We start from the raw sequence: 50,634 nt of genomic DNA, 5'->3' as shown, positions 1-50,634 counted from the left end.
GGGACAGGCCGACCCACACCCGCAGCCCGGCACCCCGTTGAACACCAGTCACCTAGCGCTCGTTCGTCCGGTTCGGCGGCCGCGCAGCCGCCGTCAGGGATCCTTGGCGCGCCTCGGTTTCGGGGCGACCTCGCTGGACGCGCGGACCACCAGCTCCGGCTGGAACACGACGTGCCGGTGCTCGTGCTTGTCGCCCGCCTCGATCTCCTCCAGCAGGAGCTGGGCGGCGGTGCGGCCGAGCTGCTCGCGCGGCTGGCGCACCGAGGACAGCGGCACGGCCGCGGCGGCCGCGAACTCGATGTCGTCGTACCCGACGATGGCGATGTCGTCGGGCACCCGCAGACCGCGCTTGGTCATTTCCTGGAGTACGCCGAGGGCGAGCAGGTCGTTCGCGCAGAACGCGGCCGTCGGCCGGCTGGCCGGGGCCAGGTCGGCCAGCTCGCCGGCCGCCGCGCGGCCCGCCGCCACGGTCAGGTTCGGGGTGGGCAGGACGGTGAGGGTCACCCCGTCGTGGTCGGCGACGGCGGCCGCGACGCCGGAGTGCCGGTCGGCGACCTGGGGGATGGTGAGCGGCCCGCCGACGAACGCGATGTGCCGGTGGCCCGTCCCGACCAGGTGCCGCCCCGCGAGCCGGCCGCCGAGCACGTCGTCGACGGCGACCGAGCAGCGGTTGTGCCGGCCGGAGTTCCGGTCGACCAGGACGACCGGCGTGCCGCGCTGGATGAACTTCTCCAGCCGCGACCCGCGCGAGTCGTCGACGGGGGTGATGAGGACGCCCCGGATCCGTTGCTCCTCCAGGATGTCGAGGTGGCGCTGCTCGCGGCCGGCGTTGTCGGCGCTGTTGCAGACCATGACGGCGACGCCGCTGTCCTCGACCGCGTCCTCGGCGCCGCGCACCACGTCGGTGAAGAACGGGTTGGCGACGTCGAGGACGACGATCGCGATGTGCCGGCTGCGGCCCGCGCGCAGCTGGCGGGCCGACTCGTTGCGCACGTAGCCCAGCTCGGCGATGGCGTCCAGGACGCGGCGGCGGGTGTCGGCGGCGACGAGGTCAGGGTGGTTGAGCACGTTGCTCACGGTGCCCAGCGAGACGCCGGCGTGCCGTGCGACCTCTTTGATGCTGGTCGTCGACATGGCTCCATAGCGTAGGCGGGCGGTAAAACGTGTCAACCGTGTGGGGCACCCGATCCGGGGCACCGATCGGCACGGCTATGCGCACACATCGAAAATGGATAATATCGACGCGCCCAACTCTTTGAAACGTTTCGAGATCGTAAGGGGGCTGGCGTGCGGCGGGTGTGTTTCACGCTTCAGGTGCGACCGGAGATGTTGGAGGAGTACCGGCGCCGCCATGCCGAGGTCTGGCCCGAGATGCTGGCCGCCCTGCGCGACACCGGGTGGCACGACTACTCCCTCTTCCTGCGCGATGACGGGCTGCTCGTCGGCTACCTCCTCACGGAGGACTTCGACGCGGCCCTGGCCGCGATGGACGCCACCGAGGTCAACGCCCGGTGGCAGGCGGACATGGCCCCGTTCTTCGCCGGCCGGCGGGCCGACCGGAGCATGCGGGTCCTGCCGGAGGTGTTCAACCTGGACGAACAGTTGGGGGAAGCGCGATGACGGACCTTGCGCGGGTCAGGGACGTGCTGCGCACGCAGCGGATCGAGACCGCGTCGTGGGCGTACGCGAACTCGGGCACCCGGTTCAAGGTGTTCGGACAGGAGGCCGTGCCCCGCGACCCGTACGAGAAGATCGCCGACGCGGCCACGGTGCACCGCTTCACCGGGGTGGCCCCCACGGTGGCGCTGCACATCCCGTGGGACAAGGTGGCCGACTACGCCGACCTGGCGCGGCACGCCCGCGAGCTCGGCGCGGAGCTGGGCACCATCAACTCCAACGTGTTCCAGGACAACGACTACATGCTCGGCAGCGTCACCAACCCGGACCCGGCGATCCGCGCGAAGGCGACGTCGCATCTGCTGGAGTGTGTCGACATCATGGACCTCACCGGGTCGCGCGACCTCAAGCTGTGGTTCTCCGACGGCACGAACTACCCGGGTCAGGACGACGTACGGCGGCGTCAGGACCGGCTCGCTGACTCGCTCGCCGAGGTCTACGCGCGGCTCGGCGACGGGCAGCGGATGCTGCTGGAGTACAAGCTGTTCGAGCCGGCGTTCTACATGACCGACGTGCCCGACTGGGGGACCGCCTACCTGCACTGCGTCGCGCTGGGCGAGAAGGCCAAGGTGGTCATCGACACCGGGCACCACGCGCCGGGCACCAACATCGAGTTCATCGTGGCGCAGCTGCTGCGGGCCGACAAGCTCGGCGGGTTCGACTTCAACTCGCGGTTCTACGCCGACGACGACCTCATGGTGGGCGCGGCCGACCCGTTCCAGCTGTTCCGGATCATGCACGAGATCGTGCTGGCCGACGCGGTCGGGCCGGCCTCGGGCATCGCGTACATGCTCGACCAGTGCCACAACATCGAGCCGAAGATCCCGGCCGTGATCCGGTCGGTGATGAACGTGCAGGAGGCGACCGCCAAGGCGCTGCTCGTCGACCATGACGCGCTGCGCGCCGCGCAGGACGCCGGGGACGTGCTGGGCGCCAACGAGGCGCTCATGGACGCGTACCACACGGACGTCCGACCGCTGCTGCGCGACTTCCGCGAGGACCTGGGGCTCGACCCCGAGCCGCTGGAGGCGTACCGACGGTCCGGCTACTTCGACAAGATCAAGGCCGAGCGGGTGGGCGGCGAACAGGCGGGGTGGGGCGCATAAGGCCGGCCTCCGGGTGACCGCGGACCTCATCCGCGTCGCCCCCGCCGACGAATGGCCACTTCCGTGCGAAACCCGCCCCCTGCGTTCCGCACGTAGATGGCCATATCGCGGCCGCCCACGGGCGGGACGTTGAGCCTGCCCGCGCATGTCGGATATGTCGCCGCGAACGCGGGGTTGAGACCAGCGATCTTGGGACGGAACACGCGGAAGTCCGCGTGTTCCGTCCCAACGTCCGCCCGGGTGATCGCGAGGGACCGGTGCCAGCGCCCGCCTTCCTGTCGCGCCGACGTCTGGACCGTTGCGCGGGCAGAACACGGCGGAGTGACGTGCGTAAAGGTCCAGATGTCGGCCGCTACGCGGATCAGCCGTCGCCGTCCCGTGTCGGCTGTCGCTCCGCCCGGGCACCCGGTGTTCACCTCGATTCGGCGGGAACTCTCCAGGACACCCGGACGACCAATGTCTCGTGCGCGGCGGGTCAGCTGCCGGCGCTGTCGATCTGTGCGAAATGGAGTACGCGCTCATGCGTCGAATCCTGCTGCGCGCCGGGGCGGCCCTTGCCGCCGTCGGGGCGGTTGTCCTGGCCACGGCGTCGCCCGCCGCCGCCCACGTGACGGTGAACGCGGCGAACGCCACCCAGGGCGGGTACGCCAAGGTGGCGTTCCGGGTGCCGAACGAACGGGACAACGCGGGCACCGTGAAGCTGGAGATCAGCCTGCCGGCCGACGCGCCGGTGGCGTCGGTGTCGCTGCGCCCCCAGGCCGGCTGGACGGCCACCACGGAGAAGACCACGCTCGCCACCCCGCTGAAGGTGCACGACCGCGAGGTCAAGGAGGTCGTCTCGAAGATCACCTGGACCGCCGACAAGGGCGTGCAGATCAAGCCGGGCGAGTTCCAGGAGTTCGAGGCGTCGCTCGGGCCGCTGCCCGAGGTCGACCAGCTGATCTTCAAGGCGCTGCAGACGTACTCCACCGGCGAGGTGGTCCGCTGGATCGACGAGCCGGCCACCGACGGCAGCTCGCCCGAGCACCCGGCGCCCGTCCTCAAGCTGGCCAAGGCGACGGGCGGCGCCCACGGGGCCGTGGCCGTCGTGAGCGACGAACCCCACGCCGACGCGGCGGGCGGGCACGGCGGCGGTTCCGCCGGCGGCGACTCGTCGGTCGGCACCCTGCTCGGTCTGGCCGGCCTCGTTCTCGGCCTCGCGGGCCTGGTCGTGGGCCTGCTCGCCTACCGCCGCGCGGCCACCAGCGTCTGACGTTCCCAGGTGACGGGGTCGCCAGCCGCCGGCGACCCCGTCACGACCCCGTGACGGCCCACGCGAGCAGCGCGCCGACCGCGGCCGCCCCCAGCCCGGCGACCACGCTCGCCACCGCGTTCGCCAGCGCGTAGAACCGGTAACCCTCCTGGGTCAGCCGCAGCGTCTCGTAGGAGAACGTCGAGTACGTGGTGAGCGCCCCGCAGAAGCCGGTCCCGAGCAGCGCGCCGACCGGCCCGTTCGTCGGCAGCCAGGTCAGGAAGCCCAGCACCAGGCTCCCGCACACGTTCACCGCCAGCGTCCCCCACGGGAACACCGAGTCGTGGCGGGCCTGCACGGCGCGGTCGGCCAGATAACGCAGCGGGGCACCGACCGCCGCGCCCACGGCGATGAGCAGCAGCGTCATCGCGAAACCCGGAGCGCGGCCCGGATCGCCCAGGCGGTGACCGACGCGCCCGCCCACACCGCCAGCACGGCTCCCACCAGCGTCGCGGCGAGGTAGGCCAGCGCCACCCCGGCCGCGCCCGCGCCCGCCGCCCGGCCGATGTCCACCACGTACGTGGAGAAGGTCGTGTACCCGCCGAGGACCCCGACGCCCAGGAAGGGCCGCAGCAGCCGCCAGGTCGCCACCTTCTCGGTGATGAGCGTCATGAGTACGCCGATGAGCAGGCACCCCGACACGTTGACGACGAACGTCGACCAGGCGAACTGGCCCGGCGCGTGCGGCCAGGCCAGCGAGACGCCGTAGCGGGCCAGCGCCCCGAGGACCCCGCCCGCCGAGATGGCGGCGAGCACCGGGACGGGGCTCGGCCGTAGTTCCGCCCGTTCGGCGGGGACGTGCAGGTCGACGTCGGCGTCGATGGGCGCGGGCTCGCTCACTACCGCAGGCTAGCGGCCCGGGGCGGACCGGCACCGGCCCGCCCCTGGCCGCGCCGGTCAGACCGGCCCGAAGCGGGTGCCGAACGAGGAGCCGTTGGACAGCGTGCAGGACGGCACGCTGTTCACCGTGTGGCAGAAGTCGGCCCGCCCGCCGCCGTTCATGTCGGCCAGGCCGGCGTTGTCCCAGTTGCTGGTGGCGGCGGTGAGGTTGCCGTTGAAGCCACCGCCGGTCGACAGGGTGCACGTGACGGTCGACCCGGTCTGCCGGCAGAAGTCGTCGCGACCGTCGCCGCTGACGTCGCCGAAGAGGCCCGTGCCGCCGGCACCCGTGTCCATGCCCGTGGTGAAGACGGACCCGAACGTCGTCCCGTTGGAGACCGTGCAGACGACGGAGTAGGAGAACACCCCGGTGATGCGGCAGAAGTCGGCGCGGTGGTCGCCGTTGACGTCGGCCCAGCGGCGGCTGTCGTCGTAGCCGGGGTCCAGGGCGTTCGAGCTGACGGGCAGGTTGAAGCCGGTGCCCGCGCTGTTGGCGGGGGTGCACTGCGCGTACTTGTTGGAGCTGTTGACGATCCGGCAGTAGTCGGCGCGGCCGTCGCCGTTGATGTCGGTCCACGCCCGGCCGGCGTCATAGCCGGGGTCGAGCGTTGCCGACGTCACCGACGTCGTTTCGAACCCGCTCCCGGTGGACCTCAGGCACGCCAGCTGGTAGCTGCCGAGGCCGACGACGCGGCAGAAGTCGGCGCGCCCGTCGGCGTTGTAGTCGATCCAGGCCCGACCGGAGTCGTAACCGGGGTCGATCGACACCGACGTGTAGGTGGCGCCGAAGCCGTCCGGCGTCGAGATCGTGCACTGCGCGCTCTTGTACATGCTGCCGACGACGCGGCAGAAGTCGGCGCGACCGTCGTTGTTGAAGTCGACCCACGCCCGCCCGGCGGCCCAGCCGAGGTCCTGGCCCGGGGCGGAGAAGGTCTGGTTGAAGCCCGTGCCGGTGGACAGCGAGCAGACCGGCACGTCGGTCAGCCGGCAGAAGTCGGCCCTGCCGTCCGCGTTGAAGTCGACGAAGCCGTGGCTGGCCTGGACGCCCTTGAAGAACACCACCGACGCGTGCGCCGGCGAGGGCACGGCCAGCAGCGTCGCGACGAGTGCCGCCGCGGCCGCCAGGAAGACCGCGACCCTGCGTGTGGAGAACACCATGTCCGCAAACCTTTCTCGGTGAGCATCTGCTGTGGACCCACGCTAAGAAAGGGCGCCTGACCTGGGCATCAGTGCTAACACGTAGGGCGGGTCAGCCGCCCGACAGATGGGTGAGGACGGCCAGCACGCGCCGGTTGCTGTCCGGCTCCTCGTGCAGCCCCAGCTTGGTGAAGATGCTGCGTACGTGCGCCTCGACCGTGCGCTCGGCCAGGTGCAGCTCGGCGGCCACCCCGGCGTTCGAGCGCCCCTCGGCCATCCGCGAGAGGATCTCCCGCTCCCGCGCGGAGAGCACCTCGACGCCGGCCAGCGCGGCGGGCCGGCGCAGCACCTGCGCGACGACGACCGGGTCGACGGCCGTGCCGCCGGTGGCCACGCGCAGGACCGCCGCGACGAACCCGTCGATGTCGCTGATCCGGTCCTTGAGCAGGTAGCCCACGCCGCCGGCGCCGCGGTGCTCCAGCACCGCCAGCGCCTCGCGCCGCTCGAGGTGCTGGGACAGCAGGAGTACGCCCACACGCGGGTGGTCGCGTTGGATCGCCGCGGCCGCCCGGACCCCCTCGGTCGTCCACGTCGGGGGCATCCGGATGTCCACGATGGCCACGTCGGGCCGGTGGTCGGCGACAGCGCGCAGCAGCTGACCCGCGTCGCCGACGTCGGCGGCCACGGTGAGGCCCTCGGTCTCCAGGACGCGGCGCAGTCCCGTGCGCAGCAGCACCGCGTCGTCGGCGAGCACGACGCGGGTCACGCGGCGGCGCCCAGGGGCAGGCTCGCGCGGACCGTGGTGCCGGCGCCGGGCGGGCTGGTCAGGTCGAAGGTGCCGCCGGCCGATTCCACCCGGGCGCGCAGCCCGGCCAGTCCGCCGCCGGGGACCGCGACGGCGCCCCCGGCGCCGTCGTCGCGCACGGTCACCACGAGCCGGCCCCGAGCGGCGGCCAGCGTCGCGGTGGCGGTACGCGCGTGCGCGTACTTCTCGGTGTTGGTCACGGCCTCGACCACGACGAAGTAGGCGGTGACCGCGGCCTGTTCCGGCAGCGACGCGCCGGCGAGCCGGTCATCGACGGTGACGGGGACGCTCGACCGCTCGGCGAGCGCGGCCACGGCCCCGGGTAGGCCGTAGCGGACCAGCTCGGGCGGGTTCAGGCCGCGCACGAGGTCGCGCAGCTCGGCGACGGCGGTCTCGACCTCGGCCGCGCCGCGCGCCACCAGCTCGCGGTCGGGCGTGGCCGCGCGGTTGGCCTGGCGCAGCAGCAGCGCGCCGGCGACTAGGCGCTGCTGCACCCCGTCGTGCACGTCGCGCTCGACGCGCTGGCGGGCCGCGTCGCCGGCCTCGATGAGCTCGCGGCGGTGGCTGCGGCTGAGGCTGATCGCGGCGCCGACGGGCACGAGGCCGGCGCCGATGGCGTAGACGGCCGTCGCCCAGGCCCGGCCGTTGAAGGCGGTCGCGCCGGCCAGGCCGGTGGTGGCGGCGCGCACGAAGGTGGCCGTCCAGAAGGGCGCGAACGCGTGCCGGTCGCCCGGGGTGGCGCGCGCGTAGCGCAGGACGAAGACGACGGTCAGGCCGACCGCGACCGCGACGGGGTAGCTGGCCCCGCGCAGCGCGACCAGCTCGGTCACGGTGAGCTCGGGCCCGCCCCACAGCGGCCAGTAGGCGGCGATGACGACGGGCCAGTAGAGGTACGCGGCGGCGACGACCAGGCGGTCGGTGCGCGTGACGAGCCGGCCGGCCGGGATGAGCATCGTGCAGTGCAGCACCATGGGGTCGTAGCAGACGCTGAGCGCGAGGCCGCTGGCGCCCGTGGCGGGCAGGCCGGTGTGCTCCCAGGTGGTGAACAGCCAGACCAGGCCGGCGGCGGCCAGGATCAGGCCCATACCGCTGTCGGGGCGTTCGCGCGCCATGCGGGCCCCGACCTCGACGTGGGCCAGCCCGACGGCGGCCAGCACCGCCATCTGCCAGGGCGAGCGGCCCGTCGGGTCCAGCAGCGGGCCGGCCGCGAGGACCACGGCGGCGGCCCGGATCAGCCACCACCGGTATCGGTCCACGCATGAATGCTCGCGTCCGCGCGGTCGGCGGACAAGTGCCGTGGTGTGGGGACGCACGGGGCGCCCCCACACCGGTCATCAGGCGGTGGCGCAGGCGGCCGACGCGACCCCGGAGCCGTTGAGCGTGAACCCGGACGGCAGGCCGGAGCCGGCCGGGTAGCTGGCGATGAGGCCGAACTGGGCGGACCCGCCCGGGTTGATGGTGGCGGCCCAGACCGTCGGGGTGGCGGTCGCCAGGGTGCCGACGCGGGTCACCGGGGCGCCGCCGAAGCTCGAGCTGATCGTGTGGCTCGCCGGCATCGTGAACGTGACCGTCCAGCCGGTCAGGGTCGTGGCCGCCGTCATGTTCTCCACGGTCATGGTCAGGATGTACCCCGTGTAGAAGTTGGTGAGCTGGACCTTGCAGGTCGGCGCGGGCTGGGTGGCCCGCGTGGTGAACGTCAGCGGCGCCGACCGGGGTGAGCGGTTGCCGTTCGGGTCCACCGCGACCACCACCACCGTGTACGACGTGGCCGGCTGCAGGTCGCGCAGGTAGATCGTGCTGACGCTGTTGCTCGCCCAGTCGGTCCACACGCCGTTGACCTGCCGCTGCACCCAGTACGCGGCGACGCGGTTGTTGTCGGTCGACCCGCTGGTGTGCACGGTCGCGGCGTTGGTGGAGACGACCGTCGTGAACGGCGTGCCCGGCGTCGTCGGCGGGCTGCTGTCCGGCAGCGGCGCGGTGGTCACGTACGTGTACCCCGACGCCGCGCTCGCCGTGTAGCCCGAGTCGGCGGTGGGGCTGGCGATGACGCGGTACGTGTACACCCTGTCGGCGGTGAGGCCGGTGTGGGTGTACGTGGTCGCGGTCGTCGTGGCCAGGTTCGTCCACGACGACATGCCCACGATGAACTGCACGGTGTAGCTGGCGACGGGGCCGGCGGACGGCGTCCAGGTGATGGTGATGCTCGTCGTGGTGACGGTGGTGGCGACGGGCGCGCCCGGGGTGGGCAGGGCCGTCGCGGCGGAGGCGGGGGCGGCGCTGAGGACGAGGGCACCGAGCGTGGCGGCCACGAGGGCGGCCAGTCGCCGGCTCAGCTGGGGGACGTTCATCTCGAGTCTCCAAAGAGTACGGAGGGCTGGCGCGAAGTGTGCGCCGACGCGGCCGTAACCATCGCCGTTCTTGGACGCGGTTGGACGCGTTGACCTGCCAATCCGGCATGAACGTCGCGTCGGGGGCGATCGCGTGAGCAACGCGACGAAGGTTTTGTCGTACCCGGATGCTCGGATGTGCGGGTAGCGTCGATGGAAGTCAACGCGATGGGGGCCGACTGATATGCGGAGCACTACGCCCGATGTCATTACCCTGAGCGACGTTTCGGATGCCGAAGGTCATATCACCCGCATCTGTTTCAAGACCGGGCCCCCGACCAGCGTCGGCGTCGAGTTGGAGTGGACGGTCCACCGCGCCGACGCCCCGACCGCACACCTGGACCCACCCACCGTGCGCGCCGCCCTCGGCGCGCACGCCCCCGCCACCCTCGGCGGATCGGGCACCCCGCAGCCCCTGCCCGCCGGCGGCCTGGTGACCGTCGAGCCCGGCGGTCAGGTCGAGATCTCCTCCGCGCCCGCCCCGTCGCTGGGCGCGCTGCACCGGGCCATCACCGCGGACATCGGCCACCTGACCGGCCATCTCGCCGACGCGGGCCTGGATCTCGGCGCCACCGGCATCGACCCGCACCGGCCGCCGCGCCGTCTCGTCGACACCCCGCGCTACGCCGCCATGGAGCGGTCCTTCGACGTCCGCGGCCCGGACGGGCGCGTCATGATGTGCAGCACCGCCGGCCTGCAGGTGTGCCTCGACGCGGGCACGGCGGCGCAGGTGCCGGCCCGGTGGGCGGCCGTGCACGAGATGGGCCCGGCGCTGCTCGCCGCGTTCGCGACGGCCCGCCGCCACGCGGGCCGCGACACCGGGTGGGCGTCGGCCCGGATGGCCGCCTGGTTCGCCATCGATCCCGCCCGCACCGCGCCGGTGCCGGTCGCCGACGGCGACCCGGCGACGGCCTGGGCGCGGTACGCGCTGGCCGCGCCGCTGCTGTGCGTGCGGCGTTCGGACGGTTGCTGGGACCCGCCGCGCGGCGTGACGTTCGCCGACTGGATCAACGGGGCGCTGCCCGAGCCGCCCACAGTGGACGATCTCGACTACCACCTGAACACGCTCTTCCCGCCCGTCCGGCCCAGGGGCTACCTGGAGATCCGCTACCTCGACACCCAGCCCGGCGCCGAGTGGATCGCCCCGGCGGCCGTGATCGCCGCACTGCTGGCCGATGACGCCACCACCGATCTGGCCCGCGAGGCGGCCGGGCGCGCCGCCGACCGCTGGCTGCCCGCCGCCCGCGACGGGCTGGCCGACCGGGTGGTCCGCAGGGCCGCCACCGACCTGCTGGACCTGGCCCGCGCCCGGCTGGACCGCACGGACCTGCCCCCGGTGACCAGGCAGTACGTGACCGACATCGTTGACCGACGCCTCGACGGCGCCGTCCCGTTCGAAGAGGAAAGATCATGACGGAGCAGTTGCGCGCCCACGTCGCCGAGCAGCTGGAGAACGCGCGCGCCCGCACGGCCACGCTCACCGGGGCCGTCGACGACGCCGACCTGACGCGCCAGCACTCGCCGCTCATGTCGCCCCTGGTGTGGGACCTCGCCCACGTCGGCAACCAGGAGGAGCTCTGGCTGGTGCGCGACGTGGGCGGCCGCGAGCCGGTGCGCCGCGACATCGACGAGCTCTACGACGCGTTCAAGCACGCCCGGCGGGACCGGCCCGCCCTGCCGCTGCTCGGCCCGGCCGAGGCCCGGAAGTACGTGGCGACGGTGCGGGACAAGGCCCTCGACGTGCTCGACCGGGTCCGCCTCGACGACGGGCGCAGGCTGGTGGCGGGCGGGTTCGCGTTCGGCATGATCGTGCAGCACGAGCAGCAGCACGCCGAGACCATGCTGGCCACGCACCAGCTGCGGGTCGGCCCGCCGGTGCTCGACGCGGCGCCGCCGCCACGGGCGCGCACGCCGGTCGCCGGCGAGGTGCTCGTCCCGGGCGGGCCGTTCGAGATGGGCACCAGCACCGAGCCGTGGGCGCTGGACAACGAGCGGCCCGCGCACCTGGTCGACGTGCCGGCGTTCGCGATCGACGCGGCCCCGGTCACCAACGGTCAGTACGAGCGCTTCATCGCCGACGGCGGCTACGACGACCCGCGCTGGTGGAGCCCGTGCGGGTGGGCGCACCGGCACGAGGCCGGGCTGGTCGCCCCGCTGCACTGGCGCCGCGACGGCGACGGCTGGGCGCACACGCGGTTCGGCCGCACCGTGCCCGTCGAGCCGGACGAGCCGGTGGTGCACGTGTGCTTCTTCGAGGCGCAGGCGTACGCGGCCTGGGCCGGCCGCCGGCTGCCCACCGAGGCCGAGTGGGAGAAGGCCGCCCGCTACGACCCCGCGACGGGCCGGTCGCGGCGCTTCCCCTGGGGCGACGACCCGCCCGGCCCCGACCACGCCAATCTGGGCCAGCGCCACCTGTCGCCAGCCCCGGTCGGCGCCTACCCCGACGGCGCGTCGCCGCTGGGCGTGCACCAGCTCATCGGCGACGTCTGGGAGTGGACGGCGTCGGACTTCCGGGCCTACCCGGGCTTCGTCGCCTTCCCCTACCGGGAGTACTCGGAGGTCTTCTTCGGCTCCGATTACAAGGTGCTGCGCGGCGGCTCGTTCGGCACCGACGCGGCCGCGTGCCGGGGCACGTTCCGCAACTGGGACTACCCGATCCGGCGGCAGATCTTCAGCGGGTTCCGCTGCGCCCGCGACGTGCGCCCCGACGAGCTGGGCTGATGTGCCGTCACCTGGCCTATCTCGGTCCGCCCGCGCCGCTGTCCACGTGGCTGTTCGACCCGCCGCACTCCCTGGCGAGACAGTCCTGGGCGCCGCGCGACATGCGCGGCGGCGGCACGATCAACGCCGACGGCTTCGGCGTGGGGTGGTATCCGCCGGGCGCGTCCGCGCCGGTGCGCTACCGGCGCGGCGACCCGCTGTGGAGCGACCCCTCGCTGCCCGCGCTCGCGGCCACCACCAGCGCGGGCGCGGTCCTGGCGGCCGTGCGCTCGGCGACCGTGGGGATGCCGGTGACGGAGCACGCCGCGGCCCCGTTCGGCGAGGGGCCGTGGTTGTTCAGCCACAACGGGGTGGTGGCCGGCTGGCCCGACTCGGTGACCGCGCTCGCCGCGGCGCTGCCCACCCGCGACCTGCTCACCCTCGACGCGCCCACCGACGCCGCGCTGTTGTGGGCGCTGGTCCGCGCCCGCCTGCGGGCGGGCGCGCCGTTGGCGAAGGCCGCGGCCGAGACGGTGGCCGAGGTGGTCGACGCGGCGCCGGGCTCGCGGCTCAACCTGCTCCTGACCGATGGCGTACGCGTCGCCGCGACCACCCGCGGCCACGCCCTGTCCGTGCTGACCCGGCCCGGCTCCGTGCTGGTCAGCTCCGAACCGCTCGACGACAACCCCGCCTGGCGGGCCGTTCCCGACGGGCACCTGCTCGTCGCCACCGCGTCCACTCTGGACATCACCTCCTGGGGAGACCATGACCGAGCTTGACGTGCACCTAGACGATGCCGACCTGGCCCGGGCGCTGCGCGCCGACGTGGCGACCGGGCTGGCCGCCGACCTGAAGTGGCTGCCGCCCAAGTGGTTCTACGACGCCCGGGGCAGCGAACTGTTCGAACAGATCACCCGCCTGCCGGAGTACTATCCGACGCGCACCGAGCGGGCCATCCTCGTCGGGCGGGCCGCCGACATCGCCCGGATCACCGACGCCAAGGTGCTCGTCGAGCTGGGCTCCGGCTCGTCGGAGAAGACCCGGCTGCTCCTCGACGCGCTGCTCGGACACGGCACGCTGGGCGCGTTCGTGCCGCTGGACGTGTCGGTGGCCGCGCTGCGCGACGCGGTGGCCCGCCTCGCCGTGGAGTATCCGGACCTGGCGGTGCACGGCATCGTGGGCGACCTGACCCGGCACCTGTGGGCGGTGCCGCGCGTCGGCGGCCGGCTCGTCGCGTTCCTGGGCGGCACCATCGGCAACCTGGTGCCGGCCGAGCGGGCCGCGTTCCTGTCGGCGCTGCGCACGGTGCTGGACGAGGGGGAGTGGCTGCTGCTCGGCGCCGACCTGGTGAAGGACCCGGCCGTGCTGGTGCCCGCGTACGACGACGCGGCCGGGGTCACCGCCGACTTCAACCGGAACGTGCTGCGGGTCGTCAACCGGGAGCTGGGCGCGGACTTCGACGTGGACGCGTACGAGCACGTGGCGCTCTGGGATCCCGACCACGAGTGGATCGAGATGCGACTGCGGGCCACCCGCCCGATGGCGGTCCGCATCGCGGACCTTGACCTCGACGTGAACTTCGCCGCCGGCGAGGAGCTGCGCACGGAGGTGTCGGCCAAGTTCCGCCCCGCCGGCCTGGCGGACGAGCTGGCCACGGCCGGCTTCGAGACGCGCCACTGGTGGACGGACCCGGACGCCCGCTTCGGCGTCACCCTCGCCCGCGCCACGTAGCGGCCGACCCATCCGCGCCGCCAAGTGTCACCGCCAACGCTGCGTGGATGATCTCCACATTCAATCTTGGGACCGAATACGCGGAAATCCGCGTGTCCGGTCCCAAGATTGATTAGCCCACCCTGACCGAGGCGCGTCCTGCCGAGACTTTCGGGCCGTCGAGACGGTCCGGCCGGGCGCGTGGGAGCGCATAGAGATCGGCGTACATCCGTTCGCCTTGCGGACGGTGTGGCGTGATCACTATGGTCCGCGGCATCCGAAACGTTTTCGATGCCGGAGGGATGCCGTGGTGGACTGGCGACGGTGGACCAGCGGCCGGGCCGCGCTCCTGGTCGTGATGGCGCTTGCCGGGACGATGGTGCTCGCGAGTTACCTGTCGAAGACGCCGTGCTCCGGTCCGCCGTACGACGAGTGGGGCTACTCGCGCAACCTCGCCAACAGCTACCGGCTCGTCTGCGTGACCGACATCCAGTACCTGTGGGTGGGGCGGGGCATCGACCTGCACGAGATGCCGTACATCCGCGGGGACCTGCAGCCCGCGGCCGACCCGCCCGGCACCCTCATCAACGGCGCCGTGGAGTACCCCGTACTCACCGGGTTGTTCATGTGGGCCACGGCCCTGCCGGCCGACAACTCGGGTGAGTTCCTCGGCTGGTCGGCGGTGTTCCTGCTGCCCGTGGCGCTGGCCATCGCGTGGCAGCTGGTCACGCTCGTGGGCTGGCGCGCGCTCATCTGGGCGGCCGCGCCCGCGATGGTGTTCTACTCGGTCTACAACTGGGACCTGCTGCCGGTCGCGTGGACGCTCGGCGCGGTGCTCGCGTGGCGGAGCCGGCGCTTCGGGCTGTCAGCCGCGTGCCTCGGTCTCGGCGCCGCCACGAAGATCTACCCCGGGTTCTTCCTGCTCCCGCTGTTCATCGAGCGGCTCGTCGCCCGCGACAGAAGGGGCGCCGCCCTGGTGGCGGGCGCCGGGGCGGGCGCGTGGCTGGCCGCCAACGGCCCGTTCATGGCGATCAACTTCAAGGGCTGGTGGGCGACGTACGCGTTCCAGGCCGGCCGCCCGGTGAACCTGGACGGCAACTCGATCTACGAATGGGGCTTCCCGGACTGGACGACGGAGACCGTCGACCGGTTCAGCGTCGCGGTCATCGCCATCGGTTGGCTGGTTGCGCTCGTCGCCGGCTGGTTCGTCGCCCGGCGGACCGGCGGCGCCTACCCGTGGGTGCAGGTCGGGACCGCGATGCTCTGCGTGTTCCTGGCGTTCAACAAGGTCTACTCCCCGCAGTACTTCATGTGGGTGTTGCCGTTGCTGGCGCTGGTCCGGGTGCGGTGGGGCTGGTGGGTGGCCGGCTGGTGCATCGACGCCGTGCTGTTCATCGGGATCATCCGCCTCTTCGACGACGGCGGCGACAGCCTGGCCCGGCAGGCGGCGAGCATCGGCTCCTGGGGCAAGTCCCTGCTGCTCATGCTCCTGTTCTTCGTGGTGCTCGGGGCCCGCCTGGCGGTCGACCCGCACCCGGCGCGGGCGACCTCCCCGCCGGCCGCCCCGGACCCCGTCGGTGGCGCCGCGCCCGCCCTCGGTATCGCGTAACGTGCGCCTGGGGTAGCGGGGTGTAGTCGATCTTCCTGGTCGGCGGATCAGTTGCTACGATCCTCCGGCTCTCGATCTGATCATCAAATCGGGAGGTCAACGGGGAGGAACGTCGTGGCGACGAATCGTCGACTTGTCCTGCGTGCTGCCGTGGTGCTGAGCGTCGTGGTGACCGGACTGGTGACCGCGTCGGCCCACGCCGAAACCGCCCCGGTCCCCAGTGAGCTGACCACACTCACCCCGAAGGCCCCGCTCGCGCCGCCGGCCGAGCGGATCGTCTTCGTCGGCCGCACCGGTTTCCTGCACCTGCCCGGCGACGCCGGCACGTACGTCTGGACGCGCTACGACACCGGCGCCTCGACCGACGTCGACGTGCTGACCGGCGCGCCGTACGCGTCGATCCGCGCCGCGGGGCCGGACAGCGTCTCGACGCACTGGGAGCTCCCGCAGCGGCCGGCGCCCGGCGCGGTGACCATCGTGAACCTCCTTGACCGGTCCGTGCGCCAGTTCGCCGCGCCGGACGACTGGTCCGAGATGGCGGTGTTCAACGCAAACGTGCTGATCGGCAAGATTGTGGACGGGCAGCGGCTGCTCCGCCTGGTCACGCTCGCCGAGGACGGCACGATCGCGGCCAGCCTCGACCTGCCGACCATGGTCGCGTCCACCTCCGGCCTGGCGCCCATGAAGGGCGACGGATCCCGCGTCGTCATCTGGCACGTCGAAGAGAACGTCCGTCAGAACCGCCTCATCGACATGGCGACGGGCCGGATCGCGGAACTGGTCAACGAGACGGGTGCGCGGACGTTCACCGTCAGCGGCGACGCCATCCTTGCGAGCGGCTTCACCGGACTCACCAGCACGACGGTGCGCCGGTACAGCTTCACGAGCCTGATGAGCGGCGACGCCTCCGGGATCTCCACGACCGTCTCCACCGGCGCCACGACCGCCGCCACCATGGTCGCGGCGGTCGGCGGCCACGTCCTCGCGGACCTGCGCGACACCTCGGCCGTCTACAACGCGCCCCGGCCGCTGGTCGACTACACCGCGACCGGCCACGAGGTGCTCCTCCCGAGCCTGGCGTACCTGGCCGGCAACCTGATCCAGGGACCCGACAACACGGCGCTGGCCGTCGGCGGCAGCGGCGTCGACGACTGGGCCGTGCACCGGTACGCGTGGCAGGCCGACGGCGACGCGGTCGTCGACACCGTCGTCGCCCCGGTGCGGGAGGCCGACACGACCGCCGGCCTGACCCTGGCCCACGGCGTCGTGCGCCAGGTGCGCAGCACCTGGAACGCCGACTCGACGAGCCGGATCTACACGATCACCGGCATGGGACTGACGGCGCTCGGCGGCGCCGGAGCCGAATACTCGGCGACCTTGCCCGCGTCCGTGTCGACCTGCGCGACCGACGTCCGGTGCGTGCGGATGGTCGGCGGCGACGCCGGGCGGGCCGCCTACGTCGGCCACAAGAACACCAGCCCTGAGGTCTTCATGGACGGCCAGCGCTGGGTGTCGGTCGCCGCCGGCAGCCGGATCGTGGACGCCTCCCACACGCATGTGGTGGTCGACGACCCGTCCTCGGGTCAGCAGCGGGTGTACCGGTACAACACCGCGGTGCGGACGGGCGACATCCAGGGCGCGGCGCTGTGGTTCGACCGGCTGTGGACCGCGACGGCGACGGCCAGCCAGGTGGCGGAGGTCGACCTCAAGACCGGTACGACCCTGCGCACCGTCACGACCGCTGCGCCGTGCAGGCCCACCGAGCTGCAGATCGCGGCCGGCCGCTGGCTCTACTGGTCGTGCGGCGCGGAAGGCCCAGCCGGCGTCTACGACGTGACCACGAAGGCGAGCATCGCAGTCCCGGCCGACCCAGCCCTGGTCGGCGACGGCTACGTCGTGGTGCGCGCCGACGGCGAGCTTCGCCTGATCGACATCCACGAGGGCGCGGCGGCGCCGGCGGTGAAGCTGGCCGACGTGGCGCCCGGCGTGCCGGCCGACGACCGCAACGTGACCTGGACCGTCGACCGGTTCAGCGGCGACGTCGCCTACGCCGACGCGGACGGCCGGGTGCACATCATCGATCCGGGCGTGGCGCCATCCGCCCCGGTCGCGATCGAGGCGATGCCCAGCCTCAACATCGTGCATCCGAAGGACGCCAACCCCTGGCACGTGTGGGCGACGCTCAGCCAGCCGGTGAAGTCCTGGTCGCTGGCGCTTGTCCGCAAGAGCACCGGCGTCACGGTGCGCACCGTCACGGGCGGCGCGACCCGCGTCCAGGTCGATGCGGCCTGGGACGGGCGCACGGCCGCGGGCGCTATCGCGCCCAGCGGCGAGTACACGTGGCGGCTGTCCGTCGTGGGCGCGCGGTCGACCGACCCGGTGACCATCTCGACGGCCACAACCCACGTCTACTGCGGCGCGCAGCCCTTCCGCAGCTACGACTGCCTGGGGACGGTGAGCATGCTGGCGGTCAGGAGCACCGGCGAGGCCCACTGGTTCGGCGGCCTGGACAACGGGTCGCTGAAGGACTGGGGATACACGGAGAGCTGGCCGCTGGGCACGTTCACGGCCATCGTGCCGTTCGGCGACATCAACGGCGACGGCCACAACGACGTGCTGGCCCGCGACAGCGGCGGCGTGCTGCGGGCGTACCTCGGCAGGGGATACAACAACTTCAGCCGGGACAGCGTCACGAACATCAGGATCGGCTCCGGGTGGAACCAGTACCCGGCGCTCGTGGCGGCCGGCGACCTGACCGGGGACGGCCGGGACGACCTGCTGGCCCGCGACGCCGGCGGCGCCCTGTGGCGCTACAACGGCAACGGCAAGGGCGGGTTCGCGGCCCGGGTCAAGATCGGTACCGGCTGGAACGCGTACAAGCGGCTCGTCGGTGCTGGTGATCTGACCAGCGACCGGCACGGCGACCTGTTGGGGATCGACGCGTCGGGCGTCCTGTGGCGCTACAACGGCAGGGGCAACGGCACGTTCGCCGCCCGGGTCAGGATCGGTACGGGCTGGGGCGTCTACAACGCGCTCGTCGGCATCGGCGACCTGAACCTCGACGGCCGCAACGATCTCGTCGCCCGGGACGCGTCCGGCAACCTGTGGTTCTACGCCGGCAGGGGCAACGGCACGTTCGCCGCCAAGGTGAAGAAGGGCACAGGCTTCACGGCGTACAAGGCGATTTTCTGAGACCTATGCTCGGGTGGTCCCCGCACACGAGGAGGCCACCCGAGTGAGGATCGTCGATGCCCGGGTCATCGTGACCTGTCCCGGTCGCAACTTCGTCACGCTGAAGATCGTCACGGACGAGGGGGTCACCGGCGTCGGCGACGCGACGCTCAACGGCCGTGAGCTGGCCGTCGCGGCGTACCTGACCGAGCACGTGATCCCGACACTGATCGGCCGGGACCCGGCCCGCATCGAGGACACCTGGCAGTACCTCTACCGGGGCGCGTACTGGCGGCGCGGCCCGGTGACGATGAGCGCGATCGCGGCCGTGGACACGGCCCTGTGGGACATCAAGGGCAAGGTCGCCGGCCTGCCGGTGTACCAGCTGCTGGGTGGCCGGTCCCGGGAGGGCGTGACCGTCTACGGGCACGCGAACGGCGACACCGTCGACGACGTGCTCACCGCGGTGGCCTCCTATGTGGACCTGGGTTACCGGGCCGTGCGCGTGCAGTCGGGCATCCCCGGCCTGCCGGTCACCTACGGCGTCAGCAAGGACAAGCTGTTCTACGAGCCGGCGGACGCGGCCGTCCCGACCGAGGCGGCGTGGTCGACCGAGCGGTACCTGTCGTTCGTCCCGTCCGTGTTCGCGCGGGTGCGCGAGGAGTTCGGCCCGACGCTGAAGCTGCTGCACGACGTGCACCACCGGCTCACCCCCATCGAGGCGGCGCGCCTGGGCCGCGGCCTGGAGCCGTACGCGCTGACCTGGATGGAGGACCCGGTCCCCGCCGAGCTGCAGGAGGGTTTCCGCCTCATCCGCCAGCACACGACCACGCCGATCGCGGTCGGTGAGGTGTTCAACTCCGTCTGGGACTGTGAGCAGCTCATCCGTGAGCAGCTCATCGACTACATCCGCGCCACGGTCGTGCACGCGGGCGGCATCACCCACCTGCGCCGCATCTTCGACCTCGCCGCGCTGCACCACGTGCGCTCGGGCTCGCACGGCGCCACCGACCTGTCGCCGGTCTGCATGGCGGCTGCGCTGCACCTGGACCTGGCGATCCCGAATTTCGGCCTGCAGGAGTACATGCGGCACACGCCGGCCACCGACGAGGTCTTCCCGCACGGTTACCACTTCGCCGACGGTTACCTGCACCCGTCCGAGGCCCCGGGCCTGGGCGTCGACATCGACGAGGACCTCGCCGCCAAGTACCCGTACCGCCCCGCGTCGCTGCCGGTGAACCGCCTGGAGGACGGCACCCTGCACAACTGGTGACGTCAGGGGCGCTCGACCCAGGGCGCCCCGAAGAACCCGGGCCGCACCCGCAGCGTGAGCCGCTCACCGTCGGCGGCCGCGAGGTAGCGCTCGCGCGACACGGTCACGCCGGGCCGGGCGGGACGTGGGTCGCCGGCTCAAGGACAGCGCCGGGGACCTGTCTGGGCCCGTGCGCCGAACGCTGACCGAATCCTGAGTAAACCCTGAGGTTCGACGAGGACCATCTAGCGGAGTTCGTCGATATACTGCCTATTCAAGTTCGTCGATCGTTCACGCGATTGACAGCGCCTCATCACCTAGGGCAGGAATCGATGCAACGTCCCCGTGTCAAAGCCGTCGCGGCGGCCTCGCTGGCCGCGGCCGTCCTGGCGGGCTGGGCCTTCACGACCGTCCGCAACGGCACGGCCGCACACGCCGCCACCACGGCCGCGCAGACCGCCATGGCCGCGAACCTCGCCGACCACGACGCCGACTCCGACTACACCTGGAACGCCTCCGACGTCGTTGCTGTCGCGCTCAGCGGCTCCAGCGCCAGCAGCTCCAGCGGCAACGTGTCGATCAGCGGCACAACGGTCACGATCACCGCCGCCGGCACCTACCAGCTCACCGGCACCCTGACCAACGGCCAGATCGTCGTCAACTCCACCGGGCCGGGCGTCGTGCGGGTCCTGCTCAACGGCGCCACGATCACCAACTCGACGACCGCGCCGTTCGTCGTCACGGCGGCCGAGAAGGCCGTCGTCGTGCTCAACGCGGGCACCGCGAACAGCCTCACGGACGCCACGACCTACGTGTACCCGTCGGGCGAGGACGAGCCGGACGCCGCGCTGTTCAGCAAGGCGAACCTGGCCATCGCCGGCACCGGCTCGCTGACCGTGCGGGGCAACGCCTTCGACGGCATCGCCGCCAAGGACGGCCTCATCATCCACTCCGGCACGATCAACGTGACCGCGAAGGACGACGCGATCCGAGGCAAGGACTACCTGGTCGTCGACGGCGGCGCGATCACCGTCAACGCCGGATCGGACGGTCTCAAGGCCACCAACGACTCCGACGCGACCGCGGGCTACGTCAACATCACGGCCGGCACCATCGGGATCACCGCCTCCGGCGACGCGATCTCGGCCGAGACGGACGTCATCGTGCAGGGCGGGACGGTCACCGCGACCGCCGGCGGCGGCAGCTCCGCGGCCGTGACCGACACGTCCACGAAGGGCCTCAAGGCCGGCGTGCTCGTCGTCGTCAGCAACGGCACGGTGAGCACCAACACCGCCGACGACGGCGTGAACTCGAACGCCGACGTGCTGGTCGACGGCGGTTCGGTGACGGTCTCCACCAACGACGACGGCCTGCACGCCGACGACGAGCTGACCGTCTCCGGCGGCACCGTCAACGTCACCAGGTCGTACGAGGGCCTGGAGGCGCTGAAGCTCAGCGTCAGCGGCGGCAACGTGAAGGCGGTCGCGACCGACGACGCGTTCAGCGCGGCCGAGGAGGGCGTCAACGAGTTCGCGGTCGCGCCCAACGCGTTCATCCGTATCTCCGGTGGCACGGTCGTCGTCGACGGCGGCACCGACGGCCTCGACTCCAACGGCACGATGACCCTGTCGGGCGGCACCGTCGTGGTCGCCGGCTCGGGCACGCGCGGCGGCGGCGAGGGCGGCCTGGACTCCAACGGCACGCTCAGCATCACCGGCGGCACGATCTTCTCCAGCGGCCTCAACGCGAGCACCGGCACCATCGCCAACGCCGGCCAGGGCCGCGTCGCGTACGCGTTCAGCGCCACGCAGGCGGCCAACACCACGATCCATATCGCGACCACGTCCGGCACCGAGATCGTGGCGTTCCGCTCGACGAAGGCGTTCCAACGGATCGTCTTCTCGTCGTACCAGATCACGCCGGGCACGACGTACGCCATCTACAGCGGTGGCAGCGTCGGCCCGACGAGCCTGGGCGGCGGCCTCTACACCGGCGGTACGGTCTCCGGCGCCTCCCAGGTCGGCACGACGGCGGCCACCGGCACCACGACCGGCACCCAGCCCACGTCCGGCGCGGTCACCAGCCGGCCGGCGACGACGACCGGCGCGGTCACGTCCCGCCCGGCGACGACCACGGGCGCGGTCACCAGCCGTCCGGCCACCACGACGGGCGCCGTGACCTCGCGGCCGGCCACCACGAGCGCGGCCGGGTGCTCGGCGGTCTACACGATCGTCAGCTCGTGGCAGGGCGGCTTCCAGGGCAACGTCCGGGTGACCGCGGGCTCCGCCCCGCTCTCCGCGTGGACGGTGACCTGGACGTACGCCAACGGTCAGACCGTCTCCCAGGCGTGGAGCGCGACGGTGACGGCGAGTGGCTCCGCGATCACGGCCCGGAACGTCTCGTACAACGGCAGCCTCGCGGCCGGTGCCGGGACGGACTTCGGCTTCATCGGCACCTGGACCGGCACCAACAGCGTGCCGACGGTGAGCTGCACCGCCGGCTGACGTCGGACGCCAGGTGGCGGGGCGGACGGACAGGTCCGCCCCGCCACCTGGACGTGTAGGAACCGTCGAGGTGGGCACGGTAAGGGTATGCAGACCCTCTCCGGCCGTTACCGTCTCGTCGAGTTGATCGGGTCCGGCGGCATGGCGGTCGTGTGGCGCGCGTTCGACGAGGTGCTGGGCCGCCCCGTGGCGGTCAAGGTGCTGACCTCCGACCTCGCCGAGGATCCGGACTTCCGGCGGCGCATCCGCGAGGAGGCCCGGGCCGCCGCCCGCCTGGCGCACCCGCACGTCAGCGTCGTGCACGACTACGGCGAGTGGCTCGACGCCAACGACGCCGTCATGCCGTACGTGGTGATGGAGCTCATCGACGGCCCTTCGCTGAGCGACGTGCTACGCGAGGGGCCGCTGCCCTGGCCGCAGGCGGCCGCCATCGTGGCCCAGGTGGCCGCGGGCCTGGCCGCCGCGCACGCGCGCGGGCTGGTGCACCGCGACGTCAAGCCGGCCAACATCGTCCTCGCGCCGACCGGCGCCAAGCTGGTCGACTTCGGCATCTCGGCGATCGCCGGCGAGGCCGAGGAGTCCGGCGAGGTGCTGGGCACGCCCGCGTACCTCGCGCCGGAGCGCATCATCGGCCGGCGCACCTCCCCGGCGGCCGACGTGTACGCGCTCGGGCTGTTGCTCTACCGCGCCGTGGCCGGCGATCTGCCCTGGTCGGTCGCCGGGCCGACCGAGCTGCTGCTGGCCCACCTGGAGGTCGACCCGCGGCCCCTGCCGGACGCGACCGACGAGACGCTGCCGGACGCGCTGATCGCGTTGTGCGAGCGGTGCCTGGTCAAGGAGCCGGACGAGCGTCCGAGCGCGGCCGCGGTCGCCCAGGAGCTGATCGCACTGCCCGGCGTGGCCGGCGCGACGATCCCCGGAGCCGAGCCCACCCGACCGACCGAGGAGACCGAACAGACCGCGTTCCTCGCCGCGCCGCTCGCCGTCCGTCGGGCGACCGGCCGGGCGGGCGTCCCCGCGTCGGGCCCGCGCGACCCGGCGGGCGCGACCGCCACGGCCGTTGACGACCAGGTGCGCGGGCGCTGGTGGGGGCCTGTGGCGGCCGGGGTCGCGTCCGTGGCGATCGTCGGCGTGATGGCCGGCGCCGCCGCGTTGGGTGACGACGTGGGCACCGGGCAGGCCGCGCCGCCGTCGACGAGCCCGTCGGCCGCGTCGTGTCAGGCGATCTACCGCATGCGCAGTGACGACGGCCGCCGGTTCGCGGGCGAGGTGACCGTGCTGAACACCGGGACGGTGCCGCTGCGGGACTGGACCCTGTCCTTCCACTATCAGGGTGACCAGCGCGTCGCCGGACAGGACGTGCACCAGTCCGGGCGCGCCGTGTCGATCGGCCCGGTCGGGCGTGAGCTGCCCGCGGGCAAGGAGACGACGTACGCCTTCCGCGGCACGTACCGGAAGGTCAACCCCATGCCGTTGGAGTTCGCAGTGGACGCGGTGCCGTGCACGGCGCGGCTCGTCGGTCCGGTGGCGGCGCCAACGCCCACGGCCGCGCCGGAGAAGGCGAAGCCGCAGAAGGACGCCGACGACGCTCCGAAACCACCGAAGCCCGCCCCGCCCGGACAGGGCAGGAAGCCCAAGCCCTGACGCTCCGTCGATCGAAACGTTTCGACCGTAGGTGCAGTATCGGAGCTTGTCTATTTCCAGGTCGTCGTAATCGCAATGAAACCTGCAGGCAATTGACGTGATCCTTTACGTAACTCTAGGGTTTCAAGACGAAACCTTTCGGATGCAATATCCCCCAGCCGCCTTCGAAACGTTTCGCGCTTCGTGATACCTCCGCGGCCACGGAAGGACGGTGCGCGCATGCGTCACCGCTCAGGGATCACCAGAGCCGTCCTCAGCGTCGCCACCTGTGCGGCGCTCGTCCTCAACTCGGCGTGCGGCACGGCCGGCCCGATGCGCGGTGGCATGCAGGTCTGGGCCCTGCAGGACCCCGCCAACGAGCCGATCATCCGGCGCGGCATCGAACAGTTCAATGTGGAGTCCGGCACCCGCGCGGCCCTGACGACGTACGCCAACGACGCGTACAAGCAGAAGCTGCAGGTGTCGATGGGCTCGCCCAACGCCCCCGACGTGTTCTTCAACTGGGGCGGCGGCAACCTCGCCCAGTTCGTCAAGGCCAACCAGGTCCGCGACCTGACGAGCGCCCTCGCCCTGCGGCCCGAGGTGACCGAGCGGTTCCTGCCCAGCGTGCTGGACGTGGGAAAGATCAACGGTCACCAGTACGGCATCCCGATGAACGGCATCCAGCCGGTCGTCCTCTTCTACAACAAGAAGGTCTTCGCGGCGGCCGGCGCCGAACCGCCGAAGACCATCGAGGACCTGTACACCCTCGTCGACCTCTTCAAGTCCCGCGGTGTCACGCCGGTCGCGCTCGCCGGCTCCCAGGGCTGGACCGAGCTCATGTGGCTGGAGTACCTGCTCGACCGGGTCGGCGGGGCGGAGAAGTTCGCCGCCATCGCGACCGGCAAGGCGGGCGCGTGGCGCGACCCGTCCGTCCTGCAGGCCCTCGCCATGTGCCAGGACCTCGCGGGGCGGGGCACGTTCGGGCGCAACTTCGCCTCCGTCAACTACGACAACACCGGCGCGTCCAAGCTGTTCGCCACCGGCAAGGCGGCGATGCACCTCATGGGCAGCTGGGAGTACGGCAGCCAGGCGGCCAACAACCCCGGCTTCCTGGAACGGGGCGAGCTGGGTTGGGTGGCGTTCCCCACGGTCCCCGGCGGCCAGGGCGACCCGCGTGCCGTCGTGGGCAACCCCAGCAACTACTTCTCGGTGCGGTCGGACTCACCCAACGCGGACGCGGCCACCCGCTTCGTCGTGGAGACCCTCGCCTCCGACGCGTACGTCGCGGACCTGATCACCGCCGGTCAGGTGCCGGCGGTGCGGGGCGTGGAGAAGAAGCTCGCCGGCACCAACAACGCGGAGTTCGCGACGTTCACGTACCAGCTCGCGGTCAAGGCGCCCACCTTCACGCAGTCGTGGGACCAGGCGCTGAGCCCGTCGGCGGGCGCGGAGCTCAACTCCAACCTGCAGAAACTGTTCCTCGGAGACATCTCGCCGGCCGACTTCGTGGCGGCGATGGAGAAGGCGGCATGAGCGAGCGTCAGCGAGTGAATCACCGGCTCGGCGGAGCATGTCGGCGCTGGAGCGAAGCGGAGGCGACGGCATGAGCGAGCGTGAGCGAGTGAATCATCGGCTCGGGGGAGCATGTCGGCGCTGGAGCGAAGCGGAGGCGACGGCATGACGACTTTGACGACAGGGCGGGGGCGACCCGGCGTGCTCTGGGCCGCCCCGGCCGCCATCTTCTTCGCCATCTTCGGCCTCGGTCCCATCGGGGCGGTGGTCTACCTCAGCTTCACCGAGTGGAACCTGCTCGGCTCGCCGGAGTGGACCGGCCTGGACAACTGGGCGCGCCTGTTCGAGGACCCGGACGTCGTCGGCAGCGTGCGCGTCACGCTCGTCCTGACGGTGCTGTGCTGGCTGGTGCAGACGCCCGTGTCGCTGCTGCTCGGCGTGTGGGCGGCCGGACCGCAGCGCAACCGGGCCGTACTCTCGACGATCTTCTTCGTGCCGTTGCTGTTGTCCACCGCGGCCATCGCGCTGACCTGGCTGTCGCTGCTCGACCCGAACTTCGGGATGGCCGTCGACCTGGGGAGGTTCCTGGGCGTCGAGGACGGCAACTTCCTCGGCGACCGCCAGCTCGCCCTGTACACGGTCGCGTTCGTGGTGACCTGGCAGTTCATCCCGTTCCACGCGTTGATCTACCAGGCCGCGGCCCAGCAGATCCCGGCGACGCTCTACGAGGCCGCGCGGGTCGACGGCGCCGACCGGTGGCGGCGGTTCTTCTCCGTCACGTTGCCGCAGCTGCGGCACACCGTGACCGCGTCGTCGATCCTCATCGTGATCGGCTCGCTGACCTACTTCGAGTCGATCCTGCTGCTCACCGGCGGCGGGCCGGGCACCGCGACCCGGGTGCTGCCGCTGCACATGTACGTGAAGGGCTTCGTCGGCACCGACATGGGCTACGCCAGCGTCCTGGCCGTCGTCATGGTCGCGGTCGGGGCCGCGCTGTCCTTCGCGATCGCCCGGGTGACCGGATACCACCGGATGTCGAGCCAGCGGGAGGGGTTGTGAGCACCGTTTATGAGCGGCCGCGGCACGCCGCGGCGACCGGGCGGGCGTCGGCGCCGAGGCCCGCCGTGCGGTCCAGGACGTTCGAGCAGCGCGTGCCGCCGGCCGGTCCGATGCGGCGCTTCCTGCGCCGGGTCAACGTACCGGCCGGGTTCGGCGCCGCCGTGTGGCTCGTCGTGGTCTCGGTGCCGCTGTACTTCATCGTGGTCAACAGCCTGCGCGACTCGGAGGACTACCTCACCGAGGGCGCGCTGCGCTTCCCGAGCGACCTGACGACGTCGAACTACGGCCGGGTGCTGGGGCTGGGCTTCGGCACGTTCCTCATGAACAGCCTCATCGTCACCGCCGCCACGGTCGTGCTCGTGCTGCTGCTCGCCCTGCCGGCCGCGTACGCGATCGTGCGGGGGACCAGTCGACCGGTGCGCTGGACGTTCAACGCGCTGCTGCTCGGGCTGGCCGTGCCGGCGCAGGCCGTGATCGTGCCGATCTACCTCGTCATCACGCGCCTGCACCTCTACGACGCGCTCACCGCGATCGTGCTGCCCACGGTGGCGTTCGCGCTGCCGATCTCCGTGCTGGTCCTGACGAGCACCCTGCGCGACATCCCGAACGAGCTGTACGAGGCGATGACCGTCGAGGGCGCCGGCCCCGTGCGCGTGTTCCGTGACCTGGTCCTACCGCTGGCTCGGCCGGGCCTGGTGACCATCGGCATCTTCAGTGGACTCAGTGGCTGGAACGGTTTCCTGTTCCCCCTCGTCCTCACGCAGAGCCCGGAACGGCGGGTGCTCCCGCTCGGCCTGTGGAACTTCCAGAACCAGTACGGCACGGACGTCCCCGGCCTCCTCGCGGCGGTCGTGCTCTCGGCCGTCCCGGTGCTCGCGCTGTACCTGTTCGGTCGGCGGTACCTGCTGCAGGGCATCGCGGCCGGGTTCGGCNTATCCCCGCCCCGGGGGACCCTTTCCTGCGCATGGTGCGGGAGAGCGCTTGCCATTTGCCCCGATCAGCGCGAAGCTTGCGGCGCTGCAAACTTCGATGACGACAAATGTCATCCACTGGCGGCCGACGTTCCGTCCGACGGGCCGCGCGTTCCCCAGGAGAGTGGCACATGCAGAGATCCAAACGTCTCGCCCTGCTGTCGGGCGGCCTGGCCACCGTGGCCGCCGTCGGTACGGGCATCGTGGTCGCCGTGTCGGCCCAGGCCGCGGCCGCCGGCTGCGCGGTCACCTACCGCGTGACGAACCAGTGGCAAGGCGGCTTCGGCGCGGATGTGAGCGTTAACAACCTCGGCGACCCGATCAACGGCTGGACGCTGACGTGGACGTTCGGCGCCGGTCAGACCATCCGGCAGGCCTGGAACACCGACGCGACGCAGTCCGGTGCCGTGGTCACCGCGAGAAACGTGAGCTACAACGGCTCGTTGGCCACGAACGGCAGCACGGGCTTCGGGTTCAACGGCTCGTGGACGGGCTCGAACCCGGTCCCGACGAGCTTCGCGCTCAACGGTGTCACGTGCACCGGCGCCGTGGCCACCACCGGCGCGGCCACCACCGCCGCGCCGAGCAGCGCCGCGCCCACCACCCGCGCGCCGCAGACGAGCCGGGCGCCGCAGACGAGCGCCGTCGCGACCACCCGGGCGCCGGTCACGACCGCCGGGCCGGCCACGCCGACCACCCCGCCCGCGTCGTACCCGAACCCGGGGACCGTCAGCGGCAGCACCGGCGCGCACGACCCGACGGTTGTGAAGACGCCCGCGGGTACCTACATCGCCGCCGTCACCGGCAACAACATCCAGCTCAAGACGTCGACCGACCGGATCACGTGGCGCAGCGCCGGGGCCGCGTTCCCCAACGGGGCGTCCTGGACCACGACCTACACCGGCGGTAGCGCCAACCTGTGGGCGCCGGACATCTCCTACCGCAACGGCCAGTACTACATGTACTACTCGGCCTCGACGTTCGGCTCCAGCCGGTCGGCGATCTTCCTGGCGACCAGCACCACGGGCGCGTCCGGCAGTTGGACCAACCGGGGCCTCGTCATCGAGACGACCACCAGCTCCAACTACAACGCGATCGACCCGAACCTGATCGTCGACGACGCCGGCAACTGGTGGCTGAGCTTCGGTTCGTTCTGGTCCGGCCTCAAGCTGATCGCGCTGAACCCGGGCACCGGCCTGCGGTCGGACACGACGGTGCGCAGCATCGCCGCGCGCAGCGGCGGCACCACCGCGATCGAGGCGCCGTTCATCTTCAAGCACGGCGGCTACTACTACCTGTGGGTGTCGTGGGACACGTGCTGCCAGGGCACCAACAGCACGTACCGGGTCATGGTCGGTCGCTCGACGAGCGTCACCGGGCCCTACACCGACCGCAACGGGGTCGCGATGACGTCGGGCGGCGGGATGCAGGTGCTCGCGACGCACGGCGGCATCGTCGGGCCCGGCCATCAGGCGGTCATCAAGGACAACGACGGAGACGTGCTGTTCTACCACTACTACACCAGCAGCGGCTCGTACCTCGGGATCAACCGTATCGGGTACGACGCGGCGGGCTGGCCGTTCGTCTACTAGGGACCGGTCCGCCCCGGCACCACCCCGCAAGCCCCCGGCCGGAGAACCGGCCGGCCGATCTACACGCCTGTCGGGAGCAGGCGACGTCCCGCAAGTGTTAACGCTCACATCGATGGAGAGGACCCCCCATGCCAGTCCACCGGCGATCGTTGTTCCGACTGCTGAGCCTGTCGCTCGGCGTCGTCATCGCGGCCGCGGCCGTCGTGGTCGCGGTCGTGCTTCCCAAGGCGCAGAGCCAGGCTGCCGTCGCGTTCACCAACCCGCTCGCGGCCGCGCCGTACGGCGCGGACCCGTGGATGGGTTACTACAACGGCAACTACTACGTGGCCACCACGACCTGGAACTCCCAGATCGTCATCAAGAAGTCGCCGTCCGTCGCGTCGCTGCCCGGCGCGTCCTTCTCGGTCGTCTACACCGGTAGCGGCTCCACGAACTGCTGCAACGTCTGGGCGCCGTCGCTGCACCGGCTCGCCGGCCCCAACGGCACCCGGTGGTACCTGTACTACTCGGCCGGGCCGACCGCCTGTTGCGACGGGCAGCGCTCGTTCGTGCTGGAGAGCTCCGGCTCGGACCCGATGGGCCCGTACACGTACAAGGGCCAGCTCAACGTGCAGGCCAACAACGGATGGGCCATCGACGGCAGCGTCGGCACCATCAACGGCGCGAACTACTTCTTCTACTCGTCGTGGGTCGGCAACCTGCAGAGCCTGTTCATCGCCCCGATGAGCAACCCGTGGACGGTGTCCGCCTATGGCACCCGGATCTCGCAGCCGACCCTGTCGTGGGAGATGCAGGGCGGCAACACCCAGGAGGCGCCGTACGTCCTGCAGCGCAACGGCCAGACCTTCCTGACGTACTCCGCGAGCTCCTGCAACACGCCCGACTACAAGCTGGGCATGCTCACCCTGACCGGCGCCAACCCGCTGTCGGCCAGCTCGTGGACGAAGAAGAGCACGCCCATCTTCGCGCGCAACGACAGCGCGGGCGCGTACGGGCCCGGCGGGCAGGGCTTCTTCACCTCGCCCGACGGCTCCGAGACGTGGGTCGTCTACCACGCCAACGAGGCCACCTGGCAGGGCTGCGGCGGCACCCGCACCACCCGGATCAAGAAGATCAGCTGGAACTCGGACGGGTCGCCGAACCTGGGCTCCCCTACCGCGCTGAGCTCGTCGCAGACCGCGCCCGCGGGCGACCCGGGCGGCAGCGTCGCGTTCCCGGTGGCCGGCACCCAGTACCGCATCGTCAACCAGGCCAGCGGCAAGGTGCTCGACGCGGCCAACTGCGGCACCGCCAACGGCACCGCCATCCAGCAGTGGACCTCGCTCGGCAACAACTGCCAGAAGTGGGTGTTCACGAAGACCACCAGCGGCTACTACACGATCCGCAACGTCAACAGCAACACGGTGCTGGACGCGGTCAACTGCGGCACAGGCAACGGCACGGCCCTGAACCTGTGGGCGTCGCTGGGCAACTTCTGTCAGGAGTGGAGCGTCACGCCCATCTCCGGGAGGTACATCATCGCCAACCGCAACAGCGGCCTGGTGCTCGACGTGACCAACTGCGGCGCGGGTGACGGCGTGGCCGTCCGTACGTGGGGCGCGCTGGGCAACAACTGCCAGCAGTGGAGCATCACGTCGTAGTGGTCCGCGCGGCCCGGTCACCCCTGACAGGTGGCCGGGCCGCATCGCGTCGAACGCGACCGAAGTCCATGCGGACCGACGTGCATCGGGTGAGCCGCCACCCGTCGGACAGGCTCCAGATGCGTCATGCCGCGGGACGCTACCACCGTGAGGTGGCAGTGACGGTCCCTCGATCAGGCGACGAAGGCCTCGTGCAGGAACGTCGTCACCATGATCCCTTGCACGGAGATGACCACGAACGTATAGACGCGGTCGAAGGCGAAGTTTCTGCCGAACTGCGCCAGCATGATGAACAGGACCGGCGCCTCCAGCAGGTAGCGCCAGAAGCCGGGCAGCGGCGGCTGGTTCAGCTGGACCGGGCTGCACAGCGGCAGCAGGACCGTGACGGCCGAGAACGCGGTGAGGTAGAGCATCTCCGGGCGCAGCCGCCACCGGCCCGCCACGGCGAGCGTCAGCAGCAGGGCGGAGCCGGCCACGAGGGCGATGGCGATGACGTTGCGGGCGGACTCGGTGGCCAGGGACGGCCAGCGCTCGTCCACGATGTTCCAGGCGTACTGCATGGTGGTCCACGGCGGCTTCGCGCCGTAGCGGAACCACCCCGACTGCGCGTGCTGGAACGCGAGCGGATCGCCGAAGCTGCGCCACAGGTACACCATGTAGATGACGAGTCCGAGCGGGGCGACGAGGACCCACAGCGCGTCCAGGCGGATCTTCCGCGGGGACCATTGGTGCTGGCGCAGGTACTCCAGGACGAACGGCACCATCAGCAGCACGCCGCCGGTCCGCGTGGCGCTGGCGAACGCGGCCAGGATCGCGGCGCCGGCCCACTTGCCGCGGTGCATGAGGTACAGCGAGCTCAGCGCCAGCGCGACCAGCAACGACTCGTTGTACGCGATGACGAGGAAGAAGCCGGTGGGCCACGCCAGCAGGTAGAACGTCGCCCGCTTGGCCACCGCGTCGCCGAGGAAGGTCGCGGTCAGCCGGTGCATCATGATCATCGCGATCAGGCCGGCCAGCGCGGACAGGATCACCCCGGCGTGGAACGACGAGCCCGGGAGGATCGGGTTCGTGATCCGGATCAGCATCGGGTAGAGCGGGAAGAACGCGGGGCCGCGCCCGTCCCAGTGATACCCGAGGTCGGCGATGATCGTGTACCAGTCGGTGTCCCAGCCGTGCCAGGCTTCCCAGACGGTGTAGAAGGTGGGCTCGTTGCCCGGCGTCGGCAACCAGGCCACAAAAGTGCACATTGCGTACGCCGCGAGGCCCGCGATCCAGGTCCAGAACCCGGTCAGCACGGACGGGCGCCAGTCGCGCCACATCTCGCGCGAGCGGGACGGGGCGGCCTCCGGGGTCTCCTGCCCGCCCTCGTCCGCTCCGATGTCGGACGGCAGGTCGGTCTCCGGACGGCCCGACTCGACCGCGGTGTCACTCATGGTGCGTCACTCATCCCCGAACGACCGGGCGCCGCCGGCACGCGGCACCCCCGAAATGGGCAGATCGAATGGCGCATATTGTGGCACGGCGCACCCTCGGGTGGCGCCCTGGGCAGCAACGTCATCGGCCCGGGCGGGCCCACCGCGACCCCTCGGAGGCGCTGATTGTCCGGGCGCGCGGGCTGGTGAATCGCGCTGCCCGGCCACCATCGAGGTGACCGGGCAGCGCCACGTCCGCACTGACCGGTTGGGTGCGTAACTTTCCCCGGGAAACGCACCCGTGGTGAGGCGGCGCCGTCGTGCTAGCGCGGGATGCGGTAGGCGAGGCCCACCACGCCGTTGATGGAGTCGGTCGCCGCGGAGATGGGCGGCGAACCGGTGATGGAGCGGGTGACGAACCTGCTCACCCGTTTGAGTGTCGTGTCTCGATGCCGGGCTCCCGGCGGGGTCTTGGCGCTCATGAAGCGATCAATCGGCGGGTGAGCGGACCGGATTAGTGGTTCAGGTCACGCGGGACCAATCTTGAGCTGATCTTTAGCTGGTTGGTCTCAGCTCAGCGCGGGATGCGGTAGGCGAGGCCGACAACCGCGTTGATGGTCTGGTCGACCGCGGCGTCGTACCTGTCCGTCGGTCCGCCGGACGTGGGCGCCTTCTGGCGGTTCAGCAGCCGACTGAAGCGGCTGGTCAGACCATTCTGGGTGCGGGTTGCGGTACGCATGGCCCTTGAATCGGCGCCCGACTAGCCCGATTTAGTGCTTTGGTTCTATAACCTGGCGGTAGCCCGTCGCCTGGCGTCCGGCGGCTAGGCAGGCGTCAGGCGCAGCGCGGTCCAGGAGACCGGCGGTAGGGGCAGCGTCAGGCGGGCGTCGTCGACGGTGACGCCCTCGGCCGGGTGGAGGCTGACGCGGTCGGGGGCGTCGGCGGTGTTGGTGGCGTGCAGGTCGTCGTCGGCGAGTATCCACGCCTCGGCGACCCGTAGCGACGATCCGAAGGCGCGCAGGTCGACGGTGAGGGCCGCCGGTGCCGCCTGATCGCGGTTGACCACGAAGATGGACGCGTCGCCCGTGGCCGGGTCGTGGGTGGCGACCGCGTCGACGGCCGGCACGTCGCCGTACCGGGCCGTCCCGTAGGACGGGGCGTCCACCGTCACGGCCAGGACCTCGCCCGCGGCGAGGCGGGCCGTCGTGGCGAACGGGTGGAACGTCGTCTGACGCCAGGCGGGGCCGCCCGGCTCGGTGCGGATCGGGGCGATCACGTTGACGAGCTGCGCCAGGGAGGCGGCCGTCACGCGGTCGCTGTTGCGGAGCAGGGAGATCAGCAGGCCGCCGACGACGACGGCGTCGGCGACGTGGTACTGGTCCTCGATGACGCGCGGGGCGACCGGCCACTCGGCGCTCGGGGGAGCGGCCCGGAAGCGGGACAGGTACCAGACGTTCCACTCGTCGAACGAGATCTGGATCTTCTTGCGGGAGCGCAGCCGGGCGCCCACCGCGTCGGCGGTGGCGGCGACGCCGGCGATGAACCGGTCCATGTCCACCGACGATGCCAGGAACGAGCCCAGGTCGCCGTCGTGCTCCTCGTAGTACGCGTGGCAGGAGATGTAGTCGACGACGTCGTAGCACTCCTCCAGGACCGTCGCTTCCCATGATCCGAAGGTCGGCATCCCGGCGCCGGAGGAGCCGCAGGCGACCAGCTCGATGCCCGGGTCGGCGGCACGCAGGGCGCGGCCCGTGGCCGCGGCCAGCCGGCCGTACTCGAGGGCGGTCTTGTGGCCGGTCTGCCAGGGGCCGTCCATCTCGTTGCCCAGGCACCACATGCGGATGTTGTGGGGGTCCTTCGCGCCGCCCGCGACCCGCAGGTCCGACAGGTACGTCCCGGAGGGGTGGTTGGCGTACTCGTGGACGTCGAGCGCCTCCTGGATGCCCCGGGTGCCGAGGTTGACCGCGTACATGAGCTCGACGTCGGCCTTGGCGCACCAGCGGGCGAACTCGTCGAGGCCGACCTCGTTGGTCTCGACGCTGTGCCAGGCGACCTCGCGCCGGCGCGGCCGGTCGGCGATTGGGCCGACGCCGTCCTCCCAGCGGTAACCCGAGACGAAGTTGCCGCCGGGGTAGCGGACGGTCGTCACGCCCAGCTCGCGGGTCAGGTCGAGCACGTCGGTGCGGAAGCCGTCCTCGTCGGCCAGCGGGTGGCCCGGCTCGTAGATGCCGGTGTAGACGCAGCGGCCCATGTGCTCGACGAACGAGCCGAAGGTCCGGCGGTGCACCGGCGCCACCACGTGGGCGGGGTCGAGGGCGAACGAGGCGTTGAACACGGTTCTCCTTACCTGAGGCTGCGCTCACAACACGCGACGGTTCCCGCCGTATCGAGTGACCGTTGACCACGCGTTTGATCTTGCTAGGCTGATCTTGCGGCGCTGCAAACAGGATGCACCGACGGCGCGGTGAGCGCCAGAACCCCACCCGAACCTTCCGTCACCTGGCACCGGAGGCCGCATGACGCGCGACGTCACCCTTCGCGACGTGGCCGAGCTCGCCGGCGTCTCCAGTCGGACGGTGTCCAACGTGGTCAACGGGTACGCGAACGTCACCGAGAAGACCCGGCGCCGGGTCGAGGCTGCGGTCGCCGAACTCGGCTACCGGCCCAACGTGCTCGCCCGCAACCTCGCGCGCGGCCGGTCGGGGCAGATCGCCGTCGTCGTGCCCTACCTGGGACACGCCGTACTTCGCGGAGCTGCTGGTGCCGCGCGAGGAGTTCATCGTGCGGACCCCGCGGTTCAACCGCGCCGACGGTGCGGGGCCATGGCCCACCTGCTGTCGCTGCCCGAGCCGCCCGACGCCGTGTTCGCCTACCGCGACCTGGCCGCCCTCGGCGCGGTCCGCACGCTCGTGTCGCGCGGCCTGCGGGTGCCCGAGGACGTGTCTGGACCGTCAGGCAGGTTATTGTGCGCCGAATTGTCGGCTATCCCGGCGCGGGTCAGGACGACAGCCACGGGCCGACGACGAAGGTGCCGGCGGACGAGAAGGGGTACTGGTTGGGGGTGCAGCCGTTCAGCGCGATGGTCTGGGTCTGCATCACCGGCGCCGTCCTGCCGGAGCCGGGGCACTTCATGTGGTTGAAGCCCAGGAAGTGGCCGACCTCGTGGTTGATCACCATGGCGCGGTAGAACGGCAGGTTGGTGAACCCGGTCGTGCCGTGCAGCCAGCGCCGCAGGTTGATCATGATGGTCTTGCCGTACCGGCACGAGTACACCCCGGCCGTGTCGACGCCGGCCGAGCCGCACAGTTTGTCGACGGTGTTCGGGGTGGCCAGCCGGATGCGCACGCTGTACGAGCTGTCGTCGACCTGCTGGAAGCGCCACGACGCGTCGGTCATGTCCTCGGCCTCGTTGGTGACCGGGTGGGCCGCCGACATCGTCCAGCCGCGCGGATCGGCCAGGACGCCGTTGACCACGTCGGCGAAGCCCTCCGGCGTCCACTTCGGGACGCTGCCCCAGGAGATGCCGTCCTCCAGCTCCACCCGGTACTTCACCAGGGTGGTGCCCTCGCCGACGACATCCGTGGACCCCTCGGCCACCGTGAACGTGCCGCCGCCCTTCGTGGGCGTGCCGTCGCTGGGGCTCGTCGAGGGCTTCGTCGTCGGCTTGTCCGCGCCGGCGGTCACCGTCTTCTTGAGCGTCGGCGACGGCTTGGGTCGGGTGGGCGACGGCTTCGGCGTCGGCCGGCGCGACGTGGTCGGCGCCGCGGGCGTGGTCGGCGCGACCGTCGGGGCGACGGTCGGCCCCTCGATGCCGGCCGGTGGGGCCGCCGCCCGCGGCGTCGGGCCGGCGCACGCCGTGACGGCGCCGAGCAGCAGCGAACAGGCGAGCGCCAGCGCTCGCGAGCGAACCCCCATGGGTGACCGTCCTCCCCCGTACCGGCGGTCAGACTAGCCGTCCGGGGCGCGTCCGGTCAGCCCACCCGGAGTACGGCGAAGCCGAGCTCCTCGACGTGGCGGACGACCTCGACGATGCGCTGGAAGTCCACCGGCTTGATGATGTAGTCGGTGACCCGCAGTCGGCGGGCCCGCAGGATGTCACGTTCCGCGAGCGAGCTGGTGAGCACCACGACCGGGATCTCCGCGAGCACCGGGTCGGCCGCGAGGCGGTCGAGCAGGTCCCGGCCGTCGAGGCCCGGGAGGTTCAGGTCGAGCAGGATGAGCCCCGGCAGCGCGGCCCCCGCGTACGGCCCCGACCGGCGCAGGTACGCCAGCGCGGCGTGGCCGTCGCCCATGACGACGAGGCGGTTGTGCAGCTTGTACTCGTCGAACGCCTCGCGGGTGAGCAGCACCTCACCGGCGTCGTCCTCGACGAGAAGGATGTCGATGGGGTGGGCGGGGGACGTCGGCTCAGCCACGGGGGCTCCCTCGGCCGGTCGGGGTTGTGTCTGGCGCGGCCAGTGTATGACAGTTCGTCGGGATTGACATTGACAGTGGCACGCTACGCTGGCTGGATACAGTCGTCCGGCACGGTTGAGGAGGTGCGTGCATTGGGTACGCATTCTCTCGTGACCGGATGCGACAGCGCGCGCACGGGGCGGACCGGATGAGGACGGGCGCCGCCGCTGGTTACCAGGGGTATCTGCACGAGGCCGTCTACTACCGTTCCGCCGGGGAACTGCTCGCGGTGGCGGTCCCGTTCCTGCTGGGCGGGGTCGAGGCGGGCGAGCCGACGGTTGTCGCCCTGGGCGAGGAGCACGCCGGCCTGGTCCGCGAGGCGACCGGTGGCGATCCCCGCATCACGTACCTGGCGGGCGGCGAGATGTACGCGCGCCCGGCCAGCGCGATCCGGGCATACCGGTCATTGCTTGTCGACCACGTGGCGGCCGGCGCTGGGCAGATCCGCATCATCGGCGAGCTGGCCGCCCCGGCGTTCGGCCCCACCTGGGACTGGTGGGCCCGCTACGAGTCGGCGATCAACCACGCGTACGACGACTTTCCCCTGTGGAGCATGTGCGCCTACGACGCAAACCGGACCCCGCCGCACGTGCTGCGCGACGTGGCCCGGACCCATCCATCGGTCGCCGAGCCCGGCGGGCGCCGCCGGAGCCCGTCCTACACGGACCCGACGACGTTCCTGCTGGAGCCCCGCCCGCAGCCGGACGACCCGGTGCAGCGCACCCGGCCGGTCGCCGAACTGATCGATCCGCTGCCCGCGGCCGCCCGCCAGGCGGTCCGGGGGGCCGATCCGGGCACGCTGCCGGCCGGTGCGCTCGACAACCTGGTCATCGCCGTGAGCGAGGTCGTCACCAACGCGATCCGGCACGGGCAGGCGCCCGTACTCATGCGGCTCTGGACCGGCGCGGACCGGATGGTGGTCACGGTGAGTGACCGGGGGCCCGGCCCGAAGGACCCGTTCGCGGGCCTGCTGCCGCGCACGGACGGCGAGCCCGGCGGCCTCGGCCTGTGGCTGACCCATCAACTGTGCGACTTCGTGACGGTCGACCGGCGGGACACGGGCTTCACGATCCGCCTCGTCGCGGGCGGTTTGTAGACAACACGACCCAGGCACGGCCATGGGCGTCCGGCCGGGTACGGTCGGGCGGATCGGCGTGGGCGAGGTGGCGGGATGGCGATGGTGACGACGGTGCTCCGTCGGGTCGCTGTCGCCTGCGCGCTCGCCATGGCCGTCTGGGTGGTGCACGGGCCGATCCTGTCGACCACCACGGCCCACGACCACAGCGTCCAGCCGCACGGCTGGGCCGCGGCGCCCGCGTCGACCGACCCGGGCGCGGCGGCGGACTGCCTCGGCGACCCCGGCCGTCAGGGCGATCACGGTCACACGAAGGTCTCCGTCCCCCTCGACCTCGCCGACTCGGGCGCGGCCGCCGCCCCGGTCGGGACCGTGCCCGTGTCCGGCGGCGAACCGGGCCTCGTGGACGGCCCGGACGACGCCCGGGGCGAGCCTGCCGAGCCGCCCGGGCGCCCGCCCATCAACGTCCTCATCTGCGTCAGCCGGACCTGAGCCGACCGCGCCGGCCCTTCGCGGCCGGCCACGTGTCGTGCCCGCCGCGCGCCCCCGCGTGCCCTCCGGAAGAGGACCCCCAGCCGTCATGTCGACCGTTACCGGTCCGGCGCTGCCACGTGCCGGCGCCGACCACATCGAACCGCCTCCGCCCGCGCGGCCGGTGGGTCAGTCCCGGTTGCCGAGCCTGACCGGCATGCGGTGGGTGGCCGCTCTGCTGGTCTTCGGCGACCACATACTCGAGGACTACCTCGCGCCGCACTTCGCCGTGTCCCCCGTGGTCGAGTCCGGATCGTGGCGGCTGTTGAAGTTCGCCGGCCCGTGGGGCGTCACGTTCTTCTTCATCCTGTCCGGTTTCGTGCTGGCCTGGTCGGCGCGGACCGCGGACACCCGGTGGGCGTTCTGGGGTCGGCGCCTGGCCAAGATCTATCCGAACCACCTGGTCACGATGGCGGCCGCCGTGGTGCTCGCCCTGATCGTCGGCATTCAGATCACCCCGGGCCAGCTCCTCACGCACCTGACGCTGACCCAGGCCTGGCTGCCGAACAGCGGGGTTTTGTTCTCGCTGAACGGGCTGAGCTGGTCGCTCTGCGCCGAACTGTTCTTCTACCTGAGCTTCCCGTTCATCCTGCCGTACCTGCGGCTGCTGTCCGTGCGCCAACTGCGGATCGCGGTCGTGGTGCTGCCCGTCGTCGTGATCGGGTTCCAGTTCGCCATCATGGCGGTGGAGGACCCGGCCTTCATGTCGTGGCTGACGTACTTCTGGCCGCTGCCGCGCATCTTCGAGTTCGTCATCGGCATGGCGTTGGCGCTGCTCACGAAAGCCGGGGCGTGGCGCGGGCCGAGCCTTCGCCAGGCCGTGGCGCTCCTGTGCGCGGCGATGCTCGCGGGGATGTTCCTGCCCGCGCCGCTGGGCCGGGCGCCGGCGGTGATCGTCCCGATCATGTTGCTGCTGCCCGTGGCCGCCCTCGCCGACGTAGCGGGGACGCGCACCGTGTGGGCGCACCCGCGGATGGTCTATCTGGGCGAGGTGTCGTTCGCCTTCTACATGGTCCATCTGCTGGTGATCCGGGCCTGCCACGAGGCCGGGTTGTTCCCCGAACGGGTCACCGCGGTGTGGATGGTGATCGGCCCCGTGGTGATGTTCGTCTTCTCGTTCATCGCCGCGCTGGCGCTGTACCACGGCGTGGAGAAGCCGATGATGCGGTTGCTCTCGCCGCGCGGCAGACCCGGCCGGCATCTGGCGGCGCAGCCGGCGTGGTGGGGGTCGCGACCCGCCCTCGTGCTGTCCGTCATGGGCGTGGCCGTGCTCGCCACGGTGCCGGTTGTCGCGGTGGTGTTCGCGGGTTAGGCCGGCGTCTCCAGCCAGGGGTCGCGCAGGTCGAACCACTCGGGCTCGCCGACCATGAGCGCGCCCATCTCGGCCATCTGCGCCTGGACCTCGGGCGGTGGCTCCTTGCGTTCGCCCTCGCGCGCCTCGGCCTCTGACGTGAAGTAGATGACGGTGGTGAAGGCGCCGTCGCCGTGATTGACGGTGACGGTGCCGAGGACGTCCGGCCGGAGCGCGGCGAACTCCTCGGGATCGGACTTCATGAGCTCCCGCGCCCGGGCCAGGTCCGTCATGCGGCCGACCATGAACTGGACGAAGCCGGCCCGGTCGGGATCGCCGATGAGGTCGAGGTCGACGTCCTCGCTGTCGACCATCGTCGGGTTGTCGCCGAGCAGGTGCTTGTGCCGGTTCCACCACGCCGTCTGCTCGGGTCGGTCGGCGTTGCGCCGCGCGTCGGCGGTGGAGGCGAACCGGACGATGCCGATGAACCGACCGTCGTCGGTGACGCCGGAGGTGGCGCCGAGCCAGCCGGTGGCGCCCGGCGCGAGGTCGCGCTGCCACTCCTCGAAGGCGGCGCGCAGCGCGGCCGGATCCGTGACCTGCCCCTGAATGACCTCAACAAACATCGCGGACCTCCGCGAAACGGTTGCTTCTGGCCCAACCCTACGCGAACGTGCGGCGGGTGGCGGGGCGGTCACGTAAACGGTACATTCATAAACATCAATCAATTGGATCGTTTCATTAAGTGGAGGACCCGATGCGCGCCCCTCGTCTGTCCCATCGACCGCCGCCGAGGAGGGTCACGGCCCTGCTCGCGGCGGCGTGCGCGGTCGCCCTCGTGCTGGCGACGCCGGCCGCCGGTTCCGCGCGGCCGGGCGGCGTCCTGCTCGAACGCCTCGACCGCGGGCTCGTGGCCGCCGCCACGGGCGAGGGGGTCTTCCTGAGCTGGCGGCTGCTCGCCACCGAGGTCACCGGCCACTCGGCCACCGGCCTCACGGGCGCGAACTTCCGCGTCTACCGCGACGGTGCCGCGATCGCCACGGTCACCGACAGCACCAACTACCTTGATGTATCGGGCACCGTCGACGCAACCTATCGAGTGGCGCCGATCGTCGGCGGCCGCGAGCGCGGTCGCAGCGCCCCCGCCGCGCCGTGGGCCGGCAACTCCTACGACCTGCCGTTGAACAGGCCCGCCGACGGGGTGACCCCGAAGGGCGAGGCGTACACGTACTCGGCGAACGACATGAGCGTCGGCGACGTGGACGGCGACGGGCAGTACGAGTACGTCGTGAAGTGGGACCCGTCCAACTCCAAGGACGTCTCCCAGGTCGGCTACACCGGCAACGTCTACATCGACGCGTACGAGCTCGACGGCACCCAGCTCTACCGCATCGACCTCGGCGTGAACGTCCGCGCGGGCGCGCACTACACCCAGTTCCTGGTCTACGACCTCGACGGCGACGGCCGCAGCGAGATGATGTTCAAGACCGCGCCGGGGACAAAGATCATCCGGTACGCCCCGGACGGCAGCGTCCGCTCCGAGCGCTACATCACGCTGCCGCGCGAGGACGTGCGCGCCGGCGTCGCGCACACCGACGACTACCGCCTGTCCGCCGCCGACTACCGCGAGCATCTCGTCGAGATGTTCCAGGGCTGGTCGACGCACCCCGAGGTGGTCGCCGGGCGCTGGCCCGCCACGCTCGAGCAGGCCTTCGGCATCGCGCCCGCCTACACCTACCCGCTGTCGCGGGCCGACGCCACGACGCTCGTCGACTACTTCATCGACGTGTACGCCCCGGCGCGCAGCACCCGCAACCTGCTGCGCAACTTCGAGGGCTTCATCGTCGACGGTCCGGAGTACCTGACCGTGTTCGAGGGCGCCACCGGGCGCGAGCTGCAGACGATCCGCTACAAGCCGGGCCGGCACGACGACGGGCTCATGTGGGGCGACTACGCGATGGCGCGCATCGAGCCGGGCAACCGGGTCGACCGGTTCCTGTCCGGGGTGGCCTACCTGGACGGACACCGCCCGTCGGCGGTCTTCGCGCGCGGTTACTACACCCGCACCACGATCGTCGCGTACGACTGGGACGGCCGGAAGCTGCGCGAGCACTGGTACGTCGACAGCGGCTGGGTGCCGATGACCAACCCGTTCAACGACGGTCCGCACGGTCGCGACGGCACGGACCCGGAGTTCAGGACCATTACCACGCAGGGCGACCACTCGCTCTCGGTCGCGGACGTCGACAGCGACGGCAAGCAGGAGATCATCTACGGGTCGGCCACCATCGACGACGACGGCAGCCTGCTGTACTCGTCGTTCGGCACGCTCCCCGAGGGCAGCGCGGCACCCGGTTCCTATGTCCGGCTCGGGCACGGCGACGCCATGCACGTCACCGACATCGACCCGGACCGGCCGGGGCTGGAGATCTACACCGCGCACGAGGGCGCCACCTTCGCGCCGTACGGCATGGCCATGCGGGACGCGGCCACGGGTGGGGTCCTGTTCGGGGCGTACTCGGGGCGCGACACCGGCCGGGCGATGATCGGCGACGTGCTGCCGGGCGTCCGCGGCCTGGAGGCGTGGGCCAGCCTGCCCGGCGGCTCGGACTCGTTGGGGCTCTACTCGGCGGCCGGCGTGCTCACCCCGGGCGCGATCCCGGGCACCAACATGAGCATCCGGTGGGCGGCCGACGGCACCACGCAGATCGTCGACGGCAACCTCGCGGTGACCCCGAAGATCCTGGACTGGCGGCGCGGCACGCTGCTCACCGCCGACGGGACGCTGTCCAACAACGGGACGAAGGGCAACCCGAGCCTGGTCGCCGACATCCTCGGCGACTGGCGCGAGGAGCTGCTGCTGCGCACCGCCGACAGCACCGCGATCCGGATCTACCTGTCGACCGAGGTGACCGGCCGCAAGATGTACACCCTGATGCACGACCCGCAGTACCGGGTGGAGGTGGCCCGCCAGCAGACGACGTACAACCAGCCGTCGTACCCGGGTTTCTACCTCGCGTCCGACACGGACTGGTCGCGCGTGCCCGTACCGCGTTGACCGGCGGATGGTGGGGCCGCCGCTGCGGCCCCACCATCCGTACCGCCGCTGCCTGCGGGCGGGAGCGGCCCACCTTTGGCGCCATAGCGCTGGAATGCCGGAGCGGATTCCAACGCTGTGGCGCCAAAACGCGGTAGCGGCCGCGATCAGTGGGCGGATCGCGTTTCATTGACAGTCGTTGACGTCCGGGTTACGGTCGCTTCAGGAATGCGCTTTCCTTCATTGGCCGCCGTGTGCACCGGGGCCGCTCCACCGTCCCCTCGGAAGGTCCACCATGGACGTACGTGCCACCCTCCGGGCGCGTCGCTGGCAGCTGTCGGTCGTCGGCGGCGCTGTCGCCGCGCTGACCGCGGCCGCGATCGCCTTCGCTCCCGGCGCCAGCGCCGCCACCGAGTTCAGCGACACCTTCGAAAGCGGGCTGGCCAGCAGCTGGTCCAAGTCCGGCGGCACCTGGGCCGTCGTCGCCGACGGCTCCCAGGCGCTGCGGCAGTCCAACGCCGGCAGCGAGAACGCCCGGCTCTTCAACGGCTCCACGAGCTGGACCAACGTCACCGTGCAGGCCCGGGTCAAGCCGCTGAGCCTCGGCTCCGGCGGGTTCGTCGGCCTGCTCGCCCGCGCCACCGGCTCGACGACGTTCTTCCGGCTGGCCCTGCTGCCCGGCAACCAGGTGCAGCTCCAGTCCGTCAACGGCGGCTCGGTGACCGTGCTCGGCAGCGCGTCGCGCACCGTGGCGACGGGGACCTGGTACACGCTCGCCATCGACGTCAACGGCAGCACGGTCCGCGGCCTCGTCGACGGCACCCAGATCGCCTCCGGCACCGCGTCGTCGCCGACGTCCGGCCGGATTGGCCTGCAGACGTCGTACTCCACCGCGTCGTTCGACGACGTGATCGTGACCAGCGGCGGGACCACCACCCCGACCAGCGCGGGGCCGACCACGACCCGGCCCGCGACCACCACGGCGGCGCCGACGACGACCCGCGCGGTCACCTCCGCGCCGGCCACCACCCGGGCCCCCGCCACCACCACCGGCGCGCCGGTCACCAACAACCCGGGCAACGCCAGCGGCCTGGTCGGCTTCGCCACCCTCACCGGGTACGGCCGGACCGGCACCAACGGTGGCGCCGGCGGCGCGACCGTCACCGTCTCGACGTACGCCGCGCTCGCGGCGGCCGTCGCCGACGACACGCCCCGCATCGTGCGGGTGTCGGGCACCATCACCAACGGCGGCGGCGACATGCTGGACGTCGGCTCGAACAAGACCATCATCGGCGTCGGTACCAACGCGACGATCAGCGGCTTCGGCTTCGACGTCAACGGCTGGGGCCCCGACGAGGTGGCGTGGGGTGGCGACCTGTGCGACCCCGCGGAGAAGGACCGCTTCACGAAGGTGGAGAACGTCATCATCCGCAACCTGTCGTTCCGCAGCTCCGCCGACGACTCGGTCAACGTGCAGTGCTACTCGCACCACGTGTGGGTCGACCACAACACCTTCTACGCGGCCGCCGACGGCTCGGTCGACGTCAAGCGCGGCTCCGACCTGGTGACCGTCTCGTACAACCGGTACATCGGCACGGACAAGTCCATGCTGCTGGGCCACAGCGACTCCAACGGCGCCCAGGACACCGGGTACCTGCGGGTCACCTACCACCACAACTGGTTCGACGGGTCGAACACCCGCCACCCACGCGTGCGCTTCGGGTACGCCCACGTGTACGCGAACTACGTCGAGGTCGACGACTACTTCCTCGGGCTCGGCGTCGGCGGGAGGATCTACGCGGAGAGCAACTACGTCAAGAGCGCCAAGACGATCACCGAGGACTTCGGTGACACCGCGCTGACGTGGACCTCGAGCAACTACTACAACACCGCCACGATCACCCGCGCCAACGACAGCGGCAAGACGATGGCCGACTGGCTGCGCATCACCGGCGGCGTCGCCGCGCCGCCGTACAGCTACTCGGCCGGTTCCGCGCCGTCCTCGCCGCCCGCGGCCGGGGCCGGCGTGAGCGGGGCGGACACCATCCCGTAGTACACGCGGCGTTCCCCGTTTGTTCGCCGGGGCGTGCCAGGGTGGTCGGACCCGTTACCTCCGACCACCCTGGGCGCCCTTTCGTGCACCACGCCAACCACTACTACGGGCACTCGCATGTGCTGGCCCGCTACTGCGGGCTCGACGACCGCGACCCGCCGCGCATCCACGGCTACCTGCAGCACGGCTGGAACATCGGCGACGGCCTCGCCGACGACCACGAGTTCGTCACCGGCACGCCGATCCTCGTGTGGTCCGAGCGCACCCGCCGTCGGGCGTGGTCGATGGGTCGGCGGGAGGTCCACGTCGTCGGCGCCCCGTTCGCGTATTTGCTGGCCATGGCGGCCGAACCGCCCGCGCAGCGGGACGGGACCATCTGGTACCCGTTCCACGGGTGGGAGGGTCAGCACGTGGTCGGCGACCACGCGCGGCTCGTCGACCAGATCCGGGCCACCGAGCCCGGTCCGGTCACCATCTGCCTCTACTGGCAGGAGTACCGGTCGCGGCGGGTGCGCCGCCGCTACGAGCGGGCCGGGTTCCGGGTCGTCTGCCACGGGTACCGGGGCGGCTGGTGGCAGGACCTCGACCCGGCGTTCCTCGACCGCCAGCTCGCCGAGCTGCGGCGGCACGCCCGCGTCGCGAGCAACCGGCTCACCAGCGCCGTCTTCTACGGCGCGCTCGCCGGCTGCGAGCCGGCGGTCTACGGCGACCCGATGCTGCTCGAGCGCGACGCGGCCGCGCACGGCGGCCAGGCGCGCGTGCGCCGGCAGTGGGCCGAACTGCACGGCGAACGCGTCGACCCGGTCCTCGCCCGCGCGGCCGCCGTGTCCGAGCTGGGCGCCGACCGGCTGCTCCCGCCCGCCGAGCTGCGTCGCCTGCTCGGCTGGCCCAACCCGTACCAGCCCGCGTACGTGGACGACGGCGCGCTGCTGGCGGAAGGCGTGCGATGAACCCGCGGATGATCGGCGGCGAGATGGTGTCCTGGTCCGACCTCGATGGCATTCGTGCGCCCGGCCCGGCCGGCGGCGCCGCGCCGGCCCGCCTGATCGGCGCGGCAGGGGTGGCCGGGCGGGTGCTCGTGGCCGGGCCGCACGACCCCACGCTCATCGACGCGCTGCCGGCCGGGAACGTGACGGTGCTGGTGCGGGGCGTGCCCGACGCCGAAGCGTTGACCGCCCGGTTCGCCGAGCGTCCCGACGTGACCGTCTGCTGCGGCGGGCTGGAGAAGCTCGGGGCCGAGCCGGCCTTCGACGCGGTGGTCGCGCTCGACGGGGTCGGCCGGCTGTCCTCCGTTGAGGGCGCGGAGCTGACCTGGGGCGAGGCGTTCGACCAGCTCGTCGCCGCCCTGGCGCCCGGCGGGCGGCTGCTGTTCGGCATGGCGAACCCGGTCGGGGCGCACCGGCTGGTCGCCCTGCCGGCCGAGCCGACCGACGCCGACTGGGACCACCCCGGGGAGTACGACCTGAGCCGACCGGCCGGGCTCGCCCGGGTGCTGGCCCGGCTCGCGGAGGCCGGCCTCGACGTGGATCGGACCTACGCCGCCTATCCGTCGCCGGCCGCGCCCGCCGTGCTGCTCGGCGACGCGATCCTGGCCGACGGTGCGGTGAGCGGCTACCTGGCGGCCGCGTTGAGCCGATCGTTCGCCGCGAGCGCGGCCCGGGGAGATGGCGTGGCCGCGGCGCAAGCCGGCGGGCCGACCGGTTGGGTGCTCACCGATCCCGGGCGGCTCGCGCGGCGCGCGGTGCGTCACGGCCTGGCCGCCGAACTGGCGCCCGGCTGGGTGTTCGCTGCCCGGCGGGCCGGGGGCGACGCGGCGGGAGAGCTTCCCGAGGCGGTCGTCGACGGCCGGAGGATCGATCGCGATCCGGTGCGCGGGTGGGTCGGCGACGGGGGCGCGTGCGTTCCGCCGGGGCGTACTCTCGAAGATCTTCTGATCGGCGCGGCGGTGCGGCGCGAGATGGGCGAGGCCCGCACGTTGCTCGCGCGCTGGCAGGGTGGCGCGGCTGCCGGGGTGGCCGCGGACCAGGTGATCGTCGGGCCGGACGGTGGGCTGGTCGCGGCGGGACCGGCCGACGCGGCGGCGCTGCGGGCGTTCGCGGTGACGCTGGTTCGCCTGGGGCTCGCGCGGCGCTGGGCGCCCGGCGGCGCGGATGAGGTGGCCGCCACGCTGGCCGCGATGGCCGATCGCGATCCTGCCGGCGGGGATTCTCGCGACCGTCTTTTCGACGACCGCGAGCACGACGGCGGCCGGCCGCCGGACGCGCGGGCCTTTGACGAGCTGATCGCGGAGCGGGACGCGCTGGCCCGGGAACTGGCGGGGGCGGTGGCGAAGGCGCGCTGGTACGAGCGGACGCTCACCGAGCGGGAGGCCGCACTGAACCGGGCACGGCGCGTCGCCGACCTGCTCGCCCCGGCCGGGCCGGCCCGGGCGGGCGCGGCGTTCGTCGGCGGCGCCCGGCTGGCCCGGCGCAGCGCCCGCGCTATCCTGCGCCGGGTGCGCCCGCGCGTCTAGACGGTCGTCTCTGTTGACCACCGGCGCGACACCCGAAGGTCGCCGGGAGCGCCTACATTGGACCCGACAGGGCCGAGGACGGCGGAAACGGGGCGCAACGCGGGGGATCGTCGGGTGAGGTGGACATGTCCGCGGCCTGCCTGGGCGACGGCTCGATCACGCTGACCGCCTTGGACGACCAAGGCCGGCCCACGGGGGTGCGCGTGAGTACGGACTGCGACGTCAGGCTCATGGGCGGCGAGTTCAGCGGCAACGGGTGGGGAGACGGTCCGTTCTGGATCATGCCGTCGCTGTCCGGCGCCGTCACCGCATGGGAGGTGTTCGTGACGGAGTCCAAGGCCCGCCGGCCGGACCCGACTCCGTCATGATCGGCGCGACGGTGTCGTAGAGTGCCTCCAGCGACCGGGTCTGCGTCGTGATGTCGAAGTTGGCGGTCACATGCGCCCGGGCCGCGTGCCCGAGGCGGGCGCGCAGGTCGTCGTCGGCCAGCAGGTGGCGGAGGTTCGCGGCCAGCGTCACGCGGTCGCCCTCGGTGCCGAGCAGGCCGGTCTCGCCGTGCCGCACCGCCTCGGGGATGCCGCTGTGCCGCGTCGACACGGTCGGCACGCCCAGTGCGGCGGCCTCCAGGATCGTGGTCGGCAGGCCCTCGGCGTCGCCGTCGGGCGCGGTCTTCGACGGCGCGACGAACACCCTGGCGGCGGCGACGTGACGGCGCACGGACGCGGGGTCCTGATGGCCGGGGAACGTGGCGTCGAGGCCGAGTCCGGCGGCGCGGGCGCGGATCGCGGGCTCCAGCGGGCCGGCGCCGATGAGGACCGCCTTCACCGGCCTGTCCAGCATGGCCAGGGCCTCGACCAGGTCGTCCAGGCCCTTCTTGGGCACGAACCTGCCGACGAAGGCGACGTCCCACTCCTTCGGCGCGTGCGATTCGGCCGGTAGCGGCACGCCGGTGTGGTGCACCCGGACCTTCGCCGGGTCGGCGCCCAGCGCGAGCGCCCGGTCGGCGACCGGGCCCGACACGGCCAGGATCAGGGCCGCGCGGTCGAACGCGGTGCGCAGGTTGCGCCGGTACCTGCTGCCGCGCAGGCCGGGCGCCGCGGCCTGTGTCGTCACGTCGCGGCCGTGCAGCGTGATGACCAGGGGAATGTTCAGCCGGGCGGCGGTGCGGCTGATCAGCCAGCCGTCCCCGCCGAAGTGCGCGTGCACCAGGTCGGGCCGCAGACTCCTGAGCGTCGCGTCCAGCCGGCGGGAGCCGCCGGTCAGGCGCAGCAGCGGGAAGCCGAGCCGGCCGTCGGGGAACGCGACGACGTCGGTGTCCGCGGCCAGCGGGGAGGCCACCTTGACGGCGCCCACATAGGTCGGTCGCCAGCGCGACAGCGCCGCGCCCTGGTCCCGGACGAACGTCTCCGACCCGAACAGCAGGCAGCTGCGCCAGATGACGACGGGCCTACCGGACGACATCTAGGACAGGCTCCCGGGTCGGCGCGGGGGTCGGCTTCGCCTCCCGGTTGCGGTTGAGCAGCCGGTCGCGCACCGCCCGGCGCAGCTGCGGCGGCAGCAGCCAGATCTGCAGGTACGTCACGTAGTCGATGATGCCCGGCCGGCCGTGCGTGCGGGCCTCGCGCAGCAGGGTGCGGAACAGGGCCGGGCTGCGGGTCGGCGCGGCCATCGACGCGATCACGCTCATGGTCAGCGCCGCGTACGCCCGCCGGGTGAGCAGCGGCCGGCTGCGGCGCAGCCACTCCAGGCACGCCTGCCAGGGCATCTCCTGGCTGATCCGGTCGCGGTCCTCGTCGGTGTGCCACACCACCAGGGGCTCGGGCGCGATGAGCAGCTCGACGTCGTCGTGGTGCAGGGCGCGCAGCGCCCAGTCGAGCTCCTGCATGCGCCGCACCCCGACGGTGAACGGCACCCGGCGCAGCAGGTCCGTCGGCGCCAGGATCGTCGACGTCTGGATGAAGCCCTCGCCGTGGAACAGTCCCCTGCGGACGGTGAAGTACTCACTGAGCGGCTCGCCCGGCGCCGGTAGGCGGCGCGGCATCACCAGCTCGGCCCGGGGCGTGCGGTTGATCAGCCGGCTGGCCACCACCGGCAGCGGCGCGCGCGCCGTGCGGGCCAGGGCCAGCTGCGTCGCGAGCTTCGTCGGCAGCCACTCGTCATCGTCGTCGAGCAGCGCCGTCCACGGCGCCCGCGCGTGCGCGACGCCGGTGTTGCGGGCGTTCTGCGCGCCGCCCGACCCGGGCAGCCCGACCACACGCAGGCGCGGGTCGTCCAGCGCGGCGAGCGCCGGCCCGGTCGCCTCGTCGGGGCCGTCGATCACGACGATGACCTCGATGTCGCGCACGGACTGCGCGAGCGCGCCGCGCGCGGCCCGGACGACCAGGTCCGGGCGCGCTCGGGTCGGGATGACCACACTGACGTCGGGCATGGGGACCTGCCAACTCGTTCGCCGGATAGGCGGCGAACGCTATGGGGTCAGGTCGTCACCCAGGTGAATCCAGGGCGGCCAATGTGGGTACACCCGGGGAAGCCCGCGCCTCCCCGGGTACACCCTGTGTTCACCTTGCCGCGCGGACCTGGGCGGCCGCGGCCACGAGGCGGGCGAGAGCCGGCTCGACCTCGTCGTACGCTCGGGTCTTCAGGCCGCAGTCCGGATTGACCCACAGCCGCTCGGCCGGCACCGCGGCCACCGCGTGGCGCAGCGCCGTCACGAACTCGTCCTCGTCGGGCACCCGGGGCGAGTGGATGTCGTAGACGCCCGGACCGACGCCGCGCCCGTACCCGGCCGCCGCCAGGTCGGCCAGGATCTCCATTCTGGACCGGGACGCCTCGATGCTCGTCACGTCCGCGTCGAGGGCGTCGATCGCGGCGAGCACCTCGCCGAACTCCGAGTAGCACAGGTGCGTGTGGATCTGCGTGGCGTCGGCGACCCCGCTCGTGGCCAGCCGGAACGCGGCGACGGCCCAGTCGAGGTACGCGGCTCTGTCGGCAGAGCGCGGCGGCAGGAGTTCGCGCAGCGCCGGCTCGTCCACCTGGATCACCCGGATGCCGGCCGCCTCCAGGTCGCGGGCCTCGTCGCGCAGCGCCAGCGCCACCTGGTTGGCGGTGTCCGCGAGCGGCTGGTCCGTACGCACGAACGACCAGGCCAGTATCGTCACCGGGCCGGTCAGCATGCCCTTGACCGGGCGGTCGGTCAGCGACTGCGCGTAGGCGGACCAGGCCACCGTCATCGGCGCCGGCCGGGACACGTCGCCGTACAGGATCGGCGGGCGTACGCACCGCGACCCGTACGACTGGACCCAGCCGTGCGCCGTGGCGGCGAAGCCGTCGAGCTGCTCGGCGAAGTACTGCACCATGTCGTTGCGCTCCGGCTCGCCGTGCACCAGCACGTCCAGCCCGAGGCGCTCCTGCAGGGCGATCACCTCGATGATCTCCGCGCGCATCCGCTCGGCGTAGCCCGCCTCGTCGAGCCGGCCCGTGCGCAGCTCGGCCCGGGCCCTACGCAGCGCGTCGGTCTGCGGGAACGAGCCGATCGTCGTGGTGGGCAGGGCCGGCAGCCGCAGCCGGGCCTGCTGGGCGGCGGCCCGGTCGGCGTACGCGCCGCGGCGGGTGTGGCCCGCGCGCAGCGCCGCCAGCCGGG

General features: G+C 72.0%; 40 protein-coding genes and 1 pseudogene. 25 read left to right on the top strand and 16 right to left on the bottom strand.

Annotated elements, in window-relative coordinates; all coding sequences use genetic code 11:
- Positions 1-93 precede the first annotated feature (93 nt).
- Positions 94-1,134, bottom strand: coding sequence for a LacI family DNA-binding transcriptional regulator (locus tag ABD211_RS15545; protein WP_344131454.1), 1,041 nt, complete (start codon positions 1,132-1,134; stop codon positions 94-96).
- 153 nt (positions 1,135-1,287) lie between these two features.
- Between ABD211_RS15545 and ABD211_RS15540 the strand changes: the two genes are divergently transcribed.
- The 3 genes from ABD211_RS15540 (at position 1,288) to ABD211_RS15530 (ending at position 4,035) form a co-directional block, all read left to right on the top strand.
- On the top strand, positions 1,288-1,620 hold the full coding sequence (locus ABD211_RS15540) for an L-rhamnose mutarotase (RefSeq protein ID WP_344131451.1): 333 nt from the start codon (positions 1,288-1,290) through the stop codon (positions 1,618-1,620).
- Positions 1,617-2,783 carry an L-rhamnose isomerase gene (gene rhaI, locus ABD211_RS15535; RefSeq protein WP_344131448.1) on the top strand — a complete coding sequence of 389 codons (1,167 nt, stop codon included), beginning with the start codon at positions 1,617-1,619 and terminating at the stop codon, positions 2,781-2,783. The genes ABD211_RS15540 and rhaI overlap by 4 nt, the downstream gene beginning before the upstream one ends.
- A 520-nt stretch (positions 2,784-3,303) precedes the next feature.
- Positions 3,304-4,035, top strand: coding sequence for a YcnI family copper-binding membrane protein (locus ABD211_RS15530; RefSeq protein ID WP_344131445.1), 732 nt, complete (start codon positions 3,304-3,306; stop codon positions 4,033-4,035).
- A 40-nt stretch (positions 4,036-4,075) separates the two neighbouring features.
- Here ABD211_RS15530 and crcB read toward each other — a convergent pair whose 3' ends face one another.
- The 6 genes from crcB to ABD211_RS15500 form a co-directional block, all read right to left on the bottom strand.
- On the bottom strand, positions 4,076-4,441 hold the full coding sequence (crcB, locus tag ABD211_RS15525) for a fluoride efflux transporter CrcB (RefSeq protein WP_344131442.1): 366 nt from the start codon (positions 4,439-4,441) through the stop codon (positions 4,076-4,078).
- Complete coding sequence (locus ABD211_RS15520) at positions 4,438-4,914, bottom strand: fluoride efflux transporter FluC (protein ID WP_344131439.1); 477 nt, start codon at positions 4,912-4,914, stop codon at positions 4,438-4,440. The genes crcB and ABD211_RS15520 overlap by 4 nt, the downstream gene beginning before the upstream one ends.
- A 57-nt stretch (positions 4,915-4,971) precedes the next feature.
- Positions 4,972-6,111, bottom strand: coding sequence for an FG-GAP repeat domain-containing protein (locus ABD211_RS15515; protein WP_344131436.1), 1,140 nt, complete (start codon positions 6,109-6,111; stop codon positions 4,972-4,974).
- A 91-nt stretch (positions 6,112-6,202) separates the two neighbouring features.
- On the bottom strand, positions 6,203-6,856 hold the full coding sequence (locus ABD211_RS15510) for a LuxR C-terminal-related transcriptional regulator (RefSeq protein ID WP_344131433.1): 654 nt from the start codon (positions 6,854-6,856) through the stop codon (positions 6,203-6,205).
- On the bottom strand, positions 6,853-8,151 hold the full coding sequence (locus tag ABD211_RS15505) for a sensor histidine kinase (protein ID WP_344131430.1): 1,299 nt from the start codon (positions 8,149-8,151) through the stop codon (positions 6,853-6,855). Before ABD211_RS15505 ends, ABD211_RS15510 begins: the two co-directional genes overlap by 4 nt.
- 78 nt (positions 8,152-8,229) lie before the next feature.
- On the bottom strand, positions 8,230-9,243 hold the full coding sequence (locus ABD211_RS15500; RefSeq protein ID WP_344131427.1) for a cellulose binding domain-containing protein: 1,014 nt from the start codon (positions 9,241-9,243) through the stop codon (positions 8,230-8,232).
- Between the two features lie 223 nt (positions 9,244-9,466).
- Here ABD211_RS15500 and egtA point away from each other — a divergent pair, with 223 nt between their 5' ends.
- The 14 genes from egtA (at position 9,467) to ABD211_RS15430 (ending at position 30,628) form a co-directional block, all read left to right on the top strand.
- Positions 9,467-10,696, top strand: a complete 1,230-nt coding sequence (egtA, locus tag ABD211_RS15495; protein ID WP_344131424.1) for an ergothioneine biosynthesis glutamate--cysteine ligase EgtA — start codon at positions 9,467-9,469, stop codon at positions 10,694-10,696.
- Complete coding sequence (gene egtB, locus ABD211_RS15490; RefSeq protein ID WP_344131421.1) at positions 10,693-12,003, top strand: ergothioneine biosynthesis protein EgtB; 1,311 nt, start codon at positions 10,693-10,695, stop codon at positions 12,001-12,003. The genes egtA and egtB overlap by 4 nt, the downstream gene beginning before the upstream one ends.
- Positions 12,003-12,761, top strand: a complete 759-nt coding sequence (gene egtC / locus ABD211_RS15485; RefSeq protein WP_344131418.1) for an ergothioneine biosynthesis protein EgtC — start codon at positions 12,003-12,005, stop codon at positions 12,759-12,761. The genes egtB and egtC overlap by 1 nt, the downstream gene beginning before the upstream one ends.
- A complete protein-coding gene (gene egtD, locus ABD211_RS15480; RefSeq protein ID WP_344131415.1) occupies positions 12,748-13,713 on the top strand; it encodes an L-histidine N(alpha)-methyltransferase in 966 nt (321 codons plus the stop codon). The genes egtC and egtD overlap by 14 nt, the downstream gene beginning before the upstream one ends.
- Positions 13,714-14,002: 289 nt before the next feature.
- Positions 14,003-15,301, top strand: a complete 1,299-nt coding sequence (locus ABD211_RS15475) for a hypothetical protein (RefSeq protein ID WP_344131412.1) — start codon at positions 14,003-14,005, stop codon at positions 15,299-15,301.
- 114 nt (positions 15,302-15,415) lie between these two features.
- On the top strand, positions 15,416-18,493 hold the full coding sequence (locus tag ABD211_RS15470) for an FG-GAP-like repeat-containing protein (protein WP_344131409.1): 3,078 nt from the start codon (positions 15,416-15,418) through the stop codon (positions 18,491-18,493).
- 43 nt (positions 18,494-18,536) lie between these two features.
- Entirely contained in the window at positions 18,537-19,745 is a 1,209-nt protein-coding gene (gene manD / locus ABD211_RS15465; RefSeq protein ID WP_344131405.1) for a D-mannonate dehydratase ManD, read from the top strand.
- A 311-nt stretch (positions 19,746-20,056) separates the two neighbouring features.
- A complete protein-coding gene (locus ABD211_RS15460) occupies positions 20,057-22,228 on the top strand; it encodes a carbohydrate-binding domain-containing protein (RefSeq protein WP_344131402.1) in 2,172 nt (723 codons plus the stop codon).
- 87 nt (positions 22,229-22,315) lie between these two features.
- A complete protein-coding gene (locus ABD211_RS15455) occupies positions 22,316-23,872 on the top strand; it encodes a protein kinase domain-containing protein (protein ID WP_344131399.1) in 1,557 nt (518 codons plus the stop codon).
- A gap of 219 nt (positions 23,873-24,091) precedes the next feature.
- Positions 24,092-25,387, top strand: coding sequence for an extracellular solute-binding protein (locus ABD211_RS15450; RefSeq protein ID WP_344131396.1), 1,296 nt, complete (start codon positions 24,092-24,094; stop codon positions 25,385-25,387).
- 144 nt (positions 25,388-25,531) lie between these two features.
- Positions 25,532-26,425, top strand: coding sequence for a carbohydrate ABC transporter permease (locus ABD211_RS15445; protein WP_344131393.1), 894 nt, complete (start codon positions 25,532-25,534; stop codon positions 26,423-26,425).
- Positions 26,426-26,535: 110 nt separating this feature from the next.
- Positions 26,536-27,657, top strand: coding sequence for a carbohydrate ABC transporter permease (locus ABD211_RS15440; RefSeq protein WP_425560418.1), 1,122 nt, complete (start codon positions 26,536-26,538; stop codon positions 27,655-27,657).
- Positions 27,576-28,988 carry a family 43 glycosylhydrolase gene (locus ABD211_RS15435; RefSeq protein ID WP_344131457.1) on the top strand — a complete coding sequence of 471 codons (1,413 nt, stop codon included), beginning with the start codon at positions 27,576-27,578 and terminating at the stop codon, positions 28,986-28,988. Before ABD211_RS15440 ends, ABD211_RS15435 begins: the two co-directional genes overlap by 82 nt.
- Positions 28,989-29,116: 128 nt before the next feature.
- Positions 29,117-30,628, top strand: a complete 1,512-nt coding sequence (locus ABD211_RS15430; RefSeq protein ID WP_344131387.1) for a family 43 glycosylhydrolase — start codon at positions 29,117-29,119, stop codon at positions 30,626-30,628.
- 173 nt (positions 30,629-30,801) lie between these two features.
- Here the strand turns inward: ABD211_RS15430 and ABD211_RS15425 are convergent, their stop codons facing one another.
- From ABD211_RS15425 to arfA, 3 genes are all read right to left on the bottom strand, one after another.
- Positions 30,802-32,061 (bottom strand): mannosyltransferase family protein, encoded by a 1,260-nt coding sequence (locus ABD211_RS15425; protein WP_344131384.1) that lies wholly within the window; start codon positions 32,059-32,061, stop codon positions 30,802-30,804.
- Between the two features lie 553 nt (positions 32,062-32,614).
- Positions 32,615-32,779: a hypothetical protein gene (locus ABD211_RS15420; RefSeq protein ID WP_344131381.1), complete on the bottom strand. Its 165-nt coding sequence runs from the start codon at positions 32,777-32,779 to the stop codon at positions 32,615-32,617.
- A gap of 84 nt (positions 32,780-32,863) precedes the next feature.
- Positions 32,864-34,375 carry an arabinosylfuranosidase ArfA gene (gene arfA, locus ABD211_RS15415; protein WP_344131378.1) on the bottom strand — a complete coding sequence of 504 codons (1,512 nt, stop codon included), beginning with the start codon at positions 34,373-34,375 and terminating at the stop codon, positions 32,864-32,866.
- A 181-nt stretch (positions 34,376-34,556) separates the two neighbouring features.
- Here arfA and ABD211_RS33915 point away from each other — a divergent pair.
- A pseudogene (locus ABD211_RS33915) lies at positions 34,557-34,973 on the top strand (LacI family DNA-binding transcriptional regulator); the annotation flags it as partial.
- Between the two features lie 64 nt (positions 34,974-35,037).
- Here the strand turns inward: ABD211_RS33915 and ABD211_RS15405 are convergent.
- Both ABD211_RS15405 and ABD211_RS15400 read right to left on the bottom strand, forming a co-directional pair.
- Complete coding sequence (locus tag ABD211_RS15405; protein ID WP_344131375.1) at positions 35,038-35,955, bottom strand: DUF3152 domain-containing protein; 918 nt, start codon at positions 35,953-35,955, stop codon at positions 35,038-35,040.
- 56 nt (positions 35,956-36,011) lie between these two features.
- Entirely contained in the window at positions 36,012-36,455 is a 444-nt protein-coding gene (locus tag ABD211_RS15400; protein WP_344131372.1) for a response regulator, read from the bottom strand.
- Positions 36,456-36,613: 158 nt separating this feature from the next.
- On the opposite strand from ABD211_RS15400, the gene ABD211_RS15395 reads away from it, so the two are divergent.
- From ABD211_RS15395 to ABD211_RS15385, 3 genes are all read left to right on the top strand, one after another.
- Complete coding sequence (locus tag ABD211_RS15395; protein ID WP_344131369.1) at positions 36,614-37,591, top strand: anti-sigma factor RsbA family regulatory protein; 978 nt, start codon at positions 36,614-36,616, stop codon at positions 37,589-37,591.
- A 75-nt stretch (positions 37,592-37,666) separates the two neighbouring features.
- Positions 37,667-38,062 (top strand): hypothetical protein, encoded by a 396-nt coding sequence (locus tag ABD211_RS15390; RefSeq protein WP_344131366.1) that lies wholly within the window; start codon positions 37,667-37,669, stop codon positions 38,060-38,062.
- Positions 38,063-38,150: 88 nt separating this feature from the next.
- A complete protein-coding gene (locus tag ABD211_RS15385) occupies positions 38,151-39,413 on the top strand; it encodes an acyltransferase family protein (protein ID WP_344131363.1) in 1,263 nt (420 codons plus the stop codon).
- On the opposite strand, the gene ABD211_RS15380 is transcribed toward ABD211_RS15385, so the two are convergent.
- Entirely contained in the window at positions 39,410-40,018 is a 609-nt protein-coding gene (locus tag ABD211_RS15380; RefSeq protein ID WP_344131360.1) for a hypothetical protein, read from the bottom strand. The genes ABD211_RS15385 and ABD211_RS15380 overlap by 4 nt on opposite strands.
- A gap of 131 nt (positions 40,019-40,149) precedes the next feature.
- Here ABD211_RS15380 and ABD211_RS15375 point away from each other — a divergent pair, with 131 nt between their 5' ends.
- The 4 genes from ABD211_RS15375 to ABD211_RS15360 all read left to right on the top strand — a co-directional run bounded on the left by ABD211_RS15375 (position 40,150) and on the right by ABD211_RS15360 (position 46,994).
- Positions 40,150-42,450 (top strand): rhamnogalacturonan lyase, encoded by a 2,301-nt coding sequence (locus ABD211_RS15375; protein ID WP_344131357.1) that lies wholly within the window; start codon positions 40,150-40,152, stop codon positions 42,448-42,450.
- Between the two features lie 274 nt (positions 42,451-42,724).
- The gene (locus ABD211_RS15370; protein ID WP_344131354.1) at positions 42,725-44,482 is read left to right on the top strand and encodes a pectate lyase family protein; all 1,758 of its coding nucleotides are present in this window, start codon (positions 42,725-42,727) and stop codon (positions 44,480-44,482) included.
- A gap of 83 nt (positions 44,483-44,565) precedes the next feature.
- Positions 44,566-45,432, top strand: a complete 867-nt coding sequence (locus tag ABD211_RS15365) for a hypothetical protein (protein ID WP_344131351.1) — start codon at positions 44,566-44,568, stop codon at positions 45,430-45,432.
- Positions 45,429-46,994 (top strand): hypothetical protein, encoded by a 1,566-nt coding sequence (locus tag ABD211_RS15360; protein ID WP_344131348.1) that lies wholly within the window; start codon positions 45,429-45,431, stop codon positions 46,992-46,994. Before ABD211_RS15365 ends, ABD211_RS15360 begins: the two co-directional genes overlap by 4 nt.
- A 303-nt stretch (positions 46,995-47,297) precedes the next feature.
- On the opposite strand, the gene ABD211_RS15355 is transcribed toward ABD211_RS15360, so the two are convergent.
- From ABD211_RS15355 to metE, 3 genes are all read right to left on the bottom strand, one after another.
- Positions 47,298-48,455 (bottom strand): glycosyltransferase, encoded by a 1,158-nt coding sequence (locus ABD211_RS15355; protein ID WP_344131344.1) that lies wholly within the window; start codon positions 48,453-48,455, stop codon positions 47,298-47,300.
- Positions 48,442-49,422 carry a glycosyltransferase family 2 protein gene (locus ABD211_RS15350; protein WP_344131341.1) on the bottom strand — a complete coding sequence of 327 codons (981 nt, stop codon included), beginning with the start codon at positions 49,420-49,422 and terminating at the stop codon, positions 48,442-48,444. The genes ABD211_RS15355 and ABD211_RS15350 overlap by 14 nt, the downstream gene beginning before the upstream one ends.
- Positions 49,423-49,552: 130 nt before the next feature.
- Positions 49,553-50,634: 5-methyltetrahydropteroyltriglutamate--homocysteine S-methyltransferase (gene metE / locus ABD211_RS15345; protein ID WP_344131338.1), on the bottom strand; the 1,082-nt coding region annotated here is incomplete at its 5' end.

The organism is Luedemannella flava, assembly GCF_039528515.1.
In the GTDB taxonomy this organism is placed as follows: Bacteria; Actinomycetota; Actinomycetes; order Mycobacteriales; family Micromonosporaceae; genus Luedemannella; species Luedemannella flava.
This window is presented reverse-complemented; position numbering and strand designations above follow the sequence as displayed.

Bases quoted from the DNA above. Each gene is read 5' to 3' on its own strand.
- ABD211_RS15545 (WP_344131454.1), bottom strand. From the start codon at position 1,134: ATGTCGACGACCAGCATCAAAGAGGTCGCACGGCACGCCGGCGTCTCG.
- rhaI (WP_344131448.1), top strand. From the start codon at position 1,617: ATGACGGACCTTGCGCGGGTCAGGGACGTGCTGCGCACGCAGCGGATC.
- ABD211_RS15530 (WP_344131445.1), top strand. From the start codon at position 3,304: ATGCGTCGAATCCTGCTGCGCGCCGGGGCGGCCCTTGCCGCCGTCGGG.
- crcB (WP_344131442.1), bottom strand. From the start codon at position 4,441: ATGACGCTGCTGCTCATCGCCGTGGGCGCGGCGGTCGGTGCCCCGCTG.
- ABD211_RS15515 (WP_344131436.1), bottom strand. From the start codon at position 6,111: ATGGTGTTCTCCACACGCAGGGTCGCGGTCTTCCTGGCGGCCGCGGCG.
- ABD211_RS15500 (WP_344131427.1), bottom strand. From the start codon at position 9,243: ATGAACGTCCCCCAGCTGAGCCGGCGACTGGCCGCCCTCGTGGCCGCC.
- egtA (WP_344131424.1), top strand. From the start codon at position 9,467: ATGCGGAGCACTACGCCCGATGTCATTACCCTGAGCGACGTTTCGGAT.
- egtB (WP_344131421.1), top strand. From the start codon at position 10,693: ATGACGGAGCAGTTGCGCGCCCACGTCGCCGAGCAGCTGGAGAACGCG.
- egtC (WP_344131418.1), top strand. From the start codon at position 12,003: ATGTGCCGTCACCTGGCCTATCTCGGTCCGCCCGCGCCGCTGTCCACG.
- egtD (WP_344131415.1), top strand. From the start codon at position 12,748: ATGACCGAGCTTGACGTGCACCTAGACGATGCCGACCTGGCCCGGGCG.
- ABD211_RS15460 (WP_344131402.1), top strand. From the start codon at position 20,057: ATGCAACGTCCCCGTGTCAAAGCCGTCGCGGCGGCCTCGCTGGCCGCG.
- ABD211_RS15455 (WP_344131399.1), top strand. From the start codon at position 22,316: ATGCAGACCCTCTCCGGCCGTTACCGTCTCGTCGAGTTGATCGGGTCC.
- ABD211_RS15450 (WP_344131396.1), top strand. From the start codon at position 24,092: ATGCGTCACCGCTCAGGGATCACCAGAGCCGTCCTCAGCGTCGCCACC.
- ABD211_RS15445 (WP_344131393.1), top strand. From the start codon at position 25,532: ATGACGACTTTGACGACAGGGCGGGGGCGACCCGGCGTGCTCTGGGCC.
- ABD211_RS15430 (WP_344131387.1), top strand. From the start codon at position 29,117: ATGCCAGTCCACCGGCGATCGTTGTTCCGACTGCTGAGCCTGTCGCTC.
- ABD211_RS15425 (WP_344131384.1), bottom strand. From the start codon at position 32,061: ATGAGTGACACCGCGGTCGAGTCGGGCCGTCCGGAGACCGACCTGCCG.
- ABD211_RS15420 (WP_344131381.1), bottom strand. From the start codon at position 32,779: ATGCGTACCGCAACCCGCACCCAGAATGGTCTGACCAGCCGCTTCAGT.
- ABD211_RS15405 (WP_344131375.1), bottom strand. From the start codon at position 35,955: ATGGGGGTTCGCTCGCGAGCGCTGGCGCTCGCCTGTTCGCTGCTGCTC.
- ABD211_RS15395 (WP_344131369.1), top strand. From the start codon at position 36,614: ATGCGACAGCGCGCGCACGGGGCGGACCGGATGAGGACGGGCGCCGCC.
- ABD211_RS15390 (WP_344131366.1), top strand. From the start codon at position 37,667: ATGGCGATGGTGACGACGGTGCTCCGTCGGGTCGCTGTCGCCTGCGCG.
- ABD211_RS15385 (WP_344131363.1), top strand. From the start codon at position 38,151: ATGTCGACCGTTACCGGTCCGGCGCTGCCACGTGCCGGCGCCGACCAC.
- ABD211_RS15380 (WP_344131360.1), bottom strand. From the start codon at position 40,018: ATGTTTGTTGAGGTCATTCAGGGGCAGGTCACGGATCCGGCCGCGCTG.
- ABD211_RS15375 (WP_344131357.1), top strand. From the start codon at position 40,150: ATGCGCGCCCCTCGTCTGTCCCATCGACCGCCGCCGAGGAGGGTCACG.
- ABD211_RS15370 (WP_344131354.1), top strand. From the start codon at position 42,725: ATGGACGTACGTGCCACCCTCCGGGCGCGTCGCTGGCAGCTGTCGGTC.
- ABD211_RS15360 (WP_344131348.1), top strand. From the start codon at position 45,429: ATGAACCCGCGGATGATCGGCGGCGAGATGGTGTCCTGGTCCGACCTC.
- ABD211_RS15355 (WP_344131344.1), bottom strand. From the start codon at position 48,455: ATGTCGTCCGGTAGGCCCGTCGTCATCTGGCGCAGCTGCCTGCTGTTC.
- ABD211_RS15350 (WP_344131341.1), bottom strand. From the start codon at position 49,422: ATGCCCGACGTCAGTGTGGTCATCCCGACCCGAGCGCGCCCGGACCTG.